The organism is Streptomyces mutabilis, assembly GCF_014649815.1.
GTDB lineage: Bacteria > Actinomycetota > Actinomycetes > Streptomycetales > Streptomycetaceae > Streptomyces > Streptomyces mutabilis.
This window is the reverse complement of sequence record NZ_BMTT01000004.1, coordinates 398,308-455,978: the sequence shown is the minus strand read 5'-3', so window position 1 is coordinate 455,978 and position 57,671 is coordinate 398,308. Positions and strand designations below refer to the sequence as shown.

The following is a 57,671-nucleotide window of genomic DNA, read 5'->3' as shown; positions in this document are numbered from 1 at the left end:
GGCTCCTGGTCCATCCTCAGGCACAAGAGCGCCGCGAGAAGGATTCGGACCGCGCGGGCGCCGTACGGCGTGTCCCCCTCTGCCGCGACTTGGCGGCGATCCTGACGGTGGAGACCATCCGGCGCGATCTCCACCCGGAGGACGCGATATTCGCTCTCGACGATGGACGGCCGCTGACCGCCGAGGTCTACCGGAAGGTCTGGCGGCAAGCGCGGGCGGCGGTTCTGCAGGCGCATGAACTCGACTCACCGCTCGGCAGGCATGTCTCTGCTCTCCGTGACGCGCGCATCGCTGCGTGGCTGAAGAACGGCGACCAGACGGCTGGGCACATCCTTGCGGTGGCCGAATGCGCCGGAATGAGCGCTCCTCGCCTCGCCGAACGCTTCGCGGACTGCCTTCGCAAGCCGACACGTGACGAAATCCCTTGGGACCGACTCGAAGCCGCTTTGGCCCTTCCTGACCTGCCGAGCCAGCCGAATCGGACCGCACGGCGTCCGTAGCGGTACTCCGAGTCGCGGCTTCGCCGTGATTCGTCCCTGCCTCACGACAGGCAACGGCTGGGCGGACCAATGGTTTCCGCCCAGCCGGGCGCCCCTCTCCCGTCCCTCACAGAGAACCCCAGATGCCTGCACGACCCTTGCCTGCCCCCACTGCTTCCTCCACGGCCGTACGCACGGCCTTCCTGACCGTGAAGGACGCCGCCGACTACCTCGGCCTCTCACCCCACACCCTCTACGTCTGGCGCCACCGCCGTCAGGGACCGCCGAGCTTCCGCATGGGCCCCCGCGGTCGCGTCATGTACCGAGTGGAAGCCCTCGACGCCTGGGTCCGTGAACAGGAGCAGGCCGACTCCCGCTCCAATCCCGCCCTCAACCCGCTCAGCGTCCGACCTCAGGAGCGTTCCGCCCGCTTTACCACCGCCTGACACGGCCTCCTGCGTCGTAGAACGCCGCCGCTGCCCCCATTGCAAAGGAGTTCCACCTGGCCGGCTACATAGAAGACCGATGGCTGAAGAAGCGCCCGAATCCGAAAACCGGCAAACGCGACCGCACCGCCATGTACGGCAAGTGCACCCGCTACCGCGTCAAGGGCATCCCCGGCGTCAAGGACCGTTCCTTCGACGCCCTCCAGGACGCCAAGACCTGGCTCGCCCAGGCCCAGACCGACGCACGCCGAGGCGAGTTCGTCGATCCCCGCGACGGGGCCATCTCCCTCAAGGACTACATCGCCACCCACTGGTGGCCCACCCAGAGCGGTGACCCGTCCACGATCGAGCGGATCGAGCAGAGGGTACGGCGGCACATCGTTCCCCATCTCGGTGCTCAGCCGCTCAACGCCATCGGTACGGAAGTTCTCCGCCACTGGAAGAAGCGGCTGGAGAAAGACCTCGGTCCGACTTCCATCCGCCTGGTCTGGGCAACGTTGTCCAGCGTCCTCCAAGCCGCCGTCGAGGATCGTCGCCTCGGACGTAACCCATGTCGGTCCAGCACGGTCGGGCCCCCGCCCGCGGCCCCTGGCAGGGTTGAGGCGTGGCCGCCTGAACGGGTGCTGGCCGTACGGGAGGCCCTGCCGGATCGCTACCGGCTCCTCCTCGTGATCGGAGCAGGTCTCGGGCTCCGTCAAGGAGAGGCGCTCGGGCTCTCCGCGGACGACATCGACTTCGAGAAGGAGGTCGTGCACGTCCGGCGGCAGATCAAGATGGTGCGGGCGAAGCTGTGTTTCGCTCTCCCCAAGGGGCGCAAGGTCCGGGACGTGCCGTTGCCGGCCAGCGTGGCCCGGGCCATCCGGCAGCACATGGAACAGTTCGCGCCGGTGCCGGTCACGCTGCCCTGGGACGATCCGACTCCGGCCGAGACGCCGGTGGAAGCCAAGCACCGGCGGCCGAGGACCTACAGCCTCCTGGTGACGGGGCGTGAACGGAAGGCCATCAACCGGAACTACTTCAACTCCTACGTGTGGAAGCCCGCTCTGGCCGAGGCAGGAGTGATCGCCCCGCTGGACGAGGCCAGCATGGTCGGTGCTCGCGTGTGGGAGCCGTCCCGAGAGCACGGCTTCCACGCCCTGCGCCACTTCTACGCCTCCGAGGAACTGGAGGCTGGCGAATCGGTCATCTCCCTGGCACGCTGGCTGGGGCACTCCGACCCCGGGTTCACGCTGCGGAAGTACTCCCACTTCCTGCCCCGCGCTGGCGCACGGGGCAGCGCCGCCATCGACGCGATCTTCGCGTAACCGAGGCCGGTCGCCAGAGCCCCTGGAACATGGCTCGTAGCCCGCCGCAGGCGCAAAGTCCCAGAGAAGTCCCAGAGATGCCGCCGCACCCCTCCCTGTCCCGCTAAGAAGCAGGTCAGACGGGGTGCGGCGGCATCGCCGTATCAAATGTCCCGGAAGATCTCGATCTGCGCCCCGATCGAGTTCAGCCGCTCCGCCAGGTCCTCGTACCCGCGGTTGATGACGTAGACGTTGCGCAGCACGGACGTGCCCTCGGCCGCCATCATCGCCAGCAGGACGACCACGGCGGGGCGCAGGGCCGGTGGGCACATCATCTCGGCGGCGCGCCAGCGGGTGGGGCCCTCGACCAGGACGCGGTGTGGGTCCAGGAGCTGGAGTCGGCCGCCGAGGCGGTTGAGGTCGGTCAGGTAGATGGCGCGGTTGTCGTAGACCCAGTCGTGGATGAGGGTCTGGCCCTGGGCCGAGGCCGCGATGGCCGCGAAGAAGGGGACGTTGTCGATGTTCAGGCCCGGGAAGGGCATGGGGTGGATCTTGTCGATCGGCGCTTCGAGCTTGGAGGGGCGGACGGTGAGGTCCACCAGGCGGGTGCGGCCGTTGTCGGCGAAGTACTCCGGGGTGCGGTCGTGGTCGAGGCCCATCTCCTCCAGGACCGCCAGCTCGATCTCCAGGAACTCGATGGGGACCCGGCGGACCGTCAGCTCGGACTCCGTGACCACGGCGGCGGCCAGCAGGCTCATCGCCTCGACCGGGTCCTCGGAGGGGGAGTAGTCCACGTCGGCGTCGATGACCGGCATGCCGTGGACGGTGAGGGTGGTGGTGCCGATGCCTTCGACGCGGACGCCGAGGGCCTCCAGGAAGAAGCAGAGGTCCTGGACCATGTAGTTGGAGGAGGCGTTGCGGATGACGGTGACGCCGTCGTGGCGGGCGGCGGCGAGGAGCGCGTTCTCGGTGACCGTGTCACCGCGCTCGGTGAGCACGATCGGGCGGTTCGGGCGCACCTGCCGGTCGACCACCGCGTGGTAGTGGCCCTCGGTCGCGGCGACGTCCAGGCCGAAGCGGCGCAGCGCGATCATGTGCGGCTCGATGGTGCGGGTACCGAGGTCGCAGCCGCCGGCGTAGGGCAGCCGGAAGCGGTCCATGCGGTGCAGCAGCGGGCCGAGGAACATGATGATGGAGCGGGTGCGGACGGCGGCCTCGGCGTCGATGGCCTCCATGTCCAGGTCGGCCGGCGGCACGATCTCGAGGTCGGTGCCGTCGTTGATCCAGCGGGTGCGCACGCCGATGGAGTTCAGCACCTCCAGAAGGCGGTACACCTCCTCGATGCGGGCGACCCGGCGCAGCACCGTGCGCCCCTTGTTGAGCAGCGAGGCGCACAGCAGTGCCACACAGGCGTTCTTGCTGGTCTTGACGTCGATGGCGCCGGAGAGGCGCCGGCCGCCGACCACACGCAGGTGCATCGGGCCCGAGTAGCCCAGCGAGACGATTTCGCTGTCCAGTGCTTCGCCGATACGGGCGATCATCTCAAGGCTGATGTTTTGGTTGCCGCGCTCGATGCGGTTGACGGCACTCTGGCTGGTGTTGAGCGCCTCCGCAAGCTGTGACTGGGTCCAGCCTCGGTGCTGCCGGGCGTCACGGATGAGCTTGCCGATGCGTACGAGGTAGTCGTCTGCCATGAGGTTGAGGCTATCTCAGATATGAGATGGCGCATCCTGGCGGGTCCGCTCGGGTGACGGGCCTCAACGACCGCCCCGGCGGCGCCCGCCGGTCGTCGTGCGGCGCCATCCGAAAGGACCGGGCAAATCCTTCGATGTCGTACGGCGTCCGGTGCTGCTGCGTGTGTGGCGCGGGCCGTTCCCGCCGCCGGTCGTGAGGGACCGCGAGCGCTTTTGATGTTCAGCCGCACTCCGGGGAGGATCCGGAAGGTCTTGCGGAACGTGAGGGGCGTCGCGCCTCCTTCCGAGTCGAGCCGGGCGCACGGTCCCGGCGCAACCCGGATACCCCCGTCCGGCGTACTGATGGCCGCACGGGTCACCCGGGATGGGGCGCACGCCACACTGCGCCCGGGCATGACCAGTCCGCCCCTATGTACTAGAGTTATCTCGACATCGAGATATCTGCCGAGGCGTACCGCAGCCACCACCCTGGTAAGGGTGACCTAACTTAGCCTTACCTTAGCGGATTGGCCAGGGCGGCGTGGCGGCAGGATGCGGTGGTACGCGCACATAAATGAAGGAGACTGTCGTGTCGGCGAACAGCTTCGACGCCCGCAGCACGCTGCAGGTGGGCGACGAGTCGTACGAGATCTTCCGGCTGGACAAGGTCGAGGGCTCCGCGCGCCTTCCCTACAGCCTGAAGGTCCTGCTGGAGAACCTGCTCCGTACCGAGGACGGCGCGAACATCACCGCCGACCACATTCGCGCCCTCGGCGGCTGGGACTCGCAGGCCCAGCCGTCGCAGGAGATCCAGTTCACGCCCGCCCGCGTGATCATGCAGGACTTCACCGGCGTGCCCTGCGTCGTCGACCTCGCCACCATGCGCGAGGCCGTCAAGGAGCTGGGCGGCGACCCGAACAAGATCAACCCGCTCTCCCCGGCCGAGATGGTCATCGACCACTCCGTCATCGCCGACAAGTTCGGCACCAACGACGCCTTCCAGCAGAACGTCGACCTGGAGTACGGCCGCAACAAGGAGCGCTACCAGTTCCTGCGCTGGGGCCAGACCGCCTTCGACGACTTCAAGGTCGTGCCGCCCGGCACCGGCATCGTCCACCAGGTGAACATCGAGCACCTGGCCCGCGTCGTCATGACCCGTGACGGCAAGGCCTACCCCGACACCCTGGTCGGCACCGACTCGCACACCACCATGGTCAACGGCCTCGGCGTCCTCGGCTGGGGCGTCGGCGGCATCGAGGCCGAGGCCGCGATGCTCGGCCAGCCGGTCTCCATGCTGATCCCGCGCGTCGTCGGCTTCAAGCTGACCGGTGAGCTGACGCCCGGCACCACCGCCACGGACCTGGTGCTCACGATCACCGAGATGCTGCGCAAGCACGGCGTCGTCGGCAAGTTCGTCGAGTTCTACGGCGAGGGCGTGGCGGCCACGAGCCTCGCCAACCGCGCCACCATCGGCAACATGTCGCCGGAGTTCGGCTCCACCGCCGCGATCTTCCCGATCGACGACGAGACGCTGAACTACATGCGCCTGACCGGCCGCAGCGACCAGCAGGTCGCCCTGGTCGAGGCGTACGCCAAGCAGCAGGGCCTCTGGCTGGACCCGAAGGCCGAGCCGGACTTCTCCGAGAAGCTGGAGCTGGACCTCTCCACGGTCGTCCCCTCCATCGCCGGCCCGAAGCGCCCGCAGGACCGCATCGTCCTCGCGAACGCCGCCGAGCAGTTCAAGCAGGACGTCCGCAACTACGTGGACAGCGTGGACGAGGCCGGCCAGGAGTCCTTCCCGGCCTCCGACGCCCCGGCCGTCTCCCCCAACGGCGCCCCGTCCAACCCGGTCCCGGTCACCGCCCCCGACGGCACGACCTACGAGCTGGACCACGGTGCGGTGACGGTCGCGGCCATCACCTCCTGCACCAACACCTCCAACCCGTACGTCATGGTGGCCGCCGCCCTGGTGGCCAAGAAGGCGGTCGAGAAGGGCCTGACCCGCAAGCCGTGGGTCAAGACCACCCTCGCCCCGGGTTCCAAGGTCGTCACCGACTACTTCGAGAAGGCGGGCCTGACCCCGTACCTCGACAAGGTCGGCTTCAACCTCGTCGGCTACGGCTGCACCACCTGCATCGGCAACTCCGGTCCGCTGCCGGACGAGGTCTCCAAGGCCGTCAACGACCACGACCTCGCCGTCACCTCGGTGCTCTCCGGCAACCGGAACTTCGAGGGCCGGATCAACCCCGACGTCAAGATGAACTACCTGGCGTCGCCGCCGCTGGTGGTCGCCTACGCCCTCGCGGGCTCCATGAAGGTGGACATCACCAAGGAGGCCCTGGGCGCCGACCAGGACGGCAACCCGGTCTACCTGAAGGACATCTGGCCCACCGAGGCCGAGGTCAACGAGGTCGTCGCCAGCGCCATCGGCGAGGACATGTTCTCCAAGTCCTACAGCGACGTCTTCGCGGGCGACGCCCAGTGGCAGGCGCTGTCGATCCCGACCGGCGACACCTTCGAGTGGGACGCCGAGTCCACCTACGTCCGCAAGCCCCCGTACTTCGAGGGCATGGGCATGGAGCCGGCCCCGGTCGAGGACATCTCCGGCGCCCGCGTGCTCGCCAAGCTGGGCGACTCGGTGACGACGGACCACATCTCGCCCGCCGGTGCCATCAAGGCCGACACCCCGGCCGGCAAGTACCTGACGGAGCACGGCGTCGAGCGCCGCGACTTCAACAGCTACGGCTCGCGCCGCGGCAACCACGAGATCATGATCCGCGGTACGTTCGCCAACATCCGCCTGCGCAACCAGATCGCGCCGGGCACCGAGGGCGGCTACACCCGCGACTTCACCCAGGACGGCGGTCCGGTGTCGTTCATCTACGACGCCTCCCGCAACTACATCGAGCAGGGCATCCCGCTCGTCGTCCTGGCCGGCAAGGAGTACGGCTCCGGCTCGTCCCGCGACTGGGCGGCCAAGGGCACCGCGCTCCTCGGCGTCAAGGCCGTCATCGCCGAGTCCTACGAGCGCATCCACCGCTCGAACCTCATCGGCATGGGCGTCCTGCCGCTCCAGTTCCCGGAGGGCCAGTCCGCGGCCTCCCTCGGCCTGACCGGCGAGGAGTCCTTCTCCGTCTCCGGCGTCACCGAGCTGAACGAGGGCACCACCCCGCGCACGGTGAAGGTCACCACCGACACCGGTGTCGAGTTCGACGCGGTCGTCCGCATCGACACCCCCGGTGAGGCGGACTACTACCGCAACGGCGGCATCCTGCAGTACGTGCTGCGCAGCCTGATCCGCAAGTAGGCGAAGGCGCACAACGGTCGATGGCCGCACCCCCGGCGACGGGGGTGCGGCCATCGCCGTGTCACGTGCCGGCTCAGGCGACCGCCGCGCCGGTGCCGCGGGCCGCGGCGATGTGGTCGGCGCGGCCGGAGCCGTCGTAGAGCGTGATGTCCACGTACGCGCCGTCCGGGATGTCGAGATCCTTCACCGTCAGGTCCACGGGTGTCCGAAGTGCCCGGCGCGGAGAAGGTGCCCAGGTCGTGGTACGAACCGCCGGGCGAGTAGCCGACGGCCACGTAGAAGGTGTCGCCGTCGTTCTTCGTGCCGTAGACCCAGAGCTTCTCGTCGTCCGGGTGGAACTCGACCTTGTCGACGAACCAGCCGGCGTCGTTCAGCTCCATCCTGACGGCCAGCCCGCCCGCGAGGTGCGCGACGTGTGTGCCGTCGAACGGATCGGTGAGCGTGCCGCCGCTGCACGGGCAGCCGTCGGTGTCGCGGTAGTGCGTGCAGACACCGGGATCGGGGTCGTAGGCTCGGACCGGCGCGGCCGAGGCGAACAGGGCTCCCGCGGCCAACGGTGCGCCCGTGACCAGTCCCGTGAATCGTCTGCCGATGTTCGTCCGCATGAGTCCCCCTCCGACGGTACGCGACACGCGATACGCGAGCGCCGACCCGGCGGCCGCCGGTGGCGCCCGCTCATTCCGGTGGATCCGTCACGCGTGGGGAACGGTGCGGCACGTGGGAGTGGCGGGTTCAGGCCACCGCCCGAACCCGCCACCCCTCGGATGGGCCCGCCTAAGCCAGCAGCTCCACCTCCGCCAGCGTGTGCTCACCGTCGAGGACGAGGCGGTACTTCTGGTACGTCCCCGGCGACTTCACCGAGAACGCCCGGGTCTGCCGGTCCCAGGCGAAGGTTTCGCCCGAGCGCTCGTCCAGCGTCCGCCAAGTCGTGCCGTCGGCCGAACCCTGGAGCTTCCAGCCGGTGGGGGCCTGCGCGCCGTCCGCCGGTGACGTCAGCGTGTACTGGACCGCCTCGGCGCCCTTCTCGGACACCGGCAGTTCCACCGAGGTCACGGCCGCCTCCGTGGCCGACGTGTTGTCGAACAGGGCGCCGTCGGCGTCGATCGCGTCCGAGCGCGGGGCGGGCACCTCGTCGTCCTCGGTGATCGACACCGGCGCCGCGTGCTCACCGGTGGCCCACGAGGACGGCCGCGGGCCCATGTCGAACTCCAGGACGCCGCCCCTGGCGATCAGGTCGTGGGGGAGCGCGGTGGAGTTCCAGCGCTTGCCGTTGACCTTCAGGCCCTGCACGTAGACGTTCTTCGCGCTGTTCTTCGGCGCCTTGACGACCAGCTCGCGGCCGTTCTCCAGGTGCACGGTCGCCTTCTCGAACAGCGGGGAGCCGATCGCGTACTCGCCGCTGCCCATCACCAGCGGGTAGAAGCCGAGGGCGGAGAAGAGGAACCAGGCCGACTGCTCGCCGTTGTCCTCGTCGCCGTGGTAGCCCTGGCCGATGTCGCTGCCGGTGTAGAGGCGGGAGAGCACCTCGCGGACGTTCTTCTGCGTCTTGTACGGCTGTCCGGCCGCGTCGTACATGTACAGGGCGTGGTGGGCGACCTGGTTGGAGTGGCCGTACATGCCCATGCGGACGTCGCGCGCCTCGGTCATCTCGTGGATGACACCGCCGTAGGAGCCCTTGAACTCAGGGGACGCCGTCTCCGGGGTGGAGAGGTACTCGTCGAGCTTGTCAGCGAGGCCCTTGCGGCCGCCGTACAGGTTGGCGAGTCCGCGGCTGTCCTGCGGGGCGGTGAACGCGTAGCCCCAGCCGTTGGTCTCCGTGTAGTCGTGGCCCCACACGCGCGGGTCGTACTTCTCGGAGTCCACGCGCCAGTTGCCCGCGAGGTCCTTGCCCTGGAAGAAGCCGGCCTTCGCGTCGAACATGTTGACGTAGTCCCGGGCGCGGTCGAGGAAGTACGCCGACTCCTCCTGGTACCGCTTCTCGCCGGTCTCCTCGTAGAGCTTCTCGCCCATCTTCGCGATGCCGTAGTCGTTGAGGTAGCCCTCCAGCGCCCACGACATGCCCTCGTGCGTCGCCGTGCTCGTGTAGCCGAGGAACGGCGAGGTCTCCATGCCCTTGCGGCCCACGCCCGAGGACGGGGGCACGGTGGTGGCGTTCTTGACGGCCGCGTCGTACGCCGACTTCACGTCGAAGTCGTCGACGCCCTTGACGTACGCGTCGGCGAACGCGACGTCCGAGGAGGTTCCGGTCATCAGGTCCGCGTAACCCGGGGAGGACCAGCGGGAGGTCCAGCCGCCGTCCTTGTAGTGCTGCACGAAGCCGTCGACCAGCTCACCGGCCTTGGTCGGGGTCAGGAAGGAGTACGCGGGCCACGTGGTCCGGTAGGTGTCCCAGAAGCCGTTGTTGACGTACACCTTGCCGTCCACGACCTTGGCCCCGGTCTCCGTCGGGGTGTTCTCCCCGACCGCCTTCGAGAAGGGGGAGGCGTACTTGTACTTCCCGTCGACCTTCTCGTGGCCCGCGTTCGGGTACAGGTAGAGCCGGTACAGGCTGGAGTACAGGGTCGTCAGCTGGTCCCGCGTGGCGCCCTCCACCTCGACCTTGCCGAGGATCCGGTCCCACTGCTTCCGGGCGTCGCGCTTGACCTCGTCGAAGGAGGCGCGCTCCGGAATCTCCTGGCGCAGGTTGTCCTTCGCCTGGTCCACGCTGATCAGGGAGGTCGCGATGCGCAGCGTCACGGTGCGGTCCCGGCCCGCGTCGAAGCGCAGGTGGCCCTTGACGCCGCTGGAGTCGCCGCCGGTCACCTTGCTGTCGAACTCGCCGTGGACGAAGAGGCGGGTGGCGCCCGCGGAGCCGCCGGACTTGACATCCGAGTAGCCGGAGAAGGTGCCGTTCTCCTTGTCCAGGGTCAGGCCGGCGTTGTCCTCGACGTTGTCGAAGATGACGCTCGCGTCGTCACCGGGGTAGGTGAAGCGCATCATCGCCGCGTGGTCGGTCGGCGCCATCTCGGCCTTCAGGCCGTTCTCGAACCGCACCCCGTAGTAGTACGGCCGGGCGGTCTCGTTCTCGTGCCGGAAGGCCAGCTCGCGCTCCTCGCGGCCGGTGTCCGGCGTGCCGGAGGCTGCGGACGGCATCACCTGGAAGGTCTGCCGGTCGCCCATCCACGGGCTCGGCTCGTGGCTCGCGGCGAACGCCTGCAGGGTGGTCAGGTTGTCGTCGTTGTTGCCGCGCGCGTACTCGTAGATCCAGCTGAGCGAACCGGCGTTGGTCACCGGGGTCCAGAAGTTGAAACCGTGCGGCACGGCGGTCGCGGGGAAGTTGTTGCCGCGCGAGAAGCTGCCGCTGGAGTTGGTGCCGCGGGTGGTGACCGCGTAGTCGGACAGGTGGGCCTCGGGCCGTTCGGGCTTCGCCCGCTCGATCTCGATGTCGTCCAGCCAGCCCCGGAACTTCGCCGGGCCCTTGGGGGAGTCGTACGCCACCAGGATCCGGTCGACGGTCTTGCCGGCCGCGACCGACCCGATCCCGGACCTCACGCTGTTCCACTGGTTGACGTACAGCACCTCGGCGTCGCCCTGACCGCGCGGCGTCAGCGGGAACCCGTGCTGGTCGGTGGCCTTGAGGTCGCTCAGGTAGGTGCCGTCGGTGAAGGCGAGGTCGACGGAGACGTTCGTGGCGTCGTAGTCGAGGTCGCGGTCCGCCATCGACGGGAAGATCTTGTACGACAGCTCGGTGCGCCGGTCGACCTTCACGTTGACGTCGAAGACCTTGTTGTACGAGTAGGCCCGGCCGTCCGCGGTGTGCCGGCCCGCGTAGCGCAGCGCGTGCGTGCCGGTGAAGCCGGCGCCCGCCTTCGCGGTGGGCGAGCCCGTCGGGCCCTCGTCGACGAAGGAGAGCATGTCCTCGGGGACGGGCGTTTCGGTGTCGCCGGTGGAGAACTGGACGTCGCCGAGCTGGAGCGCGTCGCCCGCCCCGTTGTTCTTGGTGAACTCCAGCCGGAAGTGCTGGAACTCGGCGGCCTCGGCGAGGTCGTACGTCTTCGTCCGGAACGGCTCGTCGAAGGTCTCCCCGGAGCGGGTGTCCAGCGTCCGCCAGGTCTCGCCGTCCGCCGAGCCCTTCAACGTCCAGTCCCGGGGGTCGCGTTCGGGGTGGTCGTTCGCGGAGGTGAGCGCGTACTTGACGATCTTCGCCGGCGCGTCCAGGTCGAACTCGACCCAGCCGGTCGGCGCGAAGGTCAGCCACTTGGTCGTCGGCTCGTTGTCGGCGAGGTTCTCCTTCACCTCGCCGGCGCCCGCGTTCTCGCCGCTGGCCCGCACCCCGGTGACGTGTTCGGTGACGTTGCCGGGTATGCCGGTGCTGTAGCCGCCGTCGACGCCCGAGGACCGCTTCTTCCCGTCCTTGCCCGTGTCGACGGTGTCGAGCCAGTCCGGAGCCGGGTCGTCCGCCTCGAACGAGGACGCGAACTCCCGGTCGGTCTTCGCGGGCGCGGCGGGCAGCGCGACCGCCGCCCCCTGCGAACCCGCCGCCACGGCGAAGGCGGTCGTCAACACGACCGCCGGGCCCCATCTGTGCCGAACTCTGTACTGCATGCCCTGGCCACCCTCCCTGCGCTGGGGACAACGTTGTCAACTCAACTGCGCAAGGACCAGTAGGGGTCAAGTGGCAAGTGATGTCAAGGGTGTTGGATGTGGCGTTCGGGGCTTATGCCAGGGATTCTTCCGGCAAGCGGCGCACAGGCCGCTCGTATTTCCGGGAGGTCTCAACTCGGAAAAGACGTACCGTCAACCTTGCATTCGATCTTGCTCAGCCGGCGGGAAGTGGACTATACCTGTCGGCCATCGGGGGTTCAGGGGGGAACCGCGAAAAGGGACCGCCCAAGCGCCCGAACAGCAGTGTCCGCACAGCAGTGTCCCGACAGCGTCACCCAGCATCACCCGCACTTCCTGCACGACCCAGCGTGACCCGATCGCGGTGCCGGGGAGGATCCGGTTCACCGCCTGAGTCCTGGAGAAGGCGAGGACTTGAGCATGGGATCCACTTCCGCCGAGAACGACGGCAAGGGCGTCGGCCGCCGCGATCTGATCAAGCGGTCCGCCGCGCTCGGCCTGATCTCCGTACCGACCATGAGCTTCCTTTCCGCCTGCGCGAGCGGCGGCGGGGACGACCAGGAGAAGGCCGAGGCGGGCGAGAAGACCGCTGAGAACCCGCTCGCGGTCAACGAGAGCGCCGGGATGGAGTTCGTCCTCTTCGACGGGGGCTTCGGCAAGGAGTACGCCGAGGACGCCGTGGAGCTGTACGAAAAGGCCTTCCCGAAGGCGAAGGTGAAGTTCTCCGCCACCCAGAAGATCCAGTCCACCCTGCAGCCGCGCTTCAACGGCGGCAACCCGCCGGACCTGGTCGACAACTCCGGTGCCGAGCAGATGGACATGGGCGTCCTGGTCGGCAAGAAGCAGCTCGCCGACCTCACGCCGCTGCTGGACGCCCCCTCCTACGACGACCCGAACAAGAAGGTCCGCGACACGCTGCGGCCGGGCATCGTGGAGATGGGCCAGTTCGACGGCGACCCGGTATGGATCCTGTACTACGCCTACACGGTCTACGGCAACTGGTACTCGCAGAAGGCCCTCGACTCGCTCGACGCGGAATACCCCCAGACCTGGGACGAGATGCTCGCGGTCTGCGAGAAGGCCAAGAAGAAGGGCATGGCCGGCTGGACGTACGCCGGCAAGTACCCGTACTACATCCCCTTCTCGATGTCCCCGATGATCGCCAAGGTCGGCGGCGCCGAGGTGCTGAAGGCCATCGACAACCTGGAGCCGAACGCCTGGAAGCACCCGGCCGTCAAGACGGTCTTCGAGGCCTGGTACGAGCTCTACAAGAAGGGCTACATCCTCAAGGGCACGCCGGGCCTGGACCACATCCAGTCGCAGACCGCCTGGGCCAAGGGCGACGCCCTCTTCCTCCCCAACGGATCCTGGGTGGAGAACGAATCGGCCAAGGTCATCCCCGCGGACTTCGGGCTCACCGTCTCCGCCCCGCCCGGCATCGACGACAACGACAAGATGCCCTTCGGCACCATATGGGCCTCCGGCGGCGAGCCTTTCATCGTCCCGGTCAAGGCGGCCAACGGCGCGGGCGGCATGGAGCAGCTGCGCATCATGCTGAGCGAGGCCTCGTCGAAGAACTTCACCAGCAAGGTGAAGTCGCTGAGCGCCTACAACGGCGGCACCGACGGCATCGAACTCACCCCGGGCCTCAAGGCCGGCGTCGCGGCGCTGGAGCTGGCCGGCGACAACGTGGTGAACCCGCGCATGCAGGACTGGTACGTGCAGCTCCAGAAGGAGAAGATCGGCGTCTCCTGTCTGGGCGAGATGATGGCCGGCCGCCTCACCCCGGCCGAGACCATCAAGAAGATCCAGGGCTACGCCGACGAGGCCGCCAAGGACTCGTCGATCAAGCACTACAAGCACCAGTGAGGACGCGCCACCAGGGCCTGTCCCGCGCCGTCGCGCCGGACGGGCCCTGGCGGCACCCGCGCGCAGATCGGGGTCGTTGGTAATGCAGCACGGCAAGTACCGGTTCATCGTGGGGTTCCTGGCGGTTCCCCTGGGGCTGTACGCGCTCTTCGTCATCTGGCCGTTCGTCCAGTCCATCTACTACTCGTTCACGGACTGGACCGGCCTGAGTCCCGAGTTCTCGATGGTCGGCTTCGACAACTACTCGCGGATGCTCGACGACGACATCTTCTGGAAGTCGCTGTGGCACAGCGTGCTGTTCGCCCTGCTGGTGCCGCTGGTCACCCTGGGCCTCGCACTCTTCTTCTCCTTCATGATCAACGTGGGCGGGCGGAAGCGGAAGGGAGGTCCGGTGATCACGGGCGTCCGCGGCTCGGGCCTCTACAAGATCGTCTACTTTTTCCCGCAGGTGCTGTCCATCGCCATCGTCGCCCTGCTGTTCCAGTTCGCGTACAACCCGGACAGCGGCGCCATCAACTCCCTGCTGCGCGGCGTCGGTCTGGACTCCCTCCAGCCCCTGTGGCTCGGTGACCCGGACATCGCGCTGTGGTGCGTGATGGCGGTGCTCGTCTGGTCGACGGTCGGCTTCTTCGTGGTCCTCTTCTCCGCCGGCATGGCCTCCATCCCGGCGGAGCTGTACGAGGCCGCGCTGCTGGACGGGGCGAGCCGCTTCACCACCTTCTTCAAGGTCACCCTGCCGCTGCTGTGGGACACCGTGCAGTCCGGCTGGGTCTACATGGGCATCCTCGCCCTGGGCGCCGAGTCCTTCGCGGTCGTGCAGATCATGACGACCGGACCCGGCGGACCCGACTACTCGACCACCGTGATGGTCCTGTACGTGTACCAGAAGGCGTTCCGGGACGGTCAGGCCGCCTACGCCACCACCATCGGCGTCGCCCTGCTCGTGGTCACGCTGGCCTTCGCGGCCCTCGTGATGAAGCTGGGCCGGCGCGAGCGGCTGGAGTACTGATTCACATGAAGACGACCGAGACCCCCGCCCCCGTGCCGGCCGAGTCCGGCACGCCCGTCCACAAGGCCGAGGCGTCCCCCGGCGGACTCGAGAAGGGGAAGAAGGAGGGCACCACCCTCAACGTCTTCTCCCACGGCGTCCTCGTCATCTGGGCGATCATGGTCAGCCTGCCGCTGGTGTGGGCGGTGATGACGTCCTTCAAGGACGACGCCTCCATCTTCCGCTCACCCTGGTCGCTGCCCGACAAACTGAATTTCGACAACTGGTCGCGGGCCTGGTCCCAGGCCCACATGAGCGACTACTTCCTCAATACCGTCCTGGTGGTGGGCGGTTCGCTCATCGGCACCCTCGTGCTGGGTTCCATGGCGGCCTATGTGCTGGCCCGGTTCGATTTTCCGGGCAACCGCTTCATCTATTACTTGTTCATCGGCGGCATGAGTTTCCCGATCATGCTCGCACTCGTCCCGTTGTTCTACGTGGTGGACAACATGGGGCTGCTGAACACCATCCACGGCCTGATCCTGGTCTACATCGCCTATTCGCTCCCCTTCACGGTGTTCTTCCTGACCGCCTTCTTCAGAACACTGCCGAGTTCGGTGGCGGAAGCGGCGTTCGTGGACGGGGCCTCGCACACCCGGACGTTCTTCCAGGTCATGCTGCCCATGGCCAAACCGGGCCTGATCAGTGTGGGAATCTTCAACTTCCTGGGGCAGTGGAACCAGTACATGCTGCCGACCGTGCTGAACACCGACCCGGACAAGCACGTCCTCACCCAGGGCCTGGTGCAGCTGGCGGTCAGTCAGGGGTACAAGGGCGACTGGTCGGGCCTGTTCGCGGGCCTGGTGATGGCGATGCTGCCGGTGCTGGCCGCGTACATCGTCTTCCAGCGCCAGGTGGTCCAGGGGCTCACGGCGGGCGCGCTGAAGTAGCGCTCCCGCCCGCCCGCGCATGCCGCTCCCGTACCCACGGGGGCGGCATGCGCGCGTGTGTGCGGTTGTGTGCGCCGGACACCCGGATGCGGTTCAACCTCTTGACGGGAGGCGACCCGAACGGCTCAGCTTAGAGTTCACTAGTTGGACATGGAAGGGGCCTCATCGAAGCGGCCCCTCGCGCAGGAGGTCGTCGTGGAGACTCCCGGGTCGCAGTCGTCGCTGCACCGAGCCAACCTGGAGCGGGTCGTACGAGCGGTACGGCTCGCCGGGTCGCTCACGCAGGCGGAGATCGCGAGGACGACGGGCCTGTCCGCGGCGACCGTCTCGAACATCGTCCGCGAGCTGAAGGACGGTGGAACGGTCGAGGTCACGCCCACCTCGGCCGGTGGCAGACGGGCCCGCAGCGTCTCCCTGAGCGGGGACGCCGGCATCGTCATCGGCGTGGACTTCGGGCACACGCACCTGCGCGTCGCGGTGGGGAACCTCGCCCACCAGGTGCTCGCCGAGGAGTCCGAGCCGCTGGACGTCGACGCCTCCGCCGCGCAGGGCTTCGACCGGGCGGAGCAGCTGGTCAGCCGGCTGATCGAGGCGACCGGCGTGGACCGCTCCAAGATCGCCGGTGTGGGCCTCGGCGTGCCCGGCCCGATCGACGTCGAGTCCGGGACGCTGGGCTCGACCGCCATCCTGCCCGGCTGGGGCGGCACCAAGCCCGCCGCGGAGCTGCGGGGGCGGCTCGGCGTGCCGGTGCACGTGGACAACGACGCCAACCTCGGGGCCCTCGGCGAGCTGGTCTGGGGCAGCGGCCGGGGCGTGCGGGACCTGGCGTACATCAAGGTCGCCAGCGGCGTCGGCGCCGGCCTGGTGATCAGCGGCAAGATCTACCGTGGCCCCGGCGGCACGGCCGGCGAGATCGGGCACATCACCCTCGACGAGGCGGGCCCGGTCTGCCGCTGCGGGAACCGGGGCTGCCTGGAGACCTTCGCCTCCGCCCGCTACGTGCTTCCGCTGCTCCAGCCGAGCCACGGCACCGACCTCACGATGGAGGGCGTCGTACGGCTCGCGCGGGACGGCGATCCGGGCTGCCGTCGGGTCATCGCCGATGTCGGCCGCCACATCGGCAGCGGCGTCGCCAACCTCTGCAACCTGCTCAACCCGAGCCGCGTCGTCCTCGGCGGCGACCTCGCGGAAGCCGGTGAGCTGGTGCTCGGCCCGATCCGGGAGTCCGTCGGCCGCTACGCGATCCCCAGCGCGGCACGTCAACTCTCCGTATTCTCCGGGGCACTCGGGGGTCGCGCGGAGGTGCTCGGGGCGCTCGCCCTCGCGCTCAGCGAGATGGGCGATTCGACTCTCTTGGATGGAAGTGCGACCGGTGCTCTGCCGGTGGCCACTCCTGCCTTCACTTAGAGCACGGATGGCACCGTTGTCATCTCGTTAAGGATTTACTTCTTGACGTCGCACGTGTGGCCGAGTTGACTTCCAGCCACCTCGGCCGCAACGACGCGGCCTCGTCAGGGAGGTTTCTGAAGTGAACACGCGTATGCGTCGTGCCGCCGTTGCCGTTGCCACCACCGCGATGGCAGTCTCGCTCGCCGCCTGTGGCAGCGCCAAGGAGTCCGGCGACAACAACGACTCGTCCGACTCGGCCGCCAAGAAGGGCGACGCCATCAAGGTCGGACTGCTCCTTCCGGAGAACCAGACCGCGCGCTACGAGAAGTTCGACAAGCCCTTGATCGAGAAGAAGGTCAAGGAGCTCACGAACGGCAAGGGCGAGGTCGTCTACGCCAACGCCAAGCAGGACGCCACGCTGCAGGCGCAGCAGGTCGACACGATGATCACCAACAAGGTCGACGTGCTGATCGTGGACGCGGTGGACTCCAAGGCCATCGCCGGCTCCATCACCAAGGCCGAGCAGGCCGACATCCCGGTCGTCGCCTACGACCGCCTGGCCGAGGGCCCGATCGACGCCTACACCTCGTTCGACAACGTGACGGTCGGCAAGACCCAGGGCGAGGCGCTGCTGAAGGCGCTGGGCGACAAGGCCAAGGACGGCCAGGTCGTCATGATGAACGGCTCCTCCACCGACCCGAACGCCGCCCAGTTCAAGGAGGGCGCCCACTCCGTCCTCGACGGCAAGGTGAACATCGGCCGCGAGTACGACACCAAGGAGTGGAAGCCGGAGAACGCCAACGCCAACATGCAGGCGGCGATCTCCGCCATCGGCAAGGACAAGATCATCGGCGTCTACTCCGCCAACGACGGCATGGCGGGCGGCATCATCACCGCCCTCAAGCGCGCCGGCATCGCCAACATCCCGGTCACCGGCCAGGACGCCGAACTCGCGGGCGTGCAGCGCATCGTCACCGGTGAGCAGTACATGAGCGTCTACAAGTCCTACCCGCAGGAGGCCGCGGTCGCCGGCGAGATGGCCGTCGCCCTCGCCCAGGGCAAGTCGCTCGACTCCATCGCCAAGGACAAGGCCGACAGCGCCACCACGAAGGGCATCCCCTCGGTGCTCGTCCCGGTCGTCTCGCTGACCAAGGACAACATCAAGGAGACCGTCATCAAGGAGGGCTTCTACACCCTCGACGAGATCTGCGCCGGCAACTACAAGGCCGCCTGCGACAAGATCGGTCTCAAGTAAGCAGTCCTCCCTCCCGTGCCGCGTGAGCGCGTACGGGACGGCTGCACGCAGCTTCCTCCGGTGCCCCGCACTCATCAGCCCCGCAAGCTAGGCGGGGCGCCGGAGGGAACACCCCCCCTCATACTTCTGCACAACCTCCCGCCGGGTCAGGCGGCGAAGGAGATGGTTCACGTGTCCGCTACGCCCGTGCTGGCGTTGCGCGGGGTCTCCAAGCGATTCGGTGCCGTCCAGGCGCTCACCGACGTAGAGCTTGAGGTCCACGCCGGTGAAGTGGTCGCCCTGGTGGGCGACAACGGCGCCGGAAAGTCCACGCTGGTCAAGACGATCGCCGGCGTGCACCCCATCGATGAAGGCGCCATCGAGTGGGACGGCAAGGCCGTCACGATCAACAAGCCGCACGACGCCCAGAACCTGGGCATCGCGACCGTCTACCAGGACCTCGCGCTGTGCGACAACATCGACGTGGTCGGCAACCTCTACCTGGGCCGGGAGATCCGCAGGCGCGGTGTCCTCGACGAGGTGGAGATGGAGCGCCGCTCCCGCGAGCTGCTGGACACGCTGTCCATCCGCATCCCCAGCGTCCGCATCCCGATCGCCTCCCTCTCCGGCGGTCAGCGCCAGGTCGTGGCGATCGCCCGCTCCATGCTCGGCGAGCCGAAGCTGGTCATCCTTGACGAGCCCACCGCCGCCCTCGGCGTCGAGCAGACCGCCCAGGTCCTCGACCTCGTGGAGCGGCTGCGCGAGCGCGGCCACGCGGTCATCCTCATCAGCCACAACATGGCCGATGTCAAGGCGGTCGCCGACAAGGTCGCCGTCCTGCGCCTCGGGCGCAACAACGGCGTCTTCGAGGTCAAGTCGACCTCGCAGGAGGAGATCATCTCCGCCATCACGGGCGCCACGGAGAACGCCGTGACCCGTCGTGCGGCGCGCACCAATGGGGAGATCAAGAAGTGAGCATCGACAAGACCTCCACGGCCGCCGCGGACAGCACGGCGGAGAACCCCGACGCGGCGCCCGCCGCCGTCGCCGCGGTCGACCCGCGGCTGCTGGTGCGCGAGCAGGGCCTCGCGGGCTACCTCTCCGACTTCAAGCGGAAGATGAAGGCCGGCGACCTCGGGTCCATCCCGGTCGTCGTCGGTCTGCTGGTCATCTGGGCCATCTTCACCAGCCTGAACTCCAACTTCCTCACCGCCGGCAACTTCTCCGACATGTCCGTCGCCATGGTCGGCACCGGCATGATCGCCGTCGGCATCGTCTTCGTCCTGCTGCTCGGCGAGATCGACCTGTCGGTCGGCTCGGTCAGCGGCGTCGCGGGCGCCACCTTCGCCGTGCTGAACATCACGCACGGCATGAACGAGGTCCTGGCCCTGATCCTGGCCGTCCTCACCGGCACCGTGGCCGGCGCCGTCCACGGGTTCTTCTTCGCCCGCATCGGCGTCCCCGCCTTCGCCGTGACGCTGGCCGGCCTGCTGTTCTGGCAGGGCTTCATGCTGCAGATACTCGGCAGCAACGGCACCATCAACCTGAACAGCGACGGCATCGTCGTCAAGCTGACCAGCTACTACTTCAGCGATGTGGCCGCCGCCTACGGCCTGGCGATCGTCGTGACCGCGGGGTACTTCCTCTCCGCCTTCTTCGACAACCGCCGCCGCTCCGCCGCCGGCGTGCCCTCCCGGCCGCTGAACGAGATCATCGTCCGCACGGTGCTGCTCGCCGTGCTGGCCTTCGCCGTGGCGATCGTCTTCAACCAGTACAAGGGCCTGCCGCTGGCCGTCGTGATCTTCCTGGCCTTCCTGCTGCTGACGGACTTCGTGCTGCGCCGCACGTCCTACGGCCGCAAGGTCTTCGCCCTCGGCGGCAGCGTCGAGGCGTCGCGCCGGGCGGGCATCAACGTGGAGCTGGTGCGGATCTCGGTCTTCGCGATCGCCGGCACGTTCGCCGCCATCGGCGGCCTCTTCGTCGCCTCGAAGATCGCCTCCGCCAACCAGGGCGCGGGCACCGGTGAGTTCCTGATGAACGTCATCGCCGCGGCCGTGATCGGCGGCACGTCCCTCTTCGGCGGCCGCGGTCGCACGTGGGACGCGCTGCTCGGTGTGATGGTCATCGTCTCCATCCAGTACGGCCTGGCCCTGGAGGGCATCGCCTCGCCGGTGCAGTACATGATCACCGGTGGTGTGCTGCTGGCGACCGTCGTCATCGACGCGGTCACCCGCAAGACCCAGAAGACGGCCGGCCGGGCGTAGTACGCGCCGTTCCCGCCGCGCCACCACCGCCCGCCCGAGCTGAGCCCTCGGGCGGGCGGTCCGCGTCCGGCCCGCCGTCCCGCACGCCGGCCGGGACGGCGGGCGCCCGACGCCGCCGTACGGGAAGTCGTAGAACCCGTTCCGGGTGGGTAAGGCCGAACGCGTGACGTACGACGCACCGCCCGGACACGTTCCCCCACGGCGGAACATTAGACTCGGGCAGGCCCGGCAACAGCTCTACTGCAAGGAGGCACGGGTGCCGCTGCTGACCCGCATCACGGGACCGCGCGATCTGGACCGGCTCAGCCTGGAAGAGCTGGGCCGGCTGGCAGAGGAGATCCGCACCTTCCTCGTCGACGCCGTCTCCAAGACCGGCGGCCACCTCGGCCCCAACCTCGGCGTGGTGGAACTGACCCTCGCTCTGCACCGCGTCTTCGACTCGCCGAAGGACAAGGTGCTCTGGGACACCGGCCACCAGTCCTACGTGCACAAGCTGCTCACCGGCCGTCAGGACTTCTCCAGGCTGAAGATGAAGGGCGGTCTGTCCGGCTACCCCTCGCAGGCCGAGTCCGAGCACGACGTCATCGAGAACAGCCACGCCTCCACCGTCCTCGGCTGGGCCGACGGCATCGCCAAGGCCAACCAGGTCCTCGACCGCGACGACCACGTCGTCGCCGTCATCGGTGACGGCGCCCTGACCGGCGGCATGGCCTGGGAGGCGCTGAACAACATCGCCGCCGCCAAGGACCGCCCCCTCGTCATCGTCGTCAACGACAACGAGCGCTCCTACGCCCCCACCATCGGCGGCCTCGCCAACCACCTGGCGACCCTGCGCACCACCGACGGCTACGAGCGCTTCCTGGCCCGCACCAAGGAGGTCCTGGAGCGCACCCCGGTCGTCGGCCGCCCGCTCTACGACACCCTGCACGGCGCCAAGAAGGGCCTGAAGGACTTCATCGCCCCGCAGGGCATGTTCGAGGACCTCGGCCTGAAGTACGTCGGCCCGATCGACGGCCACGACCTCGAGGCCCTGGAGTCCGCCCTCACCCGCGCCAAGCGCTTCGGTGGCCCGGTCATCGTGCACTGCCTCACCGAGAAGGGCCGCGGCTACCAGCCCGCCCTGGCGGACGAGGCCGACCGCTTCCACGCCGTCGGCAAGATCCACCCCGACACGGGCCTGCCCATCTCCACCTCCGGCGCCGACTGGACCTCCGTCTTCGGCGACGAGATGCTGGAGCTCGGCCGGGAGCGCGAGGACATCGTCGCCATCACCGCCGCCATGCTCCAGCCGGTCGGCCTCGACAAGTTCGCCGGGGCCTTCCCGGACCGCGTCTACGACGTCGGCATCGCCGAGCAGCACGGCGCCGTCTCCGCGGCCGGCCTCGCCCACGGCGGCGTCCACCCGGTCTTCGCCGTGTACGCCACCTTCCTCAACCGCGCCTTCGACCAGGTCCTGATGGACGTGGCCCTGCACAAGTGCGGCGTCACCTTCGTGCTGGACCGCGCCGGTGTCACCGGCACCGACGGCGCCTCGCACAACGGCATGTGGGACATGTCGATCCTCCAGGTCGTCCCCGGCCTGCGCCTGGCCGCCCCGCGCGACGCCGACCAGGTCCGCGCCCAGCTGCGCGAGGCCGTCGAGGTCGACGACGCGCCGACCGTGGTCCGCTTCTCCAAGGGCGCCGTCGGTCCCGCTGTGCCGGCCGTCGGCCGCGTCGGCGGCATGGACGTGCTGCGCGCCCCCGGCACCGACGACCCGGACGTCCTCCTGGTCTCCGTGGGAGCCCTCGCGCCGATGTGCCTGGAGGTCGCCGACCTGCTGAACAAGCAGGGCATCTCCACCACCGTGGTCGACCCGCGCTGGGTCAAGCCCGTCGACGAGGCCATGGCCCCGCTCGCCGAGCGCCACCGCGTCGTCGTCACCGTCGAGGACAACTCGCGGGTCGGCGGCGTCGGCTCCGCCGTCGCCCAGGCGCTGCGCGACGCGGGCGTCGACGTACCGCTGCGCGACTTCGGCATCCCGCCGCGCTTCCTGGACCACGCCTCGCGCGCCGAGGTCCTGGCGGAGATCGGGCTCACGGCGCCGGACATCGCCCGTCAGGTCACCGGCCTGGTCGCCAAGCTCGACGGCCGGTTCGAGCGCACGGGCGCCGAGGTCGACTCGGTGGAGGCCGCGCGCGACTGACGCAGGGCCGGATGGGCAGGTACTCCACTCGTTGCGGTGGTGGAACCTGCCCATCCGCGTGAATCCGCTCACGCCGAGGCATACGCAGTACGCCCCCCTCTCGATCATGTCGGGGACGACAAGCATCGGAGGTACCCGTGAGCAGCAGCAGTCTCTTCAGGACCAAGAAGATCGAGCAGTCCATCCGGGACACGGAGGAACCCGAGCACGCGCTCAAGAAATCCCTGTCCGCGCTGGACCTGACCGTCTTCGGCGTCGGTGTCATCATCGGCACCGGCATCTTCGTACTGACCGGCACGGTCGCCAAGAACAACGCCGGGCCCTCCGTGGCCCTGGCCTTCGTCGTCGCCGGCGTGGTCTGCGCGCTCGCCGCGCTCTGCTACGCCGAGTTCGCGTCCACCGTGCCGGTCGCCGGTTCGGCGTACACCTTCTCCTACGCCTCGCTCGGCGAACTGCCCGCCTGGATCATCGGCTGGGACCTGGTTCTGGAATTCGCGCTCGGGACGGCGGTGGTGGCCGTCGGCTGGTCGGGCTACATCCGTTCGTTCATGGACAACGTCGGCTGGCAGTTCCCGGATGCCCTCGGCGGCCGGGACGGGGCCGACGGCTTCGGGTTCGACATCCTCGCCGCCGCCCTGGTGCTGGTGCTCACCGGCATCCTCGTCCTCGGCATGAAGCTGTCGGCCCGCATCACCTCGCTCGTGGTCGCCATCAAGGTGACTGTCGTCCTGATCGTGATCATCGCGGGCGCCTTCTTCATCAAGGGCTCCAACTACGACCCGTTCGTCCCGGAGCCGAAGCCGGTGGAGGCGGGCGGGGGGCTCGACTCGGCCCTGATCCAGCTGATGTTCGGCTGGGCGCCGGCCAACTTCGGCGTGATGGGCATCTTCACCGCCGCCTCGGTGGTCTTCTTCGCCTTCATCGGCTTCGACATCGTCGCCACGGCCGCCGAGGAGACCAGGAACCCGCAGCGGGACATGCCCCGCGGCATCCTCGGCTCCCTGTTCATCTGCACCGCGCTCTACGTCGCCGTCTCCGTCGTCGTCACCGGCATGCAGCACTACAGCGAACTGTCCGTCGACGCCCCGCTCGCCGACGCCTTCAAGTCCACCGGGCACCCCTTCTTCGCCGGTGTCATCAGCTTCGGCGCCGCCGTCGGCTTGACCACCGTCTGCATGATCCTGCTGCTCGGCCAGACCCGGGTGTTCTTCGCGATGAGCCGGGACGGACTGCTGCCCCGCTTCTTCTCCCGCGTCCACCCGAAGTTCCGGACGCCGTACCGGCCGACCATCCTGCTCGGCGTGATCATCGCGATCGTCGCCGGCTTCACCAGCCTGAGCGAGCTGGCCGAGCTGGTGAACATCGGCACGCTGTTCGCCTTCGTCATCGTCGCGGTCAGCGTGATCATCCTGCGCCGCACCCGCCCCGACCTGCCCCGTGCCTTCCGCACCCCGCTGGTACCGCTGCTGCCGATCGTGTCGGTCGCCGCCTCGCTGTGGCTGATGCTGAATCTGCCCGCGGAGACCTGGGTGCGGTTCGGTGTCTGGATGGCCATCGGTGTCGTCGTGTACTTCCTCTACAGCCGCACCCACAGCCGCATGGCCCGCGGCGAGGAGGCACCGGCCGGCGGCCCGTCGAAGCCGACGGCCGGTGGTGACGCCCCGTAAGCCCCACCGGCGCCGCTCCGGCCCCGTACGCCCCGCTTCCCGGGGCTGCGGGGCCGGTCCGCGCACGGGGCCCGCACGCCGTCACACCGGCCGTACCGCGCACGGGGCCCGCACGCCGTCACAGCGGCCGTACCGTCCGCGGCCCCGCCACCTCCGCGCCCAGCTCCGTCACCCGGCGGCGCAGCTCGCGGTCGGCCGTCACCACCAGGACGGCACGGTCGCCGGCGGCCCCGGCGACCAAGTGGACCATGTGGTCGTCCCCGCTGCCGGGCGCCGACTCCACCCGTACGCCGGGCACGGACTCAACGTCCCGGGCCGCGCCCTCGACGACGAGGACGACCTCCACCGGCCCGTCCCGCCCCGGCACCCCGTCCCCCGCCAGCCGGTCCCGCAACCGCTCCGCGGCTCCCCGCCGGTCCCGCCACCAGCCGTCGGGAACCGACCCGACGACGTTCGCCGCGTCGACGATCACCAGGAGGGGGCCACTGTCGCTCATGTGGTCAGGGTCGCACGCGGACCCACCCGGCCGGAGCGCGCCCGGATACGGCGGCATAAAATGATCAGGTGAACGGCGAGTGGCTCATACGCGGCCGGGACGGCCGACTCAGCGTCTACCAGATGTCCCACGATGCCGCCCTGTGCCGCGCGGAGCAGGTACCCGGCGGTTCCTGGGGCGCCCCGCGCAGGATCGGCGGGGACCAGCGGCTGCACCCCGGGCCGGCGGTCGGCCAGGGCGCCGACGCCTACGCGCACCTCGTCGCGTGGCGGCCCACGGTGTCCGGTGAGTCGGGCCTGGTGCACTGCACCCACTTCCGGCCGCTGCTGGCCGCCCTGGACTGGGAACCCGTCGGTCACCCGAACGGCACGGGGGACCGCACCGGCCCGCCCGCCGTCGCGGTCGACGGCCACGGCCGTGCCCACGTCTTCGTACGCAACGGCGGCGGGGGGCTCAGCATGCGGGCGCAGAAGCAGAAGGGCGGCTGGGGTCCGTGGCGCGACCTGAAGAGCGCGCAGCTCCAGGACGCGCCCGTCGCGGTGGCGGGCAGGGACGGACGCATCGAGGCCTACGCGTACCGCCCCGGAAGGCTCATTCACTGGCTCCAGGAGGAGCAGGCCACCGAATTCCGGATGGCGGACTCGGTGCAGACCGAGATTCGTCCGGGCACCCTGCGCGCCCTGGCCACCTCCGACGAGAACACCACCCTCTTCTTCACCGACGCGTCCGGCACCCTGTGCGCCTGGCGGCCCGGAGCCGAGCCCGTGCCCCTGGCCACCGCGGCGGGCCCCGGCCCGGTCGCGGCCGTCCGCTGCGAACTCGACGGCCACGACTGCACGTTGCTGGCCCAGCGCTCGTCCTCCGGCCGGATCGCCTTCGCGGCCTACCCCAGTGAAGAGGAGGCGGCGGGCGCCTGGTGGACCGAGTCGGGACCGGCGCTGCCGGCCGACGCGACGGTGTCCCTCGCCCTGGACGCCGACGCCCGTGTGGTCGCGGCGACCCTGTCCCCGTCCACCGGGCAGCTGCTGCTGGCGCGGCGGAAGGACGAGGCGGGGCTGGCGCTCGGGGCCTGGGAAGCGGTGTGAGGGGCCCCGCCGGGCCCGGGCCGTCGGGTAGGACGGGCGGACAGCAAGGCGGCCGAGGAGGGCTCGCGCGGGCCCTCCGGCAGGCGGAGCGTCAGGCGCCCGACCGTCACGGCACGGTCGTCACCCTGAGTCGCAGAACGCCCGACGGGCCGCACCGGATTCGTCCGGTGCGGCCCGTCGGTCTGTTTCGGGGGCGGAGCTACGCCGGAACCGAAGCCACCCCGGCCTCCAGGAACCGCTTCCCGTTCACCCGCTCGGACACGCCCTCACGGTCCAGGTACGGCGTGATGCCGCCCAGGTGGAAGGGCCAGCCGGCGCCGGTGATCAGGCAGAGGTCGACGTCCTGGGCCTCGGCGACGACGCCCTCGTCGAGCATCAGGCCGATCTCCTGGGCCACCGCGTCGAGCACCCGCGCCCGCACCTGCTCCTCCGTCAGGACGGTGTCGCCCTGCTTGAGGAGCGCGGCGACCTCCGGGTCCAGCTCGGGCTTGCCGCTGTCGTAGACGTAGAAGCCGCGCTTGCCCGCCTCGACGACCGCCTTGAGGTTGGGGGAGACCGTGAAGCGCTCCGGGAAGGCCCCGTTGAGCGTCTCCGAGACGTGCAGGCCGATCGCCGGGCCGACCAGCTCCAGCAGCACCAGCGGGGACATCGGCAGGCCGAGCGGCTCGACCGCCTCCTCCGCCACGTCCACCGGCGTGCCCTCGTCGATGACGTTCTGGATCTCGCCCATGAAGCGGGTCAGGATGCGGTTCACGACGAACGCCGGGGCGTCCTTGACGAGGACCGCGGTCTTCTTCAGCTTCTTGGCGACGCCGAACGCCGTGGCCAGCGACGCGTCGTCCGTCTGCTCGCCGCGGACGATCTCCAGCAGCGGCAGGACCGCGACCGGGTTGAAGAAGTGGAAGCCGACGACCCGCTCCGGGTGCTTCAGCTTCGACGCCATCTCCGACACGGAGAGGGACGAGGTGTTGGTGGCGAGGACCGCGTGTGCCGGGGCGACCGCCTCGACCTCCGCGAAGACCTTCTGCTTGACGCCCATCTCCTCGAACACGGCCTCGATGACGAAGTCCGCGTCCGCGAAGCCCTCGGCCTTGTCCAGGACGCCGGTCACCAGGGCCTTGAGGCGGTTGGCCTTGTCCTGGTTGATACGGCCCTTGCCGAGCAGCTTGTCGATCTCGGCGTGGACGTAGCCCACACCCTTGTCGACGCGCTCCTGGTCGATGTCGGTCAGCACGACCGGCACCTCCAGGCGGCGCAGGAAGAGCAGCGCGAGCTGGGAGGCCATCAGGCCGGCGCCGACGACGCCCACCTTGGTGACCGGGCGGGCCAGCGACTTGTCGGGCGCGCCGGCGGGGCGCTTGCCGCGCTTCTGCACCAGGTTGAAGGCGTAGATGCCGGAGCGCAGTTCGCCGCCCATGATCAGGTCGGCGAGGGCCTGGTCCTCGGCGTCGTAGCCCTGCTGGAGGTCGCCGTTCTTGGCGGCGGCGATGATGTCCAGGGCGCGGTAGGCGGCCGGGGCGGCGCCGTGCACCTTGGAGTCCGCGATGAAGCGGCCCTTGGCTACGGCCTGGTCCCAGGCCTCGCCGCGGTCGATCACCGGGCGCTCGACCTCGATCTCGCCCTTGAGGACGGACGCGGTCCAGAGCAGCGACTGCTCCAGGAAGTCCGCGCCCTCGAAGATCGCGTCCGCGATGCCGAGTCCGTGGACCTGCTCGCCCTTGAGCTGCTTGTTCTGGTTGAGACTGTTCTCGATGATGACCGAGACGGCCTTGTCGGCGCCGATCAGGTTCGGCAGGAGCGTGCAGCCGCCCCAGCCGGGGACCAGGCCGAGGAAGACCTCGGGGAGGGAGAAGGCGGGGACGGCCGCCGACACCGTCCGGTAGGAGCAGTGCAGGCCGATCTCCACGCCGCCGCCCATGGCCGCGCCGTTGTAGTACGCGAAGGTCGGCACGGCCAGCTTCGCCAGCCGCTTGAAGACGTCGTGGCCGCCCTTGCCGATGGCCAGCGCGTCCTCGTGCCGCTTCAGCAGCTCGACGCCCTTGAGGTCGGCGCCGACCGCGAAGATGAACGGCTTGCCGGTGACACCGACGCCGACGATGTCGCCGTCCGCGGCCTCCTTCTCGACCTGGTCGATGGCGGCGTCGATGTTCGCCAGCGACTGCGGGCCCAGCGTGGTCGGCTTGGTGTGGTCGTGACCGTTGTCGAGGGTGATGAGCGCGAAGCGCCCCGCACCCAGCGGCAGGTCGAAGTGACGTACGTGCGCGCTGGTGACGACCTCGCCGGGGAACAGCTCGGCCGCACCCTTCAGCAGCTCTGCGGTGGTGCTCACTTGTCCCCCTCGAAGTGCGGGTTCTCCCAGATGACCGTCGCGCCCATACCGAAGCCGACGCACATGGTGGTCAGGCCGTAGCGGACGTTCGGCTGCTCCTCGAACTGGCGGGCCAGCTGCGTCATCAGGCGGACGCCGGAGGAGGCCAGCGGGTGGCCGAAGGCGATGGCGCCGCCGTACTGGTTGACGCGGGCGTCGTCGTCGGCGATGCCGTAGTGCTCCAGGAAGGCGAGGACCTGGACGGCGAAGGCCTCGTTGATCTCGAACAGGCCGATGTCGGAGATCGACAGCCCGGCCTGGGCCAGGGCCTTCTCCGTGGCCGGGATCGGGCCGTAGCCCATGACCTCCGGCTCGACGCCCGCGAAGGCGTACGACACCAGGCGCATCTTGACCGGCAGGTCGTTCTCGCGGGCGAAGTCCTCGCTCGCGATGAGGGAGGCGGTGGCGCCGTCGTTCAGACCGGCCGCGTTGCCCGCGGTGACCCGGCCGTGCACGCGGAACGGCGTCTTCAGGCCCGCCAGGTTCTCCAGCGTGGTGCCCGGGCGCATCGGTTCGTCGGCGGTGACCAGGCCCCAGCCCGTCTCGCCCGCCTCCTCGTTGGTGCGGCGCACGGAGATCGGCACCAGGTCGGCCTGGATCTGGCCGTTGGCGTACGCCTTGGCGGCCTTCTCCTGCGAGCGCACGGCGTACTCGTCGGCGCGCCGCTTGGTGATGCTCGGGTAGCGGTCGTGCAGGTTCTCGGCCGTCATGCCCATGAACAGGGCGGACTCGTCGACCAGCTTCTCGCTGACGAACCGCGGGTTCGGGTCGACGCCCTCGCCCATCGGGTGGCGGCCCATGTGCTCGACACCGCCCGCGATGGCGACGTCGTACGCGCCGAAGGCGACCGAGCCGGCCACCGTGGTGACGGCGGTCAGGGCGCCCGCGCACATGCGGTCGATCGAGTAGCCCGGGACCGAGGTGGGCAGGCCCGCCAGGATGCCGGCGGTGCGGCCGATGGTCAGGCCCTGGTCGCCGATCTGCGTGGTCGCGGCGACGGCGACCTCGTCGATCTTCTTGGGGTCGAGACCGGGATTGCGGCGCAGCAGCTCCCGGATCGCCTTCACGACCAGGTCGTCGGCGCGGGTCTCGTGGTAGATGCCCTTCGGGCCCGCCTTGCCGAACGGGGTGCGGACGCCGTCTACGAAGACGACGTCCCTGACGGTACGAGGCACGATGGCTCTCCTCCAGGGTGCGGGATGGCACTGCTGCGGCACGCATGCACTGAGCGCGCGCTCAGCCCCATGCTACTTGTGGGTAACGTAGCTGCCCAGTCCCCCCGGCTGGAGCGGCGAACGTCACACCGCCGCTGCGGCGCTCCACCTCGAGGACACGGCTGTGCGCTTCGTCCCTGGATACCGGCGATGCCCCGCCGCTCCTGCTACGACACGCCACCGGCCAGCGCCGTCACCAGGACCGGCGTCACCTGTTCCACCTGCCAGGGCCGAGCCCCGTGCCCGGCGAGGGCCGCGCCCACCGATTCCTCGTCGAGGGTGGCCGGGGGCTCCCAGCACACCCTGCGCACCGTGTCCGGCGTGATCAGGTTCTCCTGCGGCATGTTCAGCCGCTCGGCGAGCGCGCTCACCGCGGCCCGCGCAGCGGTGAGCCGGGCCGCGGCGGCCGGGTCCTTGTCGGCCCACGCCCTGGGCGGCGGGGGGCCGGTCACCGGCTGGCCGGGCTGCGGCAGCTGCGACTCGGACAGGCCCCGGGCCCGGTCGACCGCCACCTGCCACTGCTCCAGCTGCCGGCGGTTGACCCGCCCGAAACCGTTCAGCGCGGCCAGCGCGTGCGCGTTGGGCGGCAGCGCGAGCGCCGCCTCGACGATGGCCGCGTCCCCGAGCACCTTGCCCGGCGAGACGTCCCGGCGCTGCGCGATCCGGTCCCGGGTCTGCCACAGTTCGCGCACCACGGCGAGCTGACGGCGACGGCGCACCTTGTGCATGCCGGACGTACGGCGCCACGGGTCCTTGCGGGGCTCGGGCGGCGGGGCGGAGGCGATCGCGTCGAACTCCTGCCGGGCCCACTCCAGCTTGCCCTGCCGGTCCAGTTCCTTCTCCAACGCGTCGCGCAGGTCGACGAGGAGCTCGACGTCGAGCGCGGCGTAGCGCAGCCACGGCTCGGGCAGCGGACGCGTGGACCAGTCGACGGCCGAGTGGCCCTTCTCCAGGACGAAGCCCAGCACGTTCTCCACCATCGCGCCGAGGCCGACGCGGGGAAAGCCGGCCAGCCGTCCCGCCAGCTCGGTGTCGAAGATGCGGGTGGGCACCATCCCTATTTCGCGCAGGCACGGCAGGTCCTGGGTGGCCGCGTGCAGCACCCACTCGGTGTCCGCGATCGCCGCGCCCAGCCCGGACAGGTCGGGGCAGGCCACCGGGTCGATCAGCGCGGTGCCGGCGCCCTCGCGGCGCAACTGCACCAGGTACGCCCGCTGTCCGTAGCGGTAGCCGGAGGCGCGCTCGGCGTCGACGGCGACCGGGCCGTGCCCGGCGGCGAAGGCGGCGGTCACCTCGGCGAGGGCCGCCGCGTCGGCGATCACCGGCGGAATGCCCTCGCGTGGTTCTAGCAAGGGGGTCGGCGCCTGACTCACAGAAGATCCGGCGTCGTCCGGAGGGGCGCCTCCGGTGGTTCGCAGTGAACGGTCTGCTGCGGTTTCGTGGGCGTCGGTCACCTGTCAAGGGTATCCGTGCATCGACCGCGCCCGCCGACGGAACGTTCCGTCGGCGGGCGTCGGGGGGTCGTAAACCAGTCAGGTCAGTGAAAGATCGGCGTCACGAGGACGGTGGCCGGCGGTCATGGAGGGCGGGAGACGAGAGGGGAGCGGAGAGGGTAAGCGGTCAGTGGATGATCCCGGTCCGCAGCGCCACGGCGACCATCCCGGCGCGGTCGCCCGTGCCGAGCTTGCGGGCGATGCGGGCCAGGTGGCTCTTGACGGTCAGGGCGGACAGGCCCATCGAGACGCCGATCGCCTTGTTCGACTGGCCCTCCGCGACCAGGCGCAGCACCTCGACCTCGCGGCCGGAGAGCTCGCGGTAGCCGCCCGGGTGGCTCGGGGCGCCCGGGGGGCGGCGGTGCAGGCGGGCGGCGGCGCCGATGGGGGCGGCGCCCGGCCGGGTGGGGAGCCCGACGTTGGTGCGGGTGCCGGTGACGACGTAGCCCTTGACGCCGCCGGCGAGGGCGTTGCGCACGGCGCCGATGTCGTCGGCGGCGGACAGGGCGAGGCCGTTGGGCCAGCCCGCGGCGCGGGTCTCCGACAGCAAGGTCAGGCCGGAGCCGTCGGGGAGGTGGACGTCGGCGACGCAGATGTCGCGGGGGTTGCCGATGCGGGGACGAGCCTCCGCGACGGACGAGGCCTCGATGACATCGCGCACACCGAGCGCCCACAGGTGGCGGGTGACGGTGGAACGGACGCGCGGGTCGGCCACGACCACCATGGCGGTCGGCTTGTTCGGGCGGTAGGCGACCAGGCTTGCAGGCTGCTCGAGGAGAACGGACACCAGGCCTCCTGGGGTGCGGGACGGGGCCGGCTCGTGGGGGGTGAAGCCGGGACGAACCGTGCTTTCAAGGTCACAGTCGTCTTCGGCACCGAACGCGTCCGCCTTTAGAGAATGATCACGATCTGGTGAGTAACAATCCGAGCAATTCGGACATGCGGTCGATCATTCGAAGACCGAACGGTTCCGTACTTTGTCGATAAGGGGTCGAAAGTGGCCGTGTCGACAAAGTGACGGAACGTTTCGCGGGCCGGACCGGGCCCGGGTGCGGGGACCTGGGGAGCGGGTGGCCCTAGCGCGACTGCGGGCCGCGGCGCTGCGGCAGCGTCACGATCGACGCGTCGCCGGGCGCGGCCGGCGGCAGACCCGCGACCTGCGCCAGCAGGTCGCACCACGAGGCGAGGTGCGCCGCGGTGTCCGGGACGCCGCCCAGACCCTCGCGCGGCGTCCAGGACGCCCGGATCTCGATCTGCGAGGCCGACGGCCGCGCCGAGAGCCCTCCGAAGTAATGGGAACTCGCGCGCGTGACCGTGCCGCTGGGCTCGCCGTAGGTCAGCCCGCGCGCCTGCAGCGCACCGGTGAGCCAGGACCAGCAGACGTCCGGCAGCAGCGGGTCCGCGGCCATCTCCGGCTCCAGTTCGGCCCGCACCAGCGTCACCAGCCGGAAGGTGCCGTGCCAGGCGTCGTGCCCGGCCGGGTCGTGCAGCAGTACCAGCCGTCCGTCCGCCAGGTCCTCGTCGCCGTCGACGACCGCCGCCTCCAGGGCGTACGCGTACGGAGCGAGCCGCTTCGGCGGGGGCACCGCCTCCACCTCGATCTGAGGACGCAGCCGCGCGGCCCCGAGCGCCTCGACGGCGGCCGCGAAGGGCGGCGGAGCCGCACTCCCCGTACGCCGGGAATCCTCCTCGGTGCCCTTCGTCTCGTCCATTCCGCCAGCGCCGTCCGACGATCGTCCCTGAGCCGCAGCCATGCGGGGAAGGTTAAGCGGAACAGCGACCGGGCGCAGTGAGGGACACCCGCGTGCGGGCGCGATGTCCGGATCACGCGGTCCCGCGCGGGCGCCCCCGCGCCGCTCGCACGCGGTCGCACCCGTGGTCCGGCGCTGTCCGAGGGGCATGCGAGACTTTCCGGTGTGAGTGCCAACCAGAGCCCCGCGGGCAAGCAGCCGACCGCCACGTACGACTCCGCGTTCCTCAAGGCGTGCAGGCGTGAGCCGGTGCCGCACACCCCCGTGTGGTTCATGCGGCAGGCCGGGCGCTCGCTGCCGGAGTACCGCAAGGTGCGCGAGGGCATCCCGATGCTCGAGTCCTGCATGCGGCCGGAACTGGTCACCGAGATCACCCTCCAGCCGGTGCGCCGGCACGGCGTGGACGCGGCGATCTTCTTCAGCGACATCGTGATCCCGCTCAAGGCGATCGGCATCGACCTCGACATCAAGCCGGGCGTCGGCCCGGTCATCGAGAAGCCGATCCGCACCCGCGCCGACCTGGCCCGGCTGCGCGACCTCACCCCCGAGGACGTCTCCTACGTCACCGAGGCCTTCGGCCTGCTCACCCGCGAGCTCGGCGCCACCCCGCTGATCGGCTTCGCGGGCGCGCCGTTCACCCTCGCCAGCTACCTCGTCGAGGGCGGCCCGTCCCGCAACCACGAGCACACCAAGGCGCTCATGTACGGCGACCCGCAGCTGTGGGCCGACCTGCTGGACCGCCTCGCCGAGATCACGGCCGCCTTCCTCAAGGTGCAGATCGAGGCGGGCGCGAGCGCGGTCCAGCTCTTCGACTCCTGGGTCGGCGCCCTGGCCCCCGCGGACTACCGTCGCTTCGTGCAGCCTGCCTCCCGCAAGGTCTTCGAGGCCGTCGCCGGATACGGCGTGCCGCGCATCCACTTCGGCGTCGGCACCGGTGAACTCCTGCGCGACATGGGCGAGGCCGGCGCGGACGTCGTCGGCGTCGACTGGCGGGTCCCGATGGACGAGGCCGCCCGCCGGGTCGGCCCCGGCAAGGCGTTCCAGGGCAACCTCGACCCCGCCGTCCTCTTCTCCACTCCACAGGCGGTCGAGACCAGGACCCGCGAGATCCTGGACGCCGCGGCGGGCCTGGAGGGCCACGTCTTCAACCTCGGCCACGGCGTCCTGCCCGACACGGACCCGGACGCGCTGAGCCGCCTCGTGGAGTACGTGCACACGCAGACCGCGCGCTGAGGACCGTCGGCGCACCGACCCACCGGGCCGCCCGGCGACAACGTGCGCCGGGCGGCCCCGTCCGGCCCCCCTTCACGCCGGAGCCCGGACGGATCAGGGCCTCCCACGCCCGGCCCCGCCGCCGTGCGCCGTCACCACCCAGGCCGCGCCCGCCTCCCGAACAGCAGCCCGCGCGGCTCCGGCGGTGGCGGGGTGCCGCGGCGCAGCGGCCAGGCGATCAGCATGCCGGCCACGAAGCCGAAGACATGGGCCGCGTACGCCACGGTGCCGGCCTGCGAGACGGCCCCGCCGGAGGAGTAGACCGCCTGGAGCCCGAACCAGAAGCCCAGCACGATCCAGGCCGGCAGCCGCAGCGGCAGGAAGATCAGGAAGGGCACGAGAACCCAGACCCGGGCCTTCGGATAGAGCACCAGATACGCGCCGAGCACACCGGCGATCGCTCCCGAGGCACCGATCAGCGGGGCGCCGGACTCGGAGTCGAGGAGGGCGAAGCCGTAGGTCGCCGCGTAGCCGCAGACGCCGTAGAAGAGCAGGTAGGGCAGGTGGCCCAGGCGGTCCTCGACGTTGTTGCCGAAGATCCACAGGAAGAGCATGTTGCCCAGCAGGTGCAGCCAGCCGCCGTGCAGGAACATCGCCGTCAGGACGCTCAGCTCGGGGGACTTGTCGTAGTCCGGCGGCCCGACCACGCACCCCGGTCCCTGCGGGCCGACCCCCGTGTCGCCCGTGGGTACCAGGGCGGGCATCCGGTGGTGGAGCAGCTCCTGCGGCACCGCCGCGTACTGGTCCAGGAAGGCCTCGAGGTGGCACAGCTGCGCCAGACTGCCCTCGCCCGTCACGGACCCGGCCGTTCCCGGGGTGAACAGGAAGACCAGGACGTTGGCGAGGATCAGGGCGTACGTCACCCAAGGGGTGCGCCGGGCGGGGTTCACGTCATGGACGGGGATGACCACGAGAGACTACTGCCCTCCCCGCCGCCGGCGAATCGGTGATCCCCTGAACGCCGCAGTCCCGTCGTGCGTATGTCACCCCAACCGCCCGCGGCCCGGGGAAGGCGGGGCGTGGGGACGACGTGAGGAACAGGCGATGAACGAACGGGTCACACCGGCTCCCGCGATGCACGCCCTGCCCGACGGCGAGGCCGAGGTCGCCCTCGTGCTGCGCCTGCCCTGGGAGGACGTCGCCCGGCTCGGTCAGGAGGCCGGGCGGCTGGCCGTGCAGATGCAGCGGCCGGTGACACTGGACGAGGCGGTGAGCCACCGGCTGCGCTCCGCGCGGGGCGCCGCGCACGCCAGGCCGGCCGGTGAGCAGCCGCCCGCGGTGGGGGCACCGGCCACGGCGACCGCCCCGGCCTCGGTGTCGTCCATGCCCTCGCGGCCCCCGGCGGAGCAGGCGCGGCAGGCCATCGACCGGATCAACGGGACGGCGTGACCCACCCGTCGGACACGGTCCTCAGCCCTCCTGCCGCACCGCCCGCGCCGCCTTGCGGGCGGCCACCAGCACGGGATCCCACACCGGTGAGAACGGCGGCGCGTAGCCGAGGTCCAGGGCCGTCATCCGCTCCACCGTCATCCCGGCGGTGAGGGCCACCGCGGCGATGTCGACCCTCTTGCCCGCACCCTCACGGCCGACGATCTGCACGCCGAGCAGCCGCCCCGTGCGCCGCTCGGCGAGCATCTTCACCGTCATGGGGGAGGCGCCCGGGTAGTAGCCGGCGCGACTGGTGGACTCGATGGTGGCCGTCACGAACCGCAGCCCCGCCCGCAGCGCGTCCTTCTCGCGCAGTCCGGTCCGCGCGATCTCCAGGTCGCAGACCTTGCTGACCGCGGTGCCCACCACCCCCGGGAAGGTGGCGTAACCGCCGCCCGCGTTGGTGCCGATCACCTGGCCGTGCTTGTTGGCGTGCGTGCCGAGCGGGATGTGCCGCTCCTGCCCCGAGACCAGGTCGAGCACCTCCACGCAGTCGCCGCCGGCCCAGATGTTCTCGTACCCGCGCACCCGCATGCCCAGGTCGGTCAGCAGCCCGCCGTGAGCGCCCAGCGGCAGCCCGGCGGCCTCGGCCAGTCCCGTCTCGGGGCGCACGCCGATGCCGAGGACCACCACGTCCGCCGGGTACTCGGCGTCCGCGGTGGCCACCGCGCGGACCCGGCCGTCGTCCCCGGTGAGCACCTCGGTGACCTCGGCGCCGTTCACCATGGTGATGCCGAGGCCCTCCACCGCCTCGTGCACCATGCGGCCCATGTCCGGGTCGAGCGTCGACATCGGCTCCCGGCCGCGGTTGACCACCGTCACCTCGTAACCGCGGATGATCAGCGCCTCGGCCATCTCCACGCCGATGTAGCCGGCGCCGACGACCACCGCGCGACGGCCGCGCGTGCGGGCCAGCGTGTCGAGCAGGGCCTGCCCGTCGTCCAGCGTCTGCACCCCGTGGACGCCGGGCGCGTCGACGCCCGGCAGCCCGGGACGGATCGGGCGCGCCCCGGTCCCGATCACGAGCTTGTCGTACGACGTCCAGGACTCCGCCCCCGTGTCGACGTCACGCGCGCGCACCCGCCCTCCGGCGACGTCGATCTCCGTGACCTCGGTGCGCATCCGCAGGTCGATGTCCCGCGCGCGGTGCTCCTCGGGCGTCCGCGCGATCAGCTCGTCCCGGTCGGCCACCTCGCCGCCGACCCAGTACGGGATGCCGCACGCCGAGAACGAGCTGAAGTGGCCGCGTTCGAACGCCACGATCTCCAGCTCGTCCGGGCCCCTCAGTCGGCGGGCCTGGGACGCCGCGGACATCCCCGCGGCGTCCCCGCCGATCACGACCAGTCGCTCCCTCGTACCGCCCGCAACGCTCATGCTCATGCGAACACGCTACGGGGGGCGGGGTGTTTCAGTCCCGCCCGCCCGGCTCCTCGCGGGGCGTGGTCCCGGGGGCCGGCCGGGCCGTCGGCAGCGAAGCCGACGCCGCCGAGGAAGCCGTGGCGGGCGCCGCGGGCACCGGCGCCGGGCGGCGCGGCAGCCGGGGACGCACCACCCGCAGCCACACCGCCACCAGCAGTGCCGCCACCACGGCGAAGGGGAGCACCGCGCCCACCGCGACCGCCATCCAGCGCAGCATGGTCACGAAGGCGTCCCAGCCGCCGGCCAGGGCGTCCGTGAACCCGGGGTCGTCGTCCTTCTCCGCCCGTTCCACCGGCGTCTCGGACAGGGAGAGGGTGATGGTGGCCAGGCCGGTGCGGTCCTTCAGGGACGCCTGCTGGGCCAGCAGCGCCTCCAGTTCGGCCTGACGGCTGCTCAGCTCGCCCTCCAGCGTCACCACGTCGCTCAGCTTCGTGGCCCGGTCCATCAGCTCGCGCACGCGGACGACGCTGGCGCGCTGGGACTTTATCCGGCTCTCCACGTCGACGACCTGGTCGGTGACGTCCTCCGCCTCGGCGTTGCGGTTCAGCAGCTTCCCGGCGCCCTCCAGGTCGTCCAGGACGTCCTGGTAGGAGTCGACGGGCACGCGCAGCGTCACCCGGGTCCGCTCGTGACCGTCCCCGTCCCGGCCGGTGGTCTCGTCGCCCACGTAGCCACCCGCGTTCTCGGTGGTGTCCCGGGCTTCGGCGAGGGCCTTGTGGACGTCCTCGACCTGCACCGTCAGTGAGGCGGTGCGGATGACGTGACTCGCGGCGGCCTTCGGCGGCGCGCTCGCCCCGGCGCCTTCCGCCTTGCCGCCCGCGGCGCCCTGGCGGTCGTTCATCGCCGGGGGCGCGGCCTCCCCGGCCGCGCTGTCCGCGCCGCTCGCACCGGAGTCGCCCCCGGCACTGCATCCGGTGAGCGCCAGCGCGGCGGCCAGCAGGACGGCGGCCAGGGCCGGAACGGGACGTGCGGAACGTGGTGTGCGCATGGGACCCCCGAGATCGTCGGTACGACTGTCGTTCCTACGACGCGGCAACCGGCCCCGGGGTCGGCGCGAAACGGTCCCGAACAGGTCACGGTCCGGACTCGCGGGGCGCCGTACGCGGCCCGTTCCCGCTCCCGGCCCGCGGCCGTCGCTGTCAGTGGGGTCTGAGACGCTGGAGGCATGAGCGCAAGGGAGACCTCCGCGGGTGAGACCCCCGCGGACACGGGGCACGTCGTCGTCATCGGGGGCGGGATCGCCGGACTGGCCGCCGCCCACCGGCTGCTGGAGCGTGGCGCGCGGGTGACCGTGCTGGAGGCGTCCGACCGCGTCGGCGGCAAGCTGCTGCCCGGCGGGATCGCGGGCGTGCGCGTCGACCTCGGCGCCGAGTCCATGCTGGCCCGCCGCCCCGAGGCCGTCGGCCTGGCCCGCGAGGTCGGCCTCGCCGACCGCCTCCAGCCGCCGGCCACCGCCTCGGCCTCCCTGTGGACCCGCGGCGCCCTGCGCCCCATGCCCAAGGGCCACGTCATGGGCGTGCCCGGCACCGCCGCCGCCCTGGCCGGCGTCCTCTCCGAGGAGGGCCTCGCCCGCATCGAGCGCGACGCGGAGCTGCCCCGCACCGAGGTCGGCGACGACGTCGCGGTGGGGGAGTACGTGGCGGCGCGCCTGGGCCGCGAGGTCGTCGACCGCCTCGTCGAACCGCTGCTGGGCGGCGTCTACGCGGGCGACGCCTACCGCATCTCCCTGCGCTCCGCCGTGCCCCAGCTCTTCGAGGCCGCCCGCACCCACACCTCCCTCACCGAGGCGGTGCGCGCGATCCAGGGCCGCACGGCCACCACACCGCAGACCGGCCCGGTGTTCATGGGCATCGAGGGCGGCATCGGCACCCTCCCGCTCGCGGTCGCGGAGTCGGTGCGCGCGCGGGGCGGCGAAATCGTCACCCACGCGCCCGTGACGGAGCTGCGCCACACCGCCGACGACGGCTGGCGCATCACCACCGCCGACCGGGTGCTGCACGCCGGCGCGGTCGTCGTCGCCGTCCCCGCCCGCCCCGCCGCCGACCTGCTGCGCGCCGAGGTCCCCGCCGCCGCGGCCGAGCTGGCCGCCGTGGAGTACGCCTCCATGGCCCTGATCACCCTCGCCTACCGCCGCGCGGACGCGGCCGCCCTCCCCGAAGGCAGCGGCTTCCTCGTGCCACCGGTCGACGGCCGCACCGTCAAGGCGTCCACCTTCGCCTCCCGCAAGTGGGGCTGGATCGACGCCGAGGACCCGGACCTGGTCGTCCTGCGCACCTCCGTCGGGCGGTACGGCGAGACGGAGATCCTGGACCGCGACGACGCCGGCCTGGTCGACGTCTCCCGGCACGATTTGAAGGAGGCCACCGGCCTGGCCGCCGAGCCCGTCGCCACCCGGGTCACCCGCTGGCACGACGGCCTGCCCCAGTACCCCGTCGGTCACCACGCGCGCGTGGCCCGGGTCCGCGAACACGTCGCGAAGCTCCCGGGCCTCGCCGTGTGCGGTGCGGCCTACGACGGTGTCGGCATCCCGGCGAGCATCGCGAGCGCCTACGCGGCCGTGGACCGGATCCACGGCGACCCGCGCGGTGTGGAGGAGCTCACCGCCCACCCGGTGCAGAGCCTGCACGGGGGAGCGGGAGAATAGGGTCATGAGTGACGACGCCTCCACCCCCGCCGCCGAGCGGATCCCCAACAAGGGCAAGCTGGCCAAGGACCTCAACGAGGTCATCCGCTACACCCTCTGGTCCGTCTTCAAGCTGAAGGACACCCTCCCGGAGGACCGCGCCGGGTACGCCGACGAGGTCCAGGAGCTCTTCGACCAGCTCGCCGCCAAGGACGTGACGATCCGCGGCACCTACGACCTGTCCGGTCTGCGCGCGGACGCCGACCTCATGATCTGGTGGCACGCCGAGACCGCCGACCAGCTCCAGGAGGCGTACAACCTCTTCCGTCGCACCAAGCTCGGCCGCGCGCTGGAGCCCGTCTGGTCGAACATGGCGCTGCACCGTCCCGCCGAGTTCAACCGCTCGCACATCCCGGCCTTCCTGGCCGACGAGACGCCTCGGAACTACATCAGCGTCTACCCGTTCGTGCGCTCCTACGACTGGTACCTGCTGCCCGACGAGGACCGCCGCCGCATGCTCGCCGACCACGGCAAGATGGCCCGCGGCTACCCGGACGTGCGCGCCAACACGGTCGCCTCGTTCTCGCTGGGCGACTACGAGTGGATCCTCGCCTTCGAGGCGGACGAGCTGCACCGCATCGTCGACCTCATGCGCCACCTGCGGGGCTCCGAGGCGCGGATGCACGTCCGCGAGGAGATCCCCTTCTTCACCGGTCGGCGCAAGGACCTCGCCGAACTGGTCGCCGGGCTGGCCTAGCCAGTCAGGCCCTCGGCTCCGGTGCCGGGCGCGGGGCGCACGACGTGTCCCGCGCCGGGAGGCGGCCCCGGAGCAGGTACGCCTCCAGGTGGCCGTTGACGCAGGTGTTCGGTCCGCCGCCGATGCCGTGCGTACCCGTGTCCCGCTCGGTCACCAGCACCGAGCCCGACAGCCGTCGGCGCAGCTCCAGCGCCCCCTCGTACGGGGTCGCCGCGTCCCGCTCGGCGGCCATGATCAGCGTCGGCGGCAGCTCGCCCGGCCCGGTTCGCACGTCGAGGGGATCCTGCCGGGGCGCCCGCCAGTAGGCGCAGGGCAGGTTCGTCCACACGTTGTCCCACGTCTCGAACGGCGCCCGGCGTGCCAGCCGCGTGTTGTCCCGGTCCCACACCTCGAAGTCGGCCGGCCAGGGCGCGTCGTTGCACTCGACGGCCGTGTAGACGGCACTGGAGTTCTCCGACTCGACCGCCGACTCCTTCGGGTGCGTCCCCGCCTGGTCGATCAGCGGCTGCGGGTCGCCCTTCAGGTAGGCCGAGAGTGCCTCGGCCCGGTGCGGCCAGTAGTCGTCGTAGTACGCGGCCTTCAGCATCGCCCCCTGCAACTGCGCGGGGCCCACCGTGCCGCCCGCGGGCTCCGCCGCGAGCCGGGCACTCGCCTCCTCGTAGCCCTTCTGGACCTCCTGCGGCGTGTCTCCGAGCCCGTACACGGCGTCGTGCCCGGCGATCCACTTCTTGAAGTCCCCCCATCGGTCCTCGAAGGCCTCGGACTGGGCCAGGTTGTTGCGGTACCAGACCCTCTCGGGATCGGGGTTCACCACCGAGTCGAACACCATCCGCCGCACCCGCGAGGGGAACAACTCCGCGTACAGCGCCCCGAGGTACGTCCCGTACGACGCCCCCATGAACGTCAGCCGCTCCTCGCCCAGCGCGGCCCGCACGACCTCCAGGTCACGGGCGTTGTTGAGGGAGTGGTAGTGCCGCAGCGCGTCCCCGGCCCGGTCGGCGCAGCCGCGCGCGTACGCCTCGGCCTCGGCGGCGCGCTGCTTCTTGTACGCGTCCGTGGGCTGCGTGGGCGCCGGGCGAGGGCCCTCGATGAAGCCGCCGGGGTCCTGGCAGGAGAGCGGGGCGGAGGGGGCGACCCCGCGCGGGGCGTATCCGACGAGGTCGTAGGCCGCGGCGATCCGCTTCCACTCGGGCACCATGCCGACCAGCGGGAAGTACAGTCCCGAGGCGCCCGGACCGCCCGGGTTGTGGAGAAGCGCGCCCTGCCGGGGAACCTCGCGCCTGTCGTCGTCCGGGTCCTTGTGGGTGGCCCGCACCCGGCTGACGGTGAGCTCGATCCGCTTCCCGTCGGGGTGCGCGTAGTCCAGCGGCACGGTGACCGTGCCGCACCGCACGGTGGCCGGCAGGTCCTCCGATGCCGGGCACCTGCCGAACTCGATGCCGGCCGCCGCCGCGCGCCGGGCGGCCACGGCGGCGCCGCGCGCCTCGGTGGCCCCGGGCCCGGCCGGAGTCCCTGCCGCCGGAGCGGCGGCGAGAGTGGTCAGCAGCAAGGACCCGGCGGCACAGTAGAGGGCGGCAGCTCGCATCGCGTATCCCTTCGGCGCACGGCGTGACACAAGGGATGCTCGGTACGGCGACCCGGCGGGGCAAGCACCGCCCGCGGGTGTCGGGCGCAGTGCCTCCGTACGCCCCCCCCGGCGCGTCAGGCCCGGCGCTGCCGGCGCTCCTCGACGTACCGCTCACGGTGGGCGAAGGCCGCGCGCAGGTCCGGTTCGCCGATCGCGTGCACGCCGCGCACGGCGACCGAGGTCAGATACGTACGGTCGTCCGCCGAGCCGTCGGCCTGCCGGACCAGGGCACCGATCATCCGCTGCCCGGCCGGTGAGGCCCAGCGTGAGTACGGGTGGACCTCCATCCGCGTGATGGCGAGGCACCCCAGGGTCAGGGCGAGCGGCAACGTGAACCACAGGGCGATCAGGAGGCGCGGCTGGTCCGCGGGCAGCGGCAGGGCCAGCGCGGCGGCGCCCAGCGCGCAGACGGTGACCGCGGCGACCCGCACCCGCTGGACCCCGGCCGCGACGCCGCGGGCGCCGTCCGGCACGGCGAGGCCCGCCCTGACCAGCCGGTCGGCCAGACCCCGCACCGCGTCGGCGGCGGCAGCGGCGGACCGCACCGGCGCTATCCGGGACTGGCCCTCGGGCCCTATCGCCCCTATGACCGACCGCTCCATCTCGTCGCGCCCGCACGGGTCGACGACGGTCGCCCAGCCGGTGTGCGCGAGCAGCAGCCGACGCTGGCGTGCCATGGAGACCAGCGTCAGATCGGCGACCCTCCGGGGACCACCGGCCAGGAACGCCGCCTCGTAGAGAGTCAGCGAGTGCTCACGGTCGACGGCGGGCGGGGCGACGGCCGCCGCGCGTACGGCGGCCAGGCACAGCCGCAGGCACGCCAGGCCGGCGACCGCCCAGGCGGGCAGGAGGAGAAGGACCCAGAACATGCCGTACTTCTATGCCGAATGGTTTCGCCGGCGCCATGCCCTGTTCACATGTCGGGACGCAGTGTTGTATGTGTGTGACGTTCCGTTTGTGCCGCTCAGGCTGCCCGGCGGCGCAGCAGCACCCGCCCCGTCGCACGAGCCCACCGGACCCCGGAACGCCTCGTACGCGGCACCGGACCCTCTCGCTCCAGCCACCACTCCCGCAGCTCCCGCCGGGCATCGTCGTCCCGCGGACGCCCGTCCCGCAGCAGCCGCTCGGCGAAGTCGAGGGCGTCCCTGCGGTATCCGCCGGTCATCGGCCGCCGCTGGGCGTACTCGAGGAAGGCAGGCCGGTACCCGGCGCCGAGGATCACCGGCAGTTCGGGCGCGACCTTGGCGACCACGTCCGCCCGCTTCCCGGCGAGCGCCCGCGCCTGCACGCCCAGCCGTACCCGGTCGAACCCCTCGGGCGCCGGCGTCCCGGCGACCAGCGCGGACAGCAGCGCGGTCTGCGCGAGGGCGAGCCGCTGCCGTGCGGCCCGGTCGGCGTCGGTCTCGTCGCGCGCGGCTCGCGAGGGGGCGGCGGAGACGGGCGAGGCGGGACGCGCGGACGGTGCCGCCTCGGCCGCCACCGACGCCCGGCCTGACACCCGCCCCTTCTCCACGGCGGCCCGGATCGCCGCCACCTCGCCCTCCAACTCCTCGGCCGTCGGGAAGTTCTCGTCACGCTCCAGCAGGACGCCCGGCGGCGCCACCCGCGAGGCCAGGGCGGTCAGGATGTCGAGCACCGGCTGTGCGACGGGGTGGGCGTGGCTGTCGTGCCAGACGCCGTCCCGTTCGAAGCCGCCCGCGACATGGACGTAGGCGATGGCCTCCAGGGGAAGTTCGCCGAGCGCCTCGGCCGGGTCCTCACCGCGGTTGACGTGGTTGGTGTGCAGGTTCGCCACGTCGATCAACAGCCGCACCCCCGTCCTATCGGCCAGCTCGTACAGGAACTGACCCTCCGTCATCTCCTCGTCCGGCCAGGAGATGAGCGCGGCGATGTTCTCCACGGCGAGCGGCACGGGCAGCGAGTCCTGTGCGATGCGCACGTTCTCGCACAGCACGTCGAGGGCGTCGCGGGTGCGCGGCACGGGCAGCAGGTGTCCGGCCTCCAGCCGATGGGAGGCGGTCATGGGACCGCCCGCCCGGACGAACGCGATGTGCTCGGTCACCAGCGGCGACCCCAGTGCCTGAGCACGCTCGGCCAGCGCCGTGAGCCGTCCCGCGTCCGGCCGTTCGGCCCCGCCGAGCCCCAGCGCGACCCCGTGCGGCACCACCGTCACGCCGCGTTCGCGCAGCCGGACCAGGGAGTCGGGCAGATGTCCGGGACAGAGGTTCTCGGACACGGCCTCGACCCAGTCGATGCCGGGCATCGCCTCGACGGCACCGGCGATCTCAGGGCGCCATCCGATGCCGGTTCCCAGCTGCTGTGCTCGCCGCACGGTTCCGTCCCCCTCCTGCCGACTTGCCGGAGGTATCGCCCGTCCGGCCCGGCACCAATCGCGGGGGCGCGGGTTCAGAGGAACATCTGAGGTTCGCCACCCGCCCGTCAGGCTCCGCCCATGGCGACGCACGAGCGAGAGATCGCCGATCCAGTCGACCTCCGTCTGCCCGACGGCAGGCGCGATCCCGACGCCGTCGGCTGGTCCGGAGTGCCGCTGCACCGTGCGGAGCTGCGCGGCTGGGGCCGCACCAAGCGATGGCAGTACTGGTGTGTGACGACATCCACGTACGCCGGGAGCCGGGGACGTCGTCGTGGGCCCCGAGCGGCCGACCCGGGGCAAGGTGCGGGTGGAGATCCGCGACGAGCCGGGCGGCACCCGGCTGCGGGCCCCCTGCCTCACGCCGGACCGGCTGCCGCTGGAGGTCGACCTGCTGGTCCAGCGGCCGGAGGGCCACGAATCGCTCTCAGTCGTGGTGCCGTGGAGCCAACGGCGTTTCCGGTACGCCTCCGAGCACACCGCCCTCCCCGCCACCGGAAGGGTCAGGACCGGCACCGAGACGCTGGGGTTCGGCGGGGACGACGGCGAGGCGTGGGCCGTACTGGACCACGGCCGGGGTCGCTGGCCGCGCACGGCCGACTGGAAGTGCGGCGCCGCCTCCGGCCGTACGGACGGGCACACGGTGGGTCTCCAGTTCGGTGGGCGCTGCACCGAGGGCACCGGGTCGGCCGAGAACGGCCTCTGCGTGGTCAGCCGCCCCACCGGGATCGGCGAGGAGCCGGAGTGGCGCTGGCCCGCCTCCGACCCGCACCGGTCTGATCGTCAACCGCACCGACCAGTGCTTCGCCACTACGACGGCCGGATCCGCACGGACGCCGGCACCGAGATCCCCGTGCAGGGCCTCCTGGGCTGGGCCGAGGACGTGCACATACGCTGGTGACCGCCGCGCCGGCGCCGGACGTCACCGCCTGGTGAGCGCCGGGTGATCGGCCACCACCGTGCACGAGCCCGGCGCGATCTCCGTGAACCCGGCGTCCCGGACCACCGGCAGTCCGCTCGTCGTGAGGCCGGGCCAGCGGGCGGCGTCCGCGGTGCGCACGGCGAGGGGGAAGCCCGCGTCCCGCCAGGCGTCCCGGGCCGCGTCGTCCAGCTCCCACCAGGCGAGCTGCGCGCCGTGACCGGCCTGGGCCATCGCCTTGCCCGCCGACATGTCCAGCTCCGGGTTCATCCAGAGCACCGGCGCGGACGGGTCGGCCCCGACCGGCGGCTCCGGGTCGTCGAGATCGGTGCCGGAGACCTGGAGGCGGGCCAGGTCCTTCGGCCAGCCGTCCAGCGGGACCGGCGGGAAGACCCGTACCTCCGCCGACTTCCCGGTGACCGTGATGCCGGGCAGCGCCTCGGCCCGCCGCCACTCGGCGCCGCGCGCCCGCCGCACGACCTTGCGGATGCGCGCGTCCTGCCAGTCCCGCACCGCCCGCGCCCACTCGCCGTCGCCGGTCGACCGCTCGTCGCCCAGCATCACCAGCACCGCCCGGGCCGCGGTCTCCAGCGCGTCGGTACGCGGCGGCGGGGCCGCCCGCTCGATGCGGACGACCAGCGGCAGGACGTACTGCGGCGCGAGGTCGCGGTCGCCGGGCTCGGCGCGGAAGGGGCTGTCGGGGACGGGCGTCGTCGCGTCGTTGCTCACGCCCACAGTCTGCCAAGGCGTGCGGCCGCGAGAGTATGACCCCATGCGAAGCGAGCTACGGCTGGACGGAGTGGGCCGCCGCTACGGCATCCGCGGGCCCTGGGTCCTGCGCGGCGTCGACCTGGCCGTACCGCCCGGCACCCTCGTCCGGATCGAAGGCACCAACGGCACCGGCAAGTCGACCCTGTTGCGCCTGCTCGCCGGGATCGACGCCCCCACCGAGGGCCGGGTCACCGGCCGGCCGCGCACGGCCTGCGTCCCCGAACGCTTCCCGCCCGCCCTGCCCTTCACCGCCGCCGCCTACCTCACCCACCTGGGCACCGTGCACGGGCTGTCCCGCCGGGCGGCGACCCGTGCGGCCGGGCAGTGGCTGGAACGACTGGGCGCCGCCGGGTACGCCGGCACCCCGCTGGCGCGGCTGTCCAAGGGCAACGGTCAGAAGGTGGCGGTGGCGCAGGCCCTGCTGGCCGAACCGGAACTGCTCGTCCTCGACGAGGCCTGGACCGGGCTGGACACCGAGGCGCGGGAAGAACTCGACCGGGCGGTCGCGGAGCGTACGGCTGCCGGGGGCGCCGTCGTCTTCGTCGACCACGACCCGCGCCGCCTGGCCGCCGCGCCCGACGCCACCTACGCCGTCCGCGACGGCGGCCTGCACCGCCGCACCGCGCGCGTCCCGGCCCCGGAGGGGCCCCGCGTCGTCGTCCGGGCGCACGGTCCGCACGGCGGCGCCCCGCCCGCCGAGGCACTGCGGGTCACCGCCTCCGCTGAGGAGCACCGCCCCGGCCACTACACGCTCACCGTCCCCGCCTCCCACTCCGACGTCCTGCTGCGTACGCTCCTGACCGCCGAGCCGCCGTGGCACGTGGCGAGCGTGCACGCCCAGGAGGACCTCCGATGACCGCCCTCTTCCGCTATCAGGCCGCGCTCCTGCTGCGCTCCCAGCGCTGGCTCCCGCCCGTCGTCCTGTACGCCGCCGTCCTCGCCGTCGGCGTACAGGGCGGCCAGCCGGTGCTCGACTCGCTGGGCTGGGCGGCGGCCGTGCTGCTGCCGGTCGCGGCCTGGCTGGTGCGGATCTGCGTCAGCGGCGAGCCGCCCGCCGCCCGCGGCTGCGTCGCGGCGGCGCGAGGCCCGGCGCGGGCCCATCTCGCCTGTGTGCTGGTCGCCCTGGCCGCCGCCCTCGTGCTGGGCGCGGCCGCCACCGTCGTGGTCACGCTGATCAGCGCCCCGGCCGCCTCCGACCACACCACTCGGGTGCCCCCGCTCGCGGCCGGCGCCTCCGGACTGCTCGCGGTGCTGGTGTGCGCCCTGCTCGGCGCCGCCGTCGGCGCGCTCACCTCCTGGCCGCTGCTCCGTTCGCCCGGCCGCGCGGTTCCGGCGCTGCTGCTCGCAACCCTGCTCGCGCTGGTGGCGACGGGCTCCCCGGCACGGGCGGCGGTCAGCGGACTGGTCACCGGCTCGCGGGCGGGCACCGTACCTCTGCCGCTGCTCCCGCTGGGCGCGGCCGTGCTGATCGCCGGGGCCGCGTTCGCGGCGGCCTGCCGGCTCAGCTCGCGCAGGTCAGCCTGAGCAGGCCGTCCGCTGGGCCTCCTGCCACTCGCAACGCGGGCACATGGTGATCCCCCTGTACGACTCGGCGTACTCCGTCGGTTCCCGGCACAGCACGCACTCCGCGTACGGCGGGCCGTCGGCCTTCGGCGGCCGGGCCGCGTCGATCAGGCAGTAGTCGTCGATGCGCAGGTCGTCGTCGCTGCTCATGCCTCCAGCGTAGGCCCGTCAGCGGCGGCCGTTCGCGGCCCCGATCAGCTCCGAGACCTTGACGAACCGGTAGCCCTGCCTCCGCAGCTCGGGGACGATCTTGCGCACCGCCTCCTCGGTGACCGGGGCGGCGCTGCGGGTGCAGTGCATGACGACGACCGACCCCGGCTGCACCCCGTCAAGCACCTGGCGGGCCACCGCGTCGGCATCCGTGGCGAAGGCGTCCCCGCTCACCACGTCCCACTGCACCGCGGTGACGCCGGCCGCCGTCAGCGCCTTGAGGGCCGCCGTGTCGTGGCAGCCGCCCGGGAAACGGAAGTACGGCATCGGGTCCGGCACCCCGGCCTCGCGGAACGCCGCGTACGCCCGCTCCACGTCGGACCGCATCCGCTCCTCCGGGACGGTCGGCAGGCCGTAGCAGTCGTCGGTGAAGGCGTAGTGGCTGTAGGAGTGGTTCGCGATCTCGAACCGCGGGTCCCGGCCGATGGACCGGGCGGCGTCCGGGTACTCCTCGGCCCACCGGCCGGTCATGAACACCGTGGCCGGCACCTCCAGCTTCCGCAGCGTCGCGATCAGTGCCGGATTGTCGAACCGCTCGCCGGCCGCGGCCCGCGGTCCCTGGTCGGCCGTCATGTCGGCGTCGAAGGTGAGGGCGACCGTCCTGCCGTCGGCGCGCGGACCGTGCTCGAAGACGGGAGTGAGACCCGCCGGCCCCGGCGCGAGGGTGGGCGGACGGGACGGTGCGGCCTCGGAAGCGGTGGCGGAGGGCGCGGACGGCGCCGGGCGGGGGGCATGACCCGGCTCGGTGCTCCCGCAGGCGGCGAGGGCGACGGAGGAGGCGGCCAGGGCGCACAGTGCGGCGGCGCGGCGTACGTGAGTGGTCACCGCACGAACGTATGAGTGTGTTGTTCGGTTCGTACGACTATGCGTGGTGACGTGCCCGGGTCGTCACCCTCCCGGATCAGGCGTCGCCGCGCCGGTCAGATGTCCCGCCGCTCTAGCGGCTTCGTCGCCGGGCCCTGGATCACCTTGCCGTCCGTGTCGAAGCGGGAACCGTGGCAGGGGCACTCCCAGGCCCGCTCGGCCGCGTTGAAGCTGACCAGGCAGCCGAGGTGGGTGCAGCGCGACGACACGGCGTGCAGCGCGCCCGCCTCGTCCCGGTAGACCGCCAGCCGGTCGCCGCCCACCCGGACCAGGGCACCCTCACCGGGCGGCAGGGCGTCCACGGGCGGGGCGGGCCGCAGGCGGTCGCCGACGAAGTGGCGCGCGACCTCCGCCTGAGTCTTGAAGAACGACGGCGCCTCACGCACCGCCGTGCGCAGTCGCCGTGGGTCGTACAGCCCGCTCCACGGGCACTCCTCGCCGGTGATCTGCGCGGTGAGCAGCCGGCCCGCCATCATGCCGCCGCTCAGTCCCCAGCCGCCGAAGCCGGTGGCGACGTAGGTGTGCTTCGCGCCCGGGTGCAGCGGGCCGACCAACGGCACGGTGTCCGTCGGGTCGATGTCCTGGGTCGCCCACGCGTAGGTGAGGTCGACGCCGGGGAAGTGCTCGCCGGCCCAGGCGGACAGACGGTCGAAGCGCTCCCGGGTGTCCCCCGTGCCGGGAGTGAAGTGCTCCCCGGTGACGATGAGCAGTCGGCGGCCCGCCTCGTCCAGGGGCGCCGTGCGGACCGAGCGGGTGTTGTCGTCCGGCGTGATGTACATGCCGTCGACGTCGCGGTCCGCCTCGATGCTCCCGGCGACGACCAGCTCGCGGCGCGGGGAGAGACGGGCGAACAGCAGAGCCCGGTCGAAGATCGGGTAGTGGGTGGCGACCACGACGTCCCGCGCGGTGACCGTCGCCCCCGACTCCGTCGACACGCGGCACGGCCCGCCCTCGTCCAGACCGTGCACGGTGGTGCCCTCGAAGATCCGCCCGCCGTGCGCCTCCAGGTCCTCGGCGAGGGCCAGCAGGTACTTGCGCGGGTGGAACTGCACCTGCCCGGTGACCTTGACCGCGCCCGCGACCGGGAACGGCAGCCCCGTCTCCGTCTCGAACGTCGCCGGCAGCCCCGCCTCCCTCGCGGCGGCCGCCTCGGCCCGCAGCTCGTCCACCCGGCCCGCGTCGCAGACGTACGTGTACGCGTCCCGGGTCTCCCAGTCGCAGTCGATGCCCAGCTCTTCGACGATCCCCGCGGCGTGCTCGATCGCCTCGGACTGCGAGCGGGCGTACAGCCGGGCGCCCCCGGGACCTCGGGTGCGGCGCAGCTTGTCGTAGACCAGCGAGTGCAGGGCGGTCAGCTTGGCGCTGGTGTGCCCGGTGACACCGGCGGCGACCCGCCCGGCCTCCAGCACCGCCACACTGCGTCCCGCCCGCGTCAGTTCCCAGGCCGTGCTGAGACCGGCGACGCCCGCGCCGATCACGGCGACGTCGACGTCGAGATCCTCCGCGAGGGCGGGGCGCGGCGCACCGCCCGGTGCCGTCTGAAGCCAGTAGGAGCCCTTGACCTGTGCTTTCTCCGTCATGCGGTGCCGGGTACCCACAGGTCGGGCTTCAGTGCCCGGGCGGTGCGCCCGGCGGCTACCTGCGCCAGGGGCCCGTCACCGCGAACGTGGTCCCGGGCCTGTAGCAGTTGACGTACATCGTGTCCCCGTCGGGCGAGAAGGTGACCCCGGCGAACTCACCCCACTCGGGCTCCTCCTCGGTCCCGATGTTCTGGGCGCCGCGGGCCATGGCGTAGACGTCGCCGCGCCGGGTCACGCCGAAGACGTGCTGGGCGCCGTTGCCGTCCTCGCAGACCATCAGGCCGCCGCTGGGGGCGAGACAGATGTTGTCCGGGGACTCGCCCGGCAGCTGCACGTCGGTGTCCGGCCCGAAGACGATCACCAGGGTGAGACGGCGCCGCTCGGGGTCGTAGCGCCAGATCTGGCCGTAGTGGTCGGCGGCGGAGCCCTCCGCGCTGCGGGCGAAGGACGACACGAAGTACACGCTGCGCCCGCCCCAGTAGCAGCCCTCCAGCTTCTGCGCGTGCGTGATGCCGCCCCGGCCGAAGTCCTGGAACCGGATGGGGGACTCGACGGCCAGCGGGTCGGGTACGTCGACCCATTCGATGCCGTCGAAGCAGGCGCCCGTCTCCTGGATCGACGACAGGTCGGGGACGCCCGGCACGCGCATCGCCTGGAGCCGGCCGCCCGCCCGCAGCGAGCCCGTGCCGCCCAGCGGCTTCTCGGGCAGGAACCGGTAGAAGAGGCCGAACGGCCGCTCGAAGGCGTCCTCCGTCTCGTAGACGACGCCCCGGCGCGGGTCCACGGCGATCGCCTCGTGCTGGAAGCGGCCCATCGCGGTCAGCGGCACCGCACCGGTGCGGTGCGGGTCGGCGGGGTCGACCTCGAAGATGAACCCGTGGTCCTTGGTGTAGCCGTTGGTGCCGGCCTTGTCCTCGGTCTCCTCGCAGGTCAGCCACGTGTGCCAGGGGGTCGGGCCGCCCGCGCAGTTCACGGCCGTACCGGCGATCGCGACCCGTTCGTCACGGACGTGGTTGCGGTGGTCCAGGCTCAGGGCGGTGCAGCCGCCCTTGCCCTCCGGGTCGTACGTCAGACCCTCCACCGTGGGGACGGGGAACCGGCCGTCGGCGCGGTTCTCGTGGTTGCGGACGAGGTGCACGCGGCCGTGTCTGCCCGGGAAGGCCGACATGCCGTCGTGGTTGGACGGGACCGGGCCCTCACCGGAGCGGAGCTCGTCGCCCTCGCGGGACAGGACCCGGTAGCGGAATCCCTCGGGCAGGTCCAGCAGACCGTCGGGGTCGGGGACCAGGGGGCCGTAGCCGGTGCGGCCCGGGGAGTGCGCGGCGGCGGTGCCGGCGAAGAGTTCGGACAGGGCTCCGGTGAACGCGATGCCCGCACCGAGGGCACCGGTGCGGGCGAGTATCTGACGACGGGTCGCGTCGCGACTGGACGTGGACATGGGGCGACCTTCCTGCTGGCGGACAGGACTGTGACCCGCCGTGTTCTATCACCTGCCGTGATTCCCGGGAACCACGCGCGTCGCACGTGTCACCGCTCGACGGGCCGGTCACGGCGCTCGACGGGCCGTTCCTGCGTCCCGCCGGGCCGGCCCTGGGCCTTCTGGGCCGCCTCCAGGAAGCGCAGCAGCTCCACCGGGAAGGGCAGCACCAGCGTCGAGTTCTTCTCGGCGGCGACCGCGACGACGGTCTGCAGCAGCCTGAGCTGAAGGGCGGCGGGCGTCTCGGACATCTCCCGCGCCGCCTCGGCGAGGACCTTGGAGGCCTGGAGCTCGGCGTCGGCGTTGATGACCCGGGCCCGGCGCTCCCGGTCCGCCTCGGCCTGCCGGGCCATCGAGCGCTTCATCGTGTCCGGCAGGGACACGTCCTTGATCTCGACCCGGTCGATCTGCACGCCCCAGCCGACGGCCGGGCTGTCGATCATCAGCTCCAGGCCCTGGTTGAGCTTCTCCCGGTCGGACAGCAGGTCGTCCAGGTCGCTCTTGCCGATGATCGAACGCAGGGAGGTCTGCGCCATCTGCGAGACGGCGAACCGGTAGTCCTCCACCCGGACGAGCGCGTTGGCCGCGTCGACCACCTTGAAGTACACGACCGCGTCCACCCGCACCGTGACGTTGTCCCGGGTGATGCCCTCCTGCGCGGGCACCGGCAGCGTGACGATCTGCATGTTCACCTTGTGCAGCCGGTCCACGAAGGGGACCACCATCGTGAACCCGGGCTCGCGCACCTCGCCCGCCAGGCGTCCGAGCCGGAAGACGACCCCGCGCTCGTACTGCTTGACGACCCGCGCCGCCGAGGCGACGTAGAGGACCCCCGCGCTTCCGGCGGCGGCGGCCGCGGTCAGCAGCTCCTGGAGCATGACGACCCCTTCCCTCAGAGGCCCGTTTCGTCCCTCCTTGTCACGATAGGCCCGGCACTCGGTAGCGCGACAGGCCCGGCGAGCCGCGTGGCGTGACAGGCCCGGCGAGCGAGTGTCGGACAGACCGGCGCCCGGTCCGAGGCCGTGCCCCGGACCGGGCGCCGTCACCGATACGGACCGGCGGGGCTACACGGCGGCCTTCGCGGGTTCCGTGACCTTCACCGGGTCCGTGCCGGTGGAGCTGTGCCGCTCGGCCCAGTTCTCCAGCGCGGTGCGGCAGGCGTGGTCCAGGTGGTGCAGCCCGGACAGGTCCAGCTCGACCGGCCGGTCCTGCGGCAGCGCCTCCAGGCTCTCCAGGATCTTCGGCAGCCTGAGGAAGGTCGCGTTGCCCGTCAGGTGCGCCTGGATCGGTCCGGCGCCCTTGTCGACGACCTCCAGCTTGAGGTGCGAGGCTTCCCACGCGGTCTTGATCACGGACAGGGCGATACCGATCAGCACGCCTTCGAACATGTTCACCGCGACGATGGACACGGCGGTGACCACGAGGATCAGCGCCTCGCCCCGGTGGTCGCGCCACAGCGGCACGATGCTGCGGAACGGGATCAGCTTCCAGCCCGCGTGGACCAGGATGCCCGCCAGCGCGGGCAACGGGATCAGGGCCAGCACGGACGGCAGCAGCGCCGCGAACAGCAGCAGCCACACACCGTGCATCACCCGGGACGCCTTGGTGCGCGCGCCCGCGCTGACGTTGGCGGAACTGCGCACGATGACCGCGGTCATCGGCAGCGCGCCGAGCAGGCCACAGACCGTGTTGCCCGCGCCCTGCGCCATCAGCTCCTTGTTGTACTCGGTACGCGGACCCTTGTGCAGCCGGTCCACCGCCGCGGCGCTGAACAGGCTCTCCGCCGAGGCGATCAGCGTGAAGGCGACGATGGTGCCGAGCAGGCCCACGTTCGCGAGCTCGCCGAAGGCGTCGGCGCCGGGCGGCTGGATCACGTCCAGCAGTCCGCTCACCTCGACGGTCGCCACCGACAGCCCGAACGCGGCCGTGAGCGCCGTGGCCAGGCCGACCGCGGCCAGCGCGCCCGGCACGGTCTGCGCCCGCTTCGGCAGCCGCTTCCACAGCACCATCACCGCGACGGTGCCCGCGCCGAGGGCGAGTGAGGTCAGCGCCTCGGTGCTGCCCAGCGCGTCCGCGGCGGCCCCGGGCAGCCCGGTGAGCTTGTCGATGCCGGAGGCGGGTGCCTCCAGCCCGGCCGCCGAGTAGAGCTGGCCCGCGATGAGCACGAGGCCGATGCCGGCCAGCATGCCCTCGACGACCGACAGGGAGATGGCCCGGAACCAGCGCCCCAGTTTCAGGGCGCCCATCCCGAGCTGGATCAGTCCGGTGGCCAGCACGATCACGCCGAGGGCGGCCAGTCCGTAGGAGTCGACCGCGCCGAAGACCAGCACGGTCAGTCCGGCGGCCGGACCGGACACCTGCAGGCTGCTGCCGGGCAGGAGACCGGTGACCAGACCGCCCACGATGCCGGTGACCAGGCCGAGTTCGGCCGGGACACCGGAGGCGACGGCCACGCCCACGCAGAGCGGGAGGGCGACCAGGAACACGACGAGCGAGGCGGTGAAGTCCTGCCGCAGGTGCGGGAACTTCCTTGCGTTTCCGGGCGAGTTCTCCGGCGTCTTCTCGGCTATCGAGGTCATGGCGGCGCTCACAGCGTCTCGAACGCGTCGGTGTCCGCCCGGTGTTCGCGTACGACACCGGTGTGGACCTCGTAGTACCAGCCGTGCATCCGCAGCCGGCCCTCCGTCAGGCGCCGCTCGACGCACGGGTAGGAGCGCAGCCGCAGCAGTTGCGACAGGACGTGGTGCTGGACGGCCTCGGCCACCGTCGGGTCGGCGGGATCGCAGGGCTTCGGTTCGTCCGCGGCCGCGGCCAGCCAGTCGCGGACGGCGGGTACGGCGGTCAGGTCGTCCCCGCGCACCAGTGCGCCGACGGCTCCGCAGTGCGAGTGGCCGCAGACCACGATGTCCGTGACGCCGAGCACCTCGACGGCGTACTCGACGGTGGCCGCCTCGCCGGAGGGGTGACCGGCGCCGTACAGCGGGACGATGTTGCCGGCGGTGCGCAGCTCGAAGAGCTGGCCGGGCCGGGCTCCGGTGATCAGGGCGGGTACGACCCGGGAGTCGGAGCAGGTGATGAACAGGACTTCGGGCGACTGGCCTTCGGCGTGCCCGGCGAACTCCTCAGGGCGCTGTCCGAACGTACGGGCGTTGTCGATGAGGGGCTGCATGATGGGGTTGTTCCTCCTGGCGCGCGTGGGGGCGCGTCGGACGGTCAGGTCAGAGTTTGGGGTACTGGCCGGGATCTCAGCAGCGGAAGACCTGGAGCGCCGCGGGGGAGCGGTCCGTCGCGCTTCTCGGCCGGTGTTCTCCGGCGCGGCCGGACACGCCGGGTTCCGGTACGAGCGGGTCGGCATGCCGCAGCAACGTGCGCTGGGGGGTGTCGGGCTGCGGTGCGGCGGTGCCACGGTGTCGGTCGCGGACGCGTGGCGCGGTGGTCGGGTTGCCCGGGCGCTCGGTCTCGTGACAGGTGACGGTCTCGTGGCGCCCCGCCGTTTCGGAAAGGGGCGTCCCGAGGTGGGTTCTGGCCACGACATCACCGCTCGTATGCGCGGACGCGAACGGCGCGGTGGGAGTGAAGACCAGGAGCGCGAACAGGACGGCGGCGAGGATCGGAACCACGGTCCGGGCCGTCGTGCCTCGGAACATGCGCCCCCTTCCAGGCGTTTCCTGCCGCTGGTATATGCCGGGACATGGTCAAGACCCGGTCAATGCACAGTCAATGCACGGTCAAGAGACACGGTAACCCGGCAGCACGCTTTGCAAGGTTAACGTGGCGTTACGTGACGAAGAGAGCCTGAAAATGGCGGGTGGGTTGGCGGGAACCAATCGTTCCTCAGGGCGTGTCGACCAGTCGGGCCGCGTCCCGGGCCAGTGCGGTGAGTCGGGAGATCGCCCGGAAGTACTTCTTGCGGTACCCGCCCTCCAGCATCTCCTCGCCGAAGAGCCGGTCGAAGGGCAGACCGGACGCCAGGACGGGCACCTCGCGGTCGTAGAGCCGGTCGGCGAGGACGACGAGGCGCAGCGCCGTCGACTGGTCGGGCACCGGGCGCACCCCGGTCAGGCAGACGGCCGCGACACCGTCGGTCAGGGCGCCGTAGCGGCTGGGGTGGACGCGGGCGAGGTGGTCGAGGAGGGCGGGGAAGTCGTCCAGAGAGGCGCCCTCGGTGGCCTGCGCGGCGCGGGTCACCTGAGCGTCGGAGTACGGTGCCGGCGCCTCGGGCAGACCACGGTGACGGTAGTCCTCGCCGTCGATGCGCAGGGTGCGGAAGTGGGCGGACAGGCCCTGGATCTCGCGCAGGAAGTCGGCGGCGGCGAAGCGGCCCTCGCCGAGCTTGCCCGGCAGCGTGTTGGAGGTGGCGGCGAGCGCCACTCCGGCCTCGACGAGCCGGCCGAGCAGGCTGGAGACGAGGACGGTGTCGCCGGGGTCGTCGAGCTCGAACTCGTCGATGCACAGGAGGCGGTGTCCGGAGAGGGTCCGCACGGTCTGCTGGAAGCCGAGGGCGCCGACGAGGTTGGTCAGTTCCACGAAGGTGCCGAACGCCTTGCGCTCCGGCTCCGCCGGGGTCGCGTGCCACAGGGAGGCCAGCAGGTGGGTCTTGCCGACGCCGTAGCCGCCGTCGAGGTAGACGCCACGGGGGCCGGCGGGGGCCTTCGGAGCCTTGCTCCGGCCGAAGCCGAGGAAGCCGCGCCTGCCCGTGGCGGCGGGGCTCCCGTCCAGTCCGGTCGCGAAGTCCTCCAGGACCCGGACGGCCTCGCTCTGGCTGGGCTGGTTCGGGTCCGGGATGTACGTGCCGAAACGGACCGAGTCGAAGCGGGGCGGGGGCACCATCTCGGCGACCAGGCGCTCCGCGGGGACGTGGGGCTCGCGGGCGCACAGGGAGAGCGGGGCGGCGGGGGCCGTCCCGGCTATCGGGGTGGGGCCGGAGGCGGCGGAGCGGGAGGCGGGGGAGGAGGACGACACGGTTGTCCATGGTAGGGCCTGTCGGGGACGCCGGCCGTGGTGAGGGCGCGCCGGGGGCCGGTGCGGTGCGGTGTCCCGGCGCGGCCCGGGCGTGGGCGGGGCGCGCGGCCCGGCGCTCGCGGGGTGCCGCCGAGTCCGGCTGTGCCGCCCCTCGCGGCGCGATTTCCGGGGCAGCGCGGCTGTGCGGCTGTGTGGTGGTACGCCGATGCCCGGCAAGAACGGCCGCGCGGTTCGGGAGCCCGGCGCGTGGAACACTGCACCGCATGCGACGCCTGTTCCCTGCCCCTGTGACCGATCAGACAGCCGGCCCGGCCCCCGACGGAACCGACCGGGAGTGGAGCCTCGCCGAGCTGGCCGCCGCCTACGCCTATCCCGAGCCGGACGGGCGGACGGGGACGGGGGCCTGGCTGCGGGCGAACATGGTCTCCACCCTCGACGGCGCGGCCCAGCACGACGGCCACTCCCGGCCCATCTCCGGCGCGGCGGACATGCGCGTCTTCGGCACCCTGCGCGCGCTGGCCGACGTGGTGATCGCCGGCGCCGAGACCGTACGTCAGGAGGGGTATCGCCCGGCTCGTTCGCGCGCCGATTTCGCGGAGCTGCGCCAGGCGGCCGGTCAGCGCCCCGCGCCCGCGATCGCCGTGGTCAGCGCGAGCCTGGAGCTGGATTTCTCGCTGCCGCTGTACACCTCGCCGCTGGTGCCCACCCTGATCCTGACCGGTGCGGCCGCGGCCCCGGACCGGATCGCGGCCGCCGAGAAGGCCGGTGCCCGGGTGGTGATCGCGGGTGACGGCGTCGGCGTGGACCCGGCCCGCGCCGTCGACGCGCTCGTCCGGCTCGGGCACACCCGGCTGCTGACCGAGGGCGGTCCGCGGCTGCTCGGGCAGTTCATCGCGTCCGGGGTGCTCGACGAGCTGTGTCTGACGGTCTCGCCGACACTCACCGCGGGCGACGCGCAGCGGATCGCGGGCGGACCGTCGGTCGAGGTTCCGCGGCGGTTCGTCCTGGAGTCCCTGCTGGAGGAGGAAGGCTTCCTCTTCAGCCGGTACCGGCGCGACTAGCACGGTTTCGGGGCGGGCGGCGGC

Annotated in this window: 47 protein-coding genes and 2 pseudogenes (1 of these 49 running past the window's edge); 23 read left to right on the top strand and 26 right to left on the bottom strand. The window is 71.5% G+C overall.

Going from position 1 to position 57,671, the window contains the following annotated elements:
• The 3 genes from IE142_RS12860 to IE142_RS12850 form a co-directional block, all read left to right on the top strand.
• Positions 1-500, top strand: the 3' portion of a protein-coding gene (locus tag IE142_RS12860) for a site-specific integrase (RefSeq protein ID WP_191885853.1). 202 nt of this gene lie to the left of the window's left edge; only the last 500 of its 702 coding nucleotides appear in the window; its start codon lies beyond the left edge, outside the window; it ends in the stop codon at positions 498-500.
• Positions 501-622: 122 nt separating this feature from the next.
• Positions 623-925 (top strand): helix-turn-helix transcriptional regulator, encoded by a 303-nt coding sequence (locus IE142_RS12855; protein WP_191885852.1) that lies wholly within the window; start codon positions 623-625, stop codon positions 923-925.
• Positions 926-1,008: 83 nt separating this feature from the next.
• Entirely contained in the window at positions 1,009-2,229 is a 1,221-nt protein-coding gene (locus IE142_RS12850; RefSeq protein WP_191885879.1) for a tyrosine-type recombinase/integrase, read from the top strand.
• A 143-nt stretch (positions 2,230-2,372) separates the two neighbouring features.
• Here the strand turns inward: IE142_RS12850 and IE142_RS12845 are convergent, their stop codons facing one another.
• Positions 2,373-3,902, bottom strand: coding sequence for a helix-turn-helix domain-containing protein (locus tag IE142_RS12845; protein WP_191885851.1), 1,530 nt, complete (start codon positions 3,900-3,902; stop codon positions 2,373-2,375).
• A 63-nt stretch (positions 3,903-3,965) separates the two neighbouring features.
• Positions 3,966-4,144, bottom strand: a pseudogene (locus tag IE142_RS36535) (DUF4236 domain-containing protein).
• 326 nt (positions 4,145-4,470) lie between these two features.
• On the opposite strand from IE142_RS36535, the gene acnA reads away from it, so the two are divergent.
• Complete coding sequence (acnA, locus tag IE142_RS12840; protein WP_043383038.1) at positions 4,471-7,188, top strand: aconitate hydratase AcnA; 2,718 nt, start codon at positions 4,471-4,473, stop codon at positions 7,186-7,188.
• Here acnA and IE142_RS12835 read toward each other — a convergent pair.
• Positions 7,134-7,793, bottom strand: coding sequence for a hypothetical protein (locus IE142_RS12835; RefSeq protein ID WP_306432545.1), 660 nt, complete (start codon positions 7,791-7,793; stop codon positions 7,134-7,136). The two genes, acnA and IE142_RS12835, sit on opposite strands and share 55 nt — an antisense overlap.
• A gap of 169 nt (positions 7,794-7,962) precedes the next feature.
• On the bottom strand, positions 7,963-11,772 hold the full coding sequence (locus IE142_RS12830) for a GH92 family glycosyl hydrolase (RefSeq protein ID WP_191885849.1): 3,810 nt from the start codon (positions 11,770-11,772) through the stop codon (positions 7,963-7,965).
• A 438-nt stretch (positions 11,773-12,210) separates the two neighbouring features.
• Between IE142_RS12830 and ngcE the strand changes: the two genes are divergently transcribed.
• From ngcE to IE142_RS12785, 9 genes are all read left to right on the top strand, one after another.
• Positions 12,211-13,659 (top strand): N-acetylglucosamine/diacetylchitobiose ABC transporter substrate-binding protein, encoded by a 1,449-nt coding sequence (gene ngcE / locus IE142_RS12825; RefSeq protein ID WP_191885848.1) that lies wholly within the window; start codon positions 12,211-12,213, stop codon positions 13,657-13,659.
• 82 nt (positions 13,660-13,741) lie between these two features.
• Positions 13,742-14,668 carry a carbohydrate ABC transporter permease gene (locus IE142_RS12820; protein ID WP_191885847.1) on the top strand — a complete coding sequence of 309 codons (927 nt, stop codon included), beginning with the start codon at positions 13,742-13,744 and terminating at the stop codon, positions 14,666-14,668.
• Between the two features lie 5 nt (positions 14,669-14,673).
• A complete protein-coding gene (locus IE142_RS12815; RefSeq protein ID WP_191885846.1) occupies positions 14,674-15,597 on the top strand; it encodes a carbohydrate ABC transporter permease in 924 nt (307 codons plus the stop codon).
• A gap of 195 nt (positions 15,598-15,792) precedes the next feature.
• Complete coding sequence (locus IE142_RS12810; protein ID WP_191885878.1) at positions 15,793-17,004, top strand: ROK family transcriptional regulator; 1,212 nt, start codon at positions 15,793-15,795, stop codon at positions 17,002-17,004.
• Between the two features lie 133 nt (positions 17,005-17,137).
• Positions 17,138-18,241, top strand: a complete 1,104-nt coding sequence (locus tag IE142_RS12805; protein WP_191885877.1) for an ABC transporter substrate-binding protein — start codon at positions 17,138-17,140, stop codon at positions 18,239-18,241.
• A 162-nt stretch (positions 18,242-18,403) separates the two neighbouring features.
• The gene (locus IE142_RS12800; protein WP_029393413.1) at positions 18,404-19,195 is read left to right on the top strand and encodes an ATP-binding cassette domain-containing protein; all 792 of its coding nucleotides are present in this window, start codon (positions 18,404-18,406) and stop codon (positions 19,193-19,195) included.
• On the top strand, positions 19,192-20,484 hold the full coding sequence (locus IE142_RS12795) for a sugar ABC transporter permease (RefSeq protein ID WP_191885845.1): 1,293 nt from the start codon (positions 19,192-19,194) through the stop codon (positions 20,482-20,484). Before IE142_RS12800 ends, IE142_RS12795 begins: the two co-directional genes overlap by 4 nt.
• A 256-nt stretch (positions 20,485-20,740) precedes the next feature.
• Positions 20,741-22,669 (top strand): 1-deoxy-D-xylulose-5-phosphate synthase, encoded by a 1,929-nt coding sequence (gene dxs / locus IE142_RS12790; RefSeq protein WP_191885844.1) that lies wholly within the window; start codon positions 20,741-20,743, stop codon positions 22,667-22,669.
• Between the two features lie 137 nt (positions 22,670-22,806).
• The gene (locus tag IE142_RS12785; RefSeq protein ID WP_191885843.1) at positions 22,807-24,336 is read left to right on the top strand and encodes an amino acid permease; all 1,530 of its coding nucleotides are present in this window, start codon (positions 22,807-22,809) and stop codon (positions 24,334-24,336) included.
• Between the two features lie 118 nt (positions 24,337-24,454).
• On the opposite strand, the gene IE142_RS12780 is transcribed toward IE142_RS12785, so the two are convergent.
• Positions 24,455-24,832, bottom strand: coding sequence for a PIN domain-containing protein (locus IE142_RS12780; RefSeq protein WP_191885842.1), 378 nt, complete (start codon positions 24,830-24,832; stop codon positions 24,455-24,457).
• A gap of 68 nt (positions 24,833-24,900) precedes the next feature.
• On the opposite strand from IE142_RS12780, the gene IE142_RS12775 reads away from it, so the two are divergent.
• A complete protein-coding gene (locus IE142_RS12775; RefSeq protein ID WP_191885841.1) occupies positions 24,901-25,917 on the top strand; it encodes a DUF8189 domain-containing protein in 1,017 nt (338 codons plus the stop codon).
• Between the two features lie 199 nt (positions 25,918-26,116).
• Here the strand turns inward: IE142_RS12775 and IE142_RS12770 are convergent, their stop codons facing one another.
• From IE142_RS12770 to IE142_RS12750, 5 genes are all read right to left on the bottom strand, one after another.
• Positions 26,117-28,246, bottom strand: coding sequence for a 3-hydroxyacyl-CoA dehydrogenase NAD-binding domain-containing protein (locus IE142_RS12770; protein ID WP_191885840.1), 2,130 nt, complete (start codon positions 28,244-28,246; stop codon positions 26,117-26,119).
• Positions 28,243-29,460, bottom strand: coding sequence for a thiolase family protein (locus IE142_RS12765; protein ID WP_191885839.1), 1,218 nt, complete (start codon positions 29,458-29,460; stop codon positions 28,243-28,245). Before IE142_RS12765 ends, IE142_RS12770 begins: the two co-directional genes overlap by 4 nt.
• A gap of 206 nt (positions 29,461-29,666) precedes the next feature.
• The gene (locus IE142_RS12760; RefSeq protein WP_191885838.1) at positions 29,667-30,953 is read right to left on the bottom strand and encodes a ribonuclease D; all 1,287 of its coding nucleotides are present in this window, start codon (positions 30,951-30,953) and stop codon (positions 29,667-29,669) included.
• 166 nt (positions 30,954-31,119) lie between these two features.
• Positions 31,120-31,779 (bottom strand): helix-turn-helix transcriptional regulator, encoded by a 660-nt coding sequence (locus tag IE142_RS12755; RefSeq protein ID WP_043378652.1) that lies wholly within the window; start codon positions 31,777-31,779, stop codon positions 31,120-31,122.
• Between the two features lie 289 nt (positions 31,780-32,068).
• Positions 32,069-32,746, bottom strand: coding sequence for a DUF3000 domain-containing protein (locus tag IE142_RS12750; protein ID WP_191885837.1), 678 nt, complete (start codon positions 32,744-32,746; stop codon positions 32,069-32,071).
• 162 nt (positions 32,747-32,908) lie between these two features.
• Here IE142_RS12750 and hemE point away from each other — a divergent pair, with 162 nt between their 5' ends.
• On the top strand, positions 32,909-33,976 hold the full coding sequence (gene hemE / locus IE142_RS12745; RefSeq protein ID WP_191885836.1) for a uroporphyrinogen decarboxylase: 1,068 nt from the start codon (positions 32,909-32,911) through the stop codon (positions 33,974-33,976).
• Between the two features lie 131 nt (positions 33,977-34,107).
• Here hemE and IE142_RS12740 read toward each other — a convergent pair whose 3' ends face one another.
• Positions 34,108-34,926, bottom strand: a complete 819-nt coding sequence (locus IE142_RS12740; protein WP_043378644.1) for a rhomboid family intramembrane serine protease — start codon at positions 34,924-34,926, stop codon at positions 34,108-34,110.
• Between the two features lie 133 nt (positions 34,927-35,059).
• Here IE142_RS12740 and IE142_RS12735 point away from each other — a divergent pair, with 133 nt between their 5' ends.
• Positions 35,060-35,404: a hypothetical protein gene (locus IE142_RS12735; protein ID WP_191885835.1), complete on the top strand. Its 345-nt coding sequence runs from the start codon at positions 35,060-35,062 to the stop codon at positions 35,402-35,404.
• Between the two features lie 21 nt (positions 35,405-35,425).
• On the opposite strand, the gene IE142_RS12730 is transcribed toward IE142_RS12735, so the two are convergent.
• Complete coding sequence (locus tag IE142_RS12730) at positions 35,426-36,823, bottom strand: FAD-dependent oxidoreductase (protein ID WP_191885834.1); 1,398 nt, start codon at positions 36,821-36,823, stop codon at positions 35,426-35,428.
• A 28-nt stretch (positions 36,824-36,851) separates the two neighbouring features.
• Positions 36,852-37,850: a DUF4349 domain-containing protein gene (locus tag IE142_RS12725; RefSeq protein WP_191885833.1), complete on the bottom strand. Its 999-nt coding sequence runs from the start codon at positions 37,848-37,850 to the stop codon at positions 36,852-36,854.
• Positions 37,851-38,027: 177 nt separating this feature from the next.
• Here IE142_RS12725 and hemG point away from each other — a divergent pair, with 177 nt between their 5' ends.
• Positions 38,028-39,506 carry a protoporphyrinogen oxidase gene (hemG, locus tag IE142_RS12720; RefSeq protein WP_191885832.1) on the top strand — a complete coding sequence of 493 codons (1,479 nt, stop codon included), beginning with the start codon at positions 38,028-38,030 and terminating at the stop codon, positions 39,504-39,506.
• Positions 39,507-39,510: 4 nt separating this feature from the next.
• Positions 39,511-40,242, top strand: a complete 732-nt coding sequence (gene hemQ, locus IE142_RS12715; protein ID WP_191885831.1) for a hydrogen peroxide-dependent heme synthase — start codon at positions 39,511-39,513, stop codon at positions 40,240-40,242.
• A gap of 4 nt (positions 40,243-40,246) precedes the next feature.
• Here the strand turns inward: hemQ and IE142_RS12710 are convergent, their stop codons facing one another.
• From IE142_RS12710 to IE142_RS12700, 3 genes are all read right to left on the bottom strand, one after another.
• Entirely contained in the window at positions 40,247-41,827 is a 1,581-nt protein-coding gene (locus IE142_RS12710; protein WP_191885830.1) for an alpha/beta hydrolase, read from the bottom strand.
• A 116-nt stretch (positions 41,828-41,943) separates the two neighbouring features.
• On the bottom strand, positions 41,944-42,738 hold the full coding sequence (locus IE142_RS12705; RefSeq protein ID WP_191885829.1) for a TIGR04222 domain-containing membrane protein: 795 nt from the start codon (positions 42,736-42,738) through the stop codon (positions 41,944-41,946).
• Positions 42,739-42,833: 95 nt separating this feature from the next.
• Positions 42,834-44,132 (bottom strand): MbnB/TglH/ChrH family RiPP precursor modification enzyme, encoded by a 1,299-nt coding sequence (locus IE142_RS12700; protein WP_229830417.1) that lies wholly within the window; start codon positions 44,130-44,132, stop codon positions 42,834-42,836.
• 189 nt (positions 44,133-44,321) lie between these two features.
• Between IE142_RS12700 and IE142_RS39340 the strand changes: the two are divergent.
• Both IE142_RS39340 and IE142_RS12695 read left to right on the top strand, forming a co-directional pair.
• Positions 44,322-44,432, top strand: a pseudogene (locus tag IE142_RS39340) (DUF2804 domain-containing protein); the annotation flags it as partial.
• An 82-nt stretch (positions 44,433-44,514) separates the two neighbouring features.
• Entirely contained in the window at positions 44,515-45,141 is a 627-nt protein-coding gene (locus IE142_RS12695; protein WP_229830401.1) for a DUF2804 family protein, read from the top strand.
• A gap of 21 nt (positions 45,142-45,162) precedes the next feature.
• Here IE142_RS12695 and IE142_RS12690 read toward each other — a convergent pair whose 3' ends face one another.
• On the bottom strand, positions 45,163-45,888 hold the full coding sequence (locus IE142_RS12690) for a peptidyl-tRNA hydrolase (protein WP_191885827.1): 726 nt from the start codon (positions 45,886-45,888) through the stop codon (positions 45,163-45,165).
• A gap of 43 nt (positions 45,889-45,931) precedes the next feature.
• Here IE142_RS12690 and IE142_RS12685 point away from each other — a divergent pair, with 43 nt between their 5' ends.
• A complete protein-coding gene (locus IE142_RS12685; RefSeq protein WP_191885826.1) occupies positions 45,932-46,786 on the top strand; it encodes an ABC transporter ATP-binding protein in 855 nt (284 codons plus the stop codon).
• Positions 46,783-47,454, top strand: coding sequence for an ABC transporter (locus tag IE142_RS12680; RefSeq protein ID WP_191885825.1), 672 nt, complete (start codon positions 46,783-46,785; stop codon positions 47,452-47,454). Before IE142_RS12685 ends, IE142_RS12680 begins: the two co-directional genes overlap by 4 nt.
• On the opposite strand, the gene IE142_RS12675 is transcribed toward IE142_RS12680, so the two are convergent.
• From IE142_RS12675 to zapE, 9 genes are all read right to left on the bottom strand, one after another.
• On the bottom strand, positions 47,446-47,643 hold the full coding sequence (locus IE142_RS12675; protein WP_191885824.1) for a hypothetical protein: 198 nt from the start codon (positions 47,641-47,643) through the stop codon (positions 47,446-47,448). The genes IE142_RS12680 and IE142_RS12675 overlap by 9 nt on opposite strands.
• An 18-nt stretch (positions 47,644-47,661) precedes the next feature.
• Entirely contained in the window at positions 47,662-48,528 is an 867-nt protein-coding gene (locus IE142_RS12670; RefSeq protein WP_191885823.1) for a polysaccharide deacetylase family protein, read from the bottom strand.
• Between the two features lie 95 nt (positions 48,529-48,623).
• Positions 48,624-50,147, bottom strand: a complete 1,524-nt coding sequence (locus IE142_RS12665) for an FAD-dependent oxidoreductase (protein ID WP_191885822.1) — start codon at positions 50,145-50,147, stop codon at positions 48,624-48,626.
• Positions 50,148-50,202: 55 nt separating this feature from the next.
• Complete coding sequence (locus tag IE142_RS12660; protein WP_191885821.1) at positions 50,203-51,585, bottom strand: PhoX family protein; 1,383 nt, start codon at positions 51,583-51,585, stop codon at positions 50,203-50,205.
• A gap of 89 nt (positions 51,586-51,674) precedes the next feature.
• Complete coding sequence (locus IE142_RS12655) at positions 51,675-52,502, bottom strand: slipin family protein (RefSeq protein ID WP_191885820.1); 828 nt, start codon at positions 52,500-52,502, stop codon at positions 51,675-51,677.
• Between the two features lie 186 nt (positions 52,503-52,688).
• A complete protein-coding gene (locus tag IE142_RS12650; RefSeq protein ID WP_191885819.1) occupies positions 52,689-54,203 on the bottom strand; it encodes a SulP family inorganic anion transporter in 1,515 nt (504 codons plus the stop codon).
• Positions 54,204-54,211: 8 nt separating this feature from the next.
• Positions 54,212-54,793: a carbonic anhydrase gene (locus tag IE142_RS12645; RefSeq protein WP_043378608.1), complete on the bottom strand. Its 582-nt coding sequence runs from the start codon at positions 54,791-54,793 to the stop codon at positions 54,212-54,214.
• Between the two features lie 76 nt (positions 54,794-54,869).
• On the bottom strand, positions 54,870-55,271 hold the full coding sequence (locus IE142_RS12640; RefSeq protein ID WP_191885818.1) for a hypothetical protein: 402 nt from the start codon (positions 55,269-55,271) through the stop codon (positions 54,870-54,872).
• Between the two features lie 187 nt (positions 55,272-55,458).
• Positions 55,459-56,586, bottom strand: coding sequence for a cell division protein ZapE (gene zapE / locus IE142_RS12635; protein WP_191885817.1), 1,128 nt, complete (start codon positions 56,584-56,586; stop codon positions 55,459-55,461).
• A gap of 263 nt (positions 56,587-56,849) precedes the next feature.
• Here zapE and IE142_RS12630 point away from each other — a divergent pair, with 263 nt between their 5' ends.
• Positions 56,850-57,647, top strand: coding sequence for a pyrimidine reductase family protein (locus tag IE142_RS12630; protein ID WP_191885816.1), 798 nt, complete (start codon positions 56,850-56,852; stop codon positions 57,645-57,647).
• Positions 57,648-57,671 lie beyond the last annotated feature (24 nt).

Coding starts and splice junctions, on each gene's coding strand:
- IE142_RS12855 (WP_191885852.1), top strand. CDS start 623: ATGCCTGCACGACCCTTGCCTGCCCCCACTGCTTCCTCCACGGCCGTA.
- IE142_RS12845 (WP_191885851.1), bottom strand. CDS start 3,902: ATGGCAGACGACTACCTCGTACGCATCGGCAAGCTCATCCGTGACGCC.
- IE142_RS12835 (WP_306432545.1), bottom strand. CDS start 7,793: ATGCGGACGAACATCGGCAGACGATTCACGGGACTGGTCACGGGCGCA.
- IE142_RS12830 (WP_191885849.1), bottom strand. CDS start 11,772: ATGCAGTACAGAGTTCGGCACAGATGGGGCCCGGCGGTCGTGTTGACG.
- ngcE (WP_191885848.1), top strand. CDS start 12,211: ATGGGATCCACTTCCGCCGAGAACGACGGCAAGGGCGTCGGCCGCCGC.
- IE142_RS12820 (WP_191885847.1), top strand. CDS start 13,742: ATGCAGCACGGCAAGTACCGGTTCATCGTGGGGTTCCTGGCGGTTCCC.
- IE142_RS12815 (WP_191885846.1), top strand. CDS start 14,674: ATGAAGACGACCGAGACCCCCGCCCCCGTGCCGGCCGAGTCCGGCACG.
- IE142_RS12805 (WP_191885877.1), top strand. CDS start 17,138: ATGCGTCGTGCCGCCGTTGCCGTTGCCACCACCGCGATGGCAGTCTCG.
- IE142_RS12800 (WP_029393413.1), top strand. CDS start 18,404: ATGGTTCACGTGTCCGCTACGCCCGTGCTGGCGTTGCGCGGGGTCTCC.
- IE142_RS12780 (WP_191885842.1), bottom strand. CDS start 24,832: ATGAGCGACAGTGGCCCCCTCCTGGTGATCGTCGACGCGGCGAACGTC.
- IE142_RS12750 (WP_191885837.1), bottom strand. CDS start 32,746: ATGGCTGCGGCTCAGGGACGATCGTCGGACGGCGCTGGCGGAATGGAC.
- IE142_RS12735 (WP_191885835.1), top strand. CDS start 35,060: ATGAACGAACGGGTCACACCGGCTCCCGCGATGCACGCCCTGCCCGAC.
- IE142_RS12730 (WP_191885834.1), bottom strand. CDS start 36,823: ATGAGCATGAGCGTTGCGGGCGGTACGAGGGAGCGACTGGTCGTGATC.
- IE142_RS12725 (WP_191885833.1), bottom strand. CDS start 37,850: ATGCGCACACCACGTTCCGCACGTCCCGTTCCGGCCCTGGCCGCCGTC.
- hemG (WP_191885832.1), top strand. CDS start 38,028: ATGAGCGCAAGGGAGACCTCCGCGGGTGAGACCCCCGCGGACACGGGG.
- hemQ (WP_191885831.1), top strand. CDS start 39,511: ATGAGTGACGACGCCTCCACCCCCGCCGCCGAGCGGATCCCCAACAAG.
- IE142_RS12710 (WP_191885830.1), bottom strand. CDS start 41,827: ATGCGAGCTGCCGCCCTCTACTGTGCCGCCGGGTCCTTGCTGCTGACC.
- IE142_RS12705 (WP_191885829.1), bottom strand. CDS start 42,738: ATGTTCTGGGTCCTTCTCCTCCTGCCCGCCTGGGCGGTCGCCGGCCTG.
- IE142_RS12700 (WP_229830417.1), bottom strand. CDS start 44,132: ATGCCCGGCATCGACTGGGTCGAGGCCGTGTCCGAGAACCTCTGTCCC.
- IE142_RS12685 (WP_191885826.1), top strand. CDS start 45,932: ATGCGAAGCGAGCTACGGCTGGACGGAGTGGGCCGCCGCTACGGCATC.
- IE142_RS12680 (WP_191885825.1), top strand. CDS start 46,783: ATGACCGCCCTCTTCCGCTATCAGGCCGCGCTCCTGCTGCGCTCCCAG.
- IE142_RS12675 (WP_191885824.1), bottom strand. CDS start 47,643: ATGAGCAGCGACGACGACCTGCGCATCGACGACTACTGCCTGATCGAC.
- IE142_RS12665 (WP_191885822.1), bottom strand. CDS start 50,147: ATGACGGAGAAAGCACAGGTCAAGGGCTCCTACTGGCTTCAGACGGCA.
- IE142_RS12660 (WP_191885821.1), bottom strand. CDS start 51,585: ATGTCCACGTCCAGTCGCGACGCGACCCGTCGTCAGATACTCGCCCGC.
- IE142_RS12655 (WP_191885820.1), bottom strand. CDS start 52,502: ATGCTCCAGGAGCTGCTGACCGCGGCCGCCGCCGCCGGAAGCGCGGGG.
- IE142_RS12650 (WP_191885819.1), bottom strand. CDS start 54,203: ATGACCTCGATAGCCGAGAAGACGCCGGAGAACTCGCCCGGAAACGCA.
- IE142_RS12645 (WP_043378608.1), bottom strand. CDS start 54,793: ATGCAGCCCCTCATCGACAACGCCCGTACGTTCGGACAGCGCCCTGAG.
- IE142_RS12640 (WP_191885818.1), bottom strand. CDS start 55,271: ATGTTCCGAGGCACGACGGCCCGGACCGTGGTTCCGATCCTCGCCGCC.
- IE142_RS12630 (WP_191885816.1), top strand. CDS start 56,850: ATGCGACGCCTGTTCCCTGCCCCTGTGACCGATCAGACAGCCGGCCCG.